A 57,671-nucleotide genomic window follows, 5' to 3' on the forward strand; every position below is an offset into this window, starting at 1 on the left:
CTCCTTTCCCCCGTAGGGCGTATGCGGTATTAGCAGTCGTTTCCAACTGTTATCCCCCTCGACTGGGCAGATCCCTAGGCATTACTCACCCGTCCGCCGCTCGTCAGCAAAGTAAGCAAGCTTCCTTCCTGTTACCGCTCGACTTGCATGTGTTAGGCCTGCCGCCAGCGTTCAATCTGAGCCATGATCAAACTCTTCAATTAAAGTTTTTTTGTTCGACTACGTCGAACGGCTCAATGAATTCTACTGTCATAATTCGCTTCGCTCTAAGAGCTCACAAATTACTCACTACATTGCTGTAGCTTCATATTACTATGAACATTCTCATCATTGAGTTTAAATTTTTTGATTGCCTACATTCCGAAGAACAAGAAGACAATTTCGAATAACTCAATACCTGTGAATGTCCACACAGATTACTTGATAAATTGTTAAAGAGCGGACTTGGTAACTCGCGTTAGACGCTGCGTTCCGTGTCAGTGGTGCGCATTATAGGGAACTCAATTTATTGCGCAAGGGCTTTTATCAATTTTTATTGATATTAACGCCCAACTGCGCAGTTTTTAAACTCAAACCAATGTTTTTAACTGTTTTCGCTGATTTTATATACAAATAAGGCCCTCTGCTACATTATATAATTATTATTTCCTCGGTCGATTGGGGCGGAAAATGGCACTCTACAGAGAATAAGTGCTTAAATTAGCTTATAGAGACTTAAATATGACTGAAATGAAGTTAATGTGATGTTAATTGGAAGCGAAGGACCAAATGTATTGCTTTATCGATATGGTGCGGGTTAACAGAACTTAAGATGATAATGCTGCCATCGTTATCGCGGTTACCACTTGTGGTTTCCCCCACTGCGGGTTATTGCGAGTTAATGACGATATAAAAGATAAAGGCTCAGTGAGACGTGAGTGAGAAGTGAGTGATTAAAAACAACGATGAGATAAACAAGCTAAGCCTACGTCTATTACTGCTACTTTTACTACTGTTACTACTGTTACTACTGTTACTAAATTGAACTGCATTACATGTATCTCTATATAAAAGTAGCGAGACTCTTAACACTAACGCTACCTCTATAAGAAACCGTATCTATTTTATAAAGACTGGCGAAGTAAGTTCGGCACGTCAGCAATACTGTCGACTACTGCTGTAGCAAGCTCAATACCCTCTTTATCGACGACTTTACCTGAACGCACTAATATTGCGCTATTAATACCAGCCGCTTTTGCCGCTCTCATGTCATCGGCTTTATCGCCGACCATAACTGATTGGCTTAAATCAATATTGAGAAATTGGGCTGCAGAATTGAGCATACCCGGTTTAGGTTTTCTACAATCGCAATCTTGCTTGTATTCACCTAAGCCTTTTTCAGGATGATGTGGACAATAATAAATACCGTCAAGGTCGACACCTTTGTCAGCAAAGTTCCAATCCATCCACTCGGTTAAATGATGAAAGTCATCTTCGCTGTACAGGCCACGGGCAATACCTGATTGGTTAGTGACAACAACTAGTAGATAGCCCATCTCTTTTAATGCTAAACATGCTTCAAACACGCCATCAATATATTCGAAGTCATCAACATTATGCACATAACCAGTGTCTTTATTAATAACGCCATCGCGATCTAAAAATACAGCCTTCTTCAACCTAGTCACTCCTCAAACTCAATACTGGATGGATTATCCCACTGACATCAATTTGGTGCCAGACAAACTGTTTAATTTTGCGTATTTAATCATTTAGTCCATTTTTATGATGTTTATCTGCATTTATGCATATGTTTCACTTTATAATGCGGCTGCTAAGCGTTACCCTTGCTCGAAGAAATTAGTGATGAACACAAAAATACATGAGCAATATACCTCCTATTATTCACAAAACACGAACACAACTTGTTGTGGAAGCGCTCAGAGAACAGATCCTTTCTGGTGATATAGCAGGTGGCGAACCGCTAAGACAGTCCGCAATTGCGGCACAGTTAAATGTTAGCCGAATTCCGGTTCGTGAAGCCTTAGTGCAATTAGAGGCAGAAGGTCTAGTCAATTTTGAACCGCATAAAGGGGCTACGGCCACTAAACTGTCAGTTGAACAAGTGACTGAGTTATTTGAACTTCGCGCCATGATTGAGTCAGATTTATTGGCAAAAGCCATTCCCAATTTGACCGAGCAAGACATCGAAGCAGCAGAAGCCGTGCTTATCCAACTGGAATTGGCATTTAAGCTCAAAGAGTCAGTGGCCAGTTGGAGTGAACTTAACACCCGTTTTCATACCCGTTTGTACGAGGCGGCAAACCGTCCCCATACTCTCGATGTGGTTCACGGCTTAAATACCAATTGCGATCGTTATATTCGTTTGCAGCTGTTATTTACGGGTGGCATTCCAACGGCTGAGCGTGAACACCGGATTTTACTTGAACTGTGTAAAGATCGTGATGTCCAAAAAGCAACCGATTTACTGCGCCTACATATTTTGCATGCGGCAGATTCGATTACTAAATTAGTAGAACAAAAAATTAAGTCATAACAACAGTCATGACATCAATGATAAGCCTTAGTAACACATAGACATCTGTGTCAGCTTATTGATGTTAAACAGATGACTGTTAACCTATATTGAGAGAATTGCTATGCAGTATGCACACATTACCGGTTGGGGAAAATCAGTACCGACCGCAACACTGACTAATGACGACTTAGCCACATTCATGGAAACTACCGATGAATGGATTAAAACGCGTACAGGGATCAGTAAACGTAATATAAGCCATGTTAATACCTCTGAAATGGCGTCGGTTGCGGCAAAGCACGCGCTTGCAGCAGCAGGTATAGATGGCAGTGAGTTAGATTTAATCATTTTAGCCACCGCCAGCCCGGATACGTTAATTCCTAATATTGCCTCTACTGTTCAGGCCAATATTGGCGCAACATGTGGTGCTTTTGATATAAACGCGGCATGCAGCGGCTTTTTGTATGGCGTAGGCTTAGCAAGCTCAATGATTAAAAGCGGCCAAAATAAGAAAATTCTTATTATTGGTGCTGAACGGTTATCTTTTTACTTAGATTGGTCTCGCCGTGAAACAGCAGTATTGTTTGGCGATGGCGCTGGTGCCATTGTACTAGAAGCCAGTGACAGTCCAGGCGGCATATTAGGTTATGAGTTAAATAACGATCCTGAAGGGCGCGATATTTTACAATCTAACTTTGGCACCCAAATGGACCGATTTGATACTGAGTCTCTGGATTTTTATATCCACATCAACGGTCAAGATGTATTTAAGCGTGCAATCCATGGCATGGGTAATTTAAGCGCTAAAGTGCTTGAGAAATGCAATACCGACATTAACGATGTTGATTTTGTTATTCCCCATCAAGCCAACGAACGTATTATCGACACTCTCGTTAGCCGGATGAAAATTCCTAAAGAAAAAGCTTTTGTGAATATTGCCGACTATGGCAATACATCTGCAGCAACTATCCCTATCGCGATTTGTGATGCGTTATCACAAGGTAAAATCGTGCCGGGCCAAACCATTTTATCATGTGCTTTTGGTGCGGGATTAACATCAGCAGCAATGCTATTCAAGTGGGGCGAGCGCACTACGCCAATTAATGTTAGTGACGCCGCATTACCACCGTGTGATAAAACTGCATTGGAATTAATCAAACCTGCTGTTGATTATTTTTTCAGTAAAGCTAAAGCTGCAGAATAACGCCTTATTGATACAAGAAAGTCAGTCTTAATCTGGCTTTCTTGTCTTTAATCACAAACCGCGATTTAACAACTTACCCAATAACATCAATCAATTTCTTTACTGTTAACTTTTTAACATCCCCCATCGCCGCCACTTGCGCGAGCAAGAGCTCTGCACACGATAACGCATCAACCAGAGCATTATGAGCCGAATATACAGGTAAATGATAACGCGCTCGGCTTGCACCTAACCTTAACGATCCTTGCTGTAAAATATCTTGTTGTTGCAACCTGCGTTTTTTTTCAATCGCTAAAGTATCAATAAAGACCAACGGGATTGAGTGACCAAAACAGCGTACCAGCTGCTGTTGAATAAACTGGATGTCTAGTGGTGCATGATGTGCAATTAAAATATGACCTTCGGTTTGCGATAAAAACCATGCCATCGCTTCTGGCAAAGTTAAAGCGGTGTGCAGTTGATGATCAACAATGCCATGAACAGTGGCGCTGTGTCCGACACTGCCGCTAATGGCAATCATGAGATGTTGCGCTTTTGCTAATGGGATCTCGCCTTTCACTATCGGCACTAAGCCGATACTAATCACTTGGTCATTCTTAGGGTCTAACCCTGTCATTTCAAGATCAATTGCCATTAACGGCGCATCAAGAAAAGAGCAAGCAAGAGCTGGCGTTATCGCCTGCAAATACTGGTTTAATGGCTCAGGTAAACCGGTCATTTTTTTGCGCCAAAATAACAGTTTGAACCACCAAAGCGTCGCCACTAAAAACTCCTCAAAAACTTCAATTTAATTCCAGCCTGAGCATCGTGCACCACTTTAAATGCGTCACGCAGTTGATGGCGTAATAATGATGATAAATGCTGCGGTTTTAAAAAGTTATTGATTGGCAGATTATTTGTCGCTTGATAGCCCTGGTTAGCAAGGCGCATATGGGCAATAAATTCATGGGCATCAGCAAGATTAAGCGCATCTTTACGATTAATAATATTGGCATCCATCAAGGCCCTGATCCTTTTGGCGGTGTTTACTTCCTTTATGCCTGCACTTAACGCATACACTCTGGCAATATCATTAATCAATGCACTGCCCTTATGTTTTAAGTCCATGCCTTTGACTTCACTGCCATCACGTTCAAGCACAAATTTTCTGAAAAACCCCAACGGCGGAGATTCGGTTAACGAGTTTCCAGCCATACCGGCTAGAAATATATCGTTATCTTTAGTCGACGCTAACACGTCATCTTGTAATTCACTGAATAAGCTTATTGGCCCAAATACCGCACGCATATCAAAAAAGATGCTGGCATGCATTAATGCTTTAGGATCAGGCGTTAACACCCAATGTTTAAATAACGATTTCCATTGGTTTAACGGTAAACGCCACTTAGGGTTTTGCGCCATAATATCGCCAGGGCAATAAACATAACCACATTGATCAAGCCCTTTGCACACCGCTTGAGTTAATGTTTCAAAATAAGCAGCTGCAAATTCATCAGGCTCGTGCGCCAACAATAAACCATTATCTTGATCAGAACACGCCACTTGGTCTTGGCGGCCTTGCGAGCCAAAGGCTAACCAACAAAAAGCCATTGGTGCCTTACCTAAAATTTGCTGGTTTAACTCAATTAAGCGGCGCGTTAACGCGTCAGTCACCGACGTTAATACTCGTCCAATTTCTTCAGCCCTGGCGTCGGCGCTGATGAGGTTTTGCAGTAACAACGGAATTTGTTTACTGACTTGGATTAAGCTGTCGATATTGGCCTGGCGGCCAATTTCACCTATTAGCAATAATGGTTGCGAACGCTGCGCACGTAAAATATCGGTGCTGGTGATCATCCCAATGGCTTTGCTGCCATCAACAACCGGCAAGTGGTGAATATTATGCTCGCTCATGGTGAGCATGGTTTCAAAAACTAGTGCATTGGCATGAGTAGTGATAGGGCTAACCGTCATGGCTTGACTCACCAGGGTATTAACATCTAACCCTTCCGCAATAACACGGTTTCGTAAATCACGGTCAGTTAAAATACCCACAAGCTTGTCATTATCAATCACCAGGACTGACGACACTCGGTGATCACGCATGATTTTAGCCGCATCGATGACACTGGCATGAGCCTGAACAATAATGGGTTTTGCACACATAATTGAGGTAATACGACTGGTAGTGGTCAGATCTTTAGCTTTAAAACGTCCTTCATTACGCAAACGCTTGGCAAACGCTCGAGCAAAGAACTGATCGAAACTGCGCTGCTCTGCACGTAATTGCGCAAAAATGGCTTGAGGCAAATGGTACACCAAACCATCTTCTAAAATGGCTACTTTATTAACGACCTTCTCACCCGATAATAATGTCGAAAAACCGAAGCACTCGCCTTCTGCAACCCGGTCTACCAGTATGCCTTCAGGATCGCGCACTTCAAATGCGCCACTGCGGACGATATACAATTTAGGGTTTTGCGTATCAAACTCGACAAAGGCAGAGGCTTTACTGTAATACCCAACCGTGATGTTTTTTGCGCAACGGCTAATCACCTCTGCGGGTAATGAATCAAATGGAGAATGTGCAGCTAAAAACTGCTCGACGGGTTGTAACTCGCTTGCATCCATATTTTTTCCATATTGAACACACCATACAAACACTATAGCAAAGGCAGTGGAATTGCTGCTATAGGACTTAAGCCCAACAAAAAGAGCGCCGAAGCGCCCTTTAAATTAACTTAATTATCAGGATTGATGATTAGTGATCCTGTGCTTCACCCGATCCTTTAGGGAAACGAATTGACTCAACCATTTCTACAATCTCATCAGGTATCTTAGCTGTCACTTTACTGATGGCAAAAGCCACACCAAAGTTAATAATCATGCCCACCATACCAAAACCTTCAGGAGAAATACCAAAGAACCAATTTTCAGATGTATTGGCAGCAGGATTAATAAACTTAAAGTAAGCAATGTAAGCCGCAGTAGACAGTAAGCCAATCACCATACCTGCAATCGCGCCTTCTCTATTCATAGTCTTAGAGAAGATCCCCATGATAATAGCTGGGAATAACGATGCTGCAGCAAGACCAAACGCAATCGCCACCACCGCAGCCACAAAGCCTGGGGGATTAATACCAAAGTATCCGGCCATAACCACACCTAATGCTGCCGCAATACGAGCGTACATCAATTCTTTTTGGTCAGAAATATCTGGCATCAAATTTTTCTTAAGTAAATCATGCGATACCGAAGTAGAGATTACAAGCAACAGACCCGCTGAAGTCGATAATGCCGCCGCTAAACCACCCGCTGCAACAAGGGCAATAACCCATGCTGGAAGCGATGCAATTTCAGGCGTGGCAAGTACGATAATATCGCGGTCGATGTTCATTTCATTTTTATCACCATTGGTGTAAAAAATCTTGCCATCGTTGTTTTTATCTTCCCAGGTAATAAGACCGGTTTTTTCCCAGTTTTTAATCCAAGAAGGTGCAGTCTCATAAGGTACACCTGTTGAATCTGGACCATTTATGGTCTCAATCATATTCACTCGTGAGAATGCAGATAAAGCAGGCACAGTCGTATACATAATTGCGATAAACACTAATGCCCAACCCGCAGAGATTCGTGCATCCTTTACTCGAGGTACAGTAAAGAAGCGCACGATAACGTGTGGTAAACCTGCAGTACCAAACATTAACGCACCTGTAATAAAGAACACATCGATCATGTCTTTAGAACCTTCGGTGTATTGGGAGAAACCAAGTTCTGCTGATAAGCCATCAAGTTTATCGAGTAAGTACACCCCAGTGCCATTACCCGCTGCATCGACTAACTCAGCGCCAAAGCCGATTTGCGGTAAAATATGACCTGTCATCATCACCGAAATAAAGATTGCTGGCACCATGAAGGCAAAAATTAACACACAATACTGCGCGACCTGAGTGTAAGTAATCCCTTTCATGCCGCCTAATACAGCATAAAAGAACACCACTGCCATACCTATATATACGCCGGTTTCCACCTCAACTTCTAAGAAGCGGGAGAACACCACACCTACACCTCGCATTTGACCCGCGATATAGGTAAAACAGATAAAGATGGCACATATTACTGCAACCGTACGCGCGGTTTGCGAGTAATAACGGTCACCAATAAAGTCTGGAACCGTAAACTTACCGAATTTACGTAAATAAGGTGCCATACATAATGCTAATAGTACGTAACCGCCTGTCCAACCCATTAAATATACTGAACCGTCATAACCAACAAACGACACAATACCTGCCAGTGAAATAAATGATGCCGCAGACATCCAGTCTGCCGCAGTTGCCATGCCGTTCATCACAGGGTGAACACCGCCACCAGCAACATAAAACTCTTTAGTAGAACCTGCTCGAGACCAAATGGCGATCCCGATGTACAACGCGAAAGTTGCGCCGACAATTAAATATGTGAGTGTTTGAACATCCATCGTAGTGCCCCTTAGTCTTCCTGAACATTGTATTTTTTGTCTAATGCATTAGCTTTCGCTACGTAAACAAAAATCAGCGCCACGAATACATACATTGCACCCTGCTGCGCAAACCAGAACCCCAGTTTGAATCCCATGAAGGTGAATTCGTTTAATATATCAACTAATAAAATACCGCAGCCAAATGACACTGCAGCCCAAATTGCAAGCAAGCTAAGTACTAAGCGTAAATTTTCGCGCCAGTATCCCGCTGCCTTTTCGTTATTTTCAAAACTCATTGCGACTCCCCTGTGTTAGTTTTTGTAAAGTCATTGTTAATTTAGCAACTCAGGGCAACACCACAATCAAGACCTTAGTCGTATTCGAATATCCTTAAGGAACGAGTTAGACATAAAAACACTATTTATCAGAAAGTTAATGAAATATTTTTTGTAAAAAAATAACAAACCCATTAAACTGAGTTAGACCAAGGTCGAACAAAATTGGCTTTAAAAAACAACATAAATCAATATTTTAAAAACATTTAAAATACAATTTGATGATAAAAAATCTGGTTTTACATTGAAATCTCAACGGTTTCTTGAGATAAGTGTTGAATAGCAAGACGCTTTTTATAATAAAATCAATAAGGACCTCTTTTTGAAGCTTCCCAAGATTAACCAACAACATCTGCTTTTTTCTATTGCCTTAGGTATTGTAGGTTTGTTAATTAATTGTTATCCAATTCAGTTTTTTGCCAATGTGCAATTTGTATTAGGTAACACTGTCACCGTAATAGCCGCTGTCTTACTAGGGCCTTGGTATGCATTTGTGACAGCGATGCTCGCATCGACAGGGTTAATGATGATCTGGGACAGTCCTCATGTGTATTTATTCTTTGGACTTGAGGCATTATTTTTAGGTTACGCCAGACGACGTGATATTTATGCTTTGTATGCAGACGCAGCTTATTGGTTAATTATCGGTGCACCTTTAGTGTATTTGTATGTCACCTTTATTATGGACATACCGTCATCGCACTTAGGTTTTATTATTGCGAAGCAAGGTGTTAATGGCTTGGTTTATACCAGCATTGCCTCGTTACTTATTTTAGCCATACCTAAATTGTGGTTCTTTAAAGACAAGGTAAAAGATCGCCATCGCCGCTTATTAAGTGCGCAGCTCACTTACTTTTTCACACTCATGGTCACCCTCACCTTACTGTTCTCTGCGCTAATTTTTAATTTTTACTTCTTAGAGCGTCAACAAGCGATGTTAAAAGAAAACATCAATGATGCAGTGTCTCACTTAGCAACATCAGCTCAAAATTACATCAACAACCACAAAACGGTTATTGCCAACGCTGCAAACCAATTAACGATTGCCGCTGACGATCCGTTGCACTGGCAACCGGTTTTATCCAATTTACACAATAGTTATCCGGGTTTTATTAGTATGTTGATTGCCAATCCTCAAGCTGAAATCGTTGCGGCAAGCCCTGTGTCTCGTTTATTAGCTCAAAGCAACACACAAAAAATTACTATTAAAGACCGCGACTATTTTATCGAATCGTTTTACAACCATCGCTTATTTGTTTCATCGGTATTTCTGGGACGAGGTTTTGGTAATGATTCAATCATTGCCATGAGCGCGCCTTTTTACACCAATGAACAGCACACCACTACTGCAGGAATTGTTGAAGGATCTTTAGATTTAAATCACTTTTCACATGTAGATCAAACGAGTGAGTATGCCGACGATGAATCGGTAGTTATGGTGGATGAACAAAACCAAATTATTTATGCTTCTGAAAAACTCGGGTTAACATCGTTATCGAAATTTAATTTTGTGATAAATGATGGGGTATATCGTACGAGTCTAGAGCTACTCAATATTGAGCGTCCTAAATCGATAGTGCCAGAATATATCTATGCCCACCAAACACTGGATAACGGCTGGACTGTGTATATCTTAAAAGAATTCTCTCCTTTGCTAAAACTGGCTGAAGAGCAAATGTTCAGTAGTTTTATCATGCTACTGATATCGTTAATGGGGACTTTTTACATATCAAGAAAACTCAGTGCACTACTCACAGTGCCTTTAGAAGCGGTTGCCAGCCAATTTAGTCCATCGACAGTAGGCATCAATAAGGTTCAAAGCATTGATGAGAATTCGCCGAAAGAAGTGTTTAGTTTATATCAACGATTAGCCGCCAGTAAGCAGCAATTAATCGACCATCAAGTGGAGCTAGAAGAAACCGTGGCAAGGCGTACGGAAGAGCTAGAGACGGCTAACCGTAAGCTCAAAGAGCTCGTTGACCGAGATCCACTAACGGGTTTGTACAACCGCCGTTACGCTGAACGTAAATTTACCGAATTATTGGAATTTTGTATACGAAGTGAACAAGCCATTACCGTGGCAGTATTGGATTTGGATCTGTTTAAACAGGTTAATGACAACTACGGCCATTTAGCCGGTGATGAGTGTTTACGTATTTTTGCCCAGTTACTGCAAAAATACTTTAAACGCGACATTGATATTGTTTCTCGATATGGCGGTGAAGAATTTTTACTCATTTTACCACTCACCAACGCCCTGCACATACAACATCATTTAAACAGCTTTAGGGAGGCTTTAGCTGAGTTTGAGATGATATCGCCAGAGGACAAACGATCTTTTCATATCACGGTAAGTATAGGAGCCATTACCGCCAATCCCGACTACGCAGATGAGTTAGACAAGTGGATAAAAATTGCAGACGACAATCTCTATCAAGCAAAACAAGACGGACGCAATAAGACTGTCATCGATATTATCACTGAATAAGCTGATATAACGTTATGGACGGGGTTGAATAAACCCGTCCATTCTATTCATCATATATGGGTAAAATGGATTCCATTTTTGGCGTAACATATCTGCAGCGGTGACACTAAAAATTCCTCTCTCGCCTTGGTATATTCCCCGACCTATTTGTATTTTATCTGACTCTTCACTGGCTAATGGGCCATACAAGGTGTCTTCTATGGGGAAGGTTAATGCCACATGAGACAATGAATACACTTCTTTAGGCCAGGTTAGTGACAGCGCCTGCACATCCGTTGAATTGGTGTTCTTTGCCAGTTCTCGCACTTGTACATGATTATCGTGCTGCATATCATTTTCAAGCAAACTCAAACGATAAGGTAATGGCGTCGTGAGCCAAAAAGGCGCAAACGGTGCTAAAGGGTCATGCATTAATAATTGATTATGGCTGTGTTTGCGATTGACATCGAATAGCACTAATTCATGCCCTTTAGATGCTGGCAAGTGTTGATAAAGTTTTTCAACCACAGATAAGGACGACACGGTATCATCGACCACTGACTGAAACGTTAATATCGGTGCTATGGCCTTGTATTGCTTATCGGTTAACCCAGCCAGTAACGTTTGATTGCGTAATGTTAATCGGTAGACCACGTCCCCCGCATTGACGGCAAAAGATTGATATCGAAATGGATCGTACTCAGTTTGAATACTATTCCAGTACAGTTTATCTTGGCCTAATACTCGTCCCAACTTAGCTTGCCAATATGCCCCAGCGGCAATAGGCGCCAAACCAATTGCGGGAGAGAGAAATATCATTCCCGCAAAGTCTGTCGGCTTATTAAGGTTAATATTTTCAAGATCATGGTTTAATGCTAAAGCCGCGCCAGTAGAAAAACCGGCAACATAAATGGGTTTACCGGGTAATTGGGCAGCCAAATGTGCTGCGGCAAGAGATACCGCGCCCGCTAAATCTGGCCAGGTAATGTCTGTCAATCCTGAAGGTACTGTGCCATGACCAGGCAATCTTAATCCCACAATATGCGCTTGGTGTTGATAATGTTGCGCGATATGCGACATCACATAAGGTGAATCGGACATACCGTGGATCAGCAATAAACCGAATTCAGCTTGGGGGTTTTGCCACTCAAAAGAGCGGTTCCAGTTTTGTTTCCACAAGGCAGGATCAGACAAACTGTGGCGCTCATAACGATTAAGTGGTGAGGCTAACTGTGGTTGGTATTGACGATATATCTTGCGCTCAACCTCAGCAAACAGCTTATCTTCTAATTTAAGATATTGATTAAAATCAGCTAGGCCTGACTGTTGATGATATTCTGATGTGAGATGCGTGGTATGCCATATTGATAAATTAGGCCGATCGTTTAACAGCCATACAGCGGTGAACAGAATGGCAACACTAATCCCGATTGCACCATAAAAAGCAGCAAATAACAGGTGTTTGGTCGAGCCTATTACAATGGCGCGCATTCTCTACCTTAAGTCATAAAATTCGTTAACCTAATGAGATTAACAAGTGAATAAATGAATATCCAATCTGCGATGATGTGCTAGCAAACTATTCATTTGATAAGCCCGCCACACACGTTAAATACCAAACCATTAATACGATGAGCTCAGTAACATGCTGATGTATCGTCAATCAATATTCTGATACATTGCTGATTAAGCTTATGATTGATTTTATCATTAAACTCAGTACAACGCGTATGACAAACGCGATAAGCGATAGGCTCATTTAACTTTCAAGGTTATTTTTACAACAAATGGTTGGCCATTACGCTTTTATATCGCTACAGACTTTTTTAAATAACTACTGACTTTTTTAATACTAAAGGCGGAGGTTGTAGACATTTCATGCAGAGTAACCAAGCAACAATGATGCTAGGCCCGCAAATAGCTGACATCATTTTTTATCTACCGACTCCGCCAATATTGCCAGCAGATTGGCAGGCAACACAACCCGATGCTATTGCACAATTAATTGCTTTAAATGGAAATCATTGGCGAAAAATTATTACCATTATGGCTAAAATATGCTGCTTACAAGTGGATATCACCGCAAACAAAGGTACGGCATGGAAATGCATCAGAGATAACTTATTTCATGATGACAAATTCATACAGATAACGACACAAACGAGTTCGCAGTGGCTTCCCCGCTTAACTTGCCAATTACGCATTGTGATGCCAAATACCGTTCCAGAGCTCTTATTACTAGCGCAGTCAATACCAGAGCACTTCACAAAAGACTGCTGGCATATTGTATGTGGCAAAGAGACTCAACAACGGCTAGGGCTAAGCGTTACAGATACTGAGTCTAATGCGAATACAGAAGAGACTAACCTTTGGCAAGCCATTGATGAGGATAATAAAATACAGCGTCAGCACACATGTTTACTGACGCCATATTTAGATTACCGACAATATTCTAATGTCTTAATTGAGCACACAAGAAAGCAACTTGCGATAAACAGCTGATTAATCGTAAATCGTTGGGATTGGTTGGCGTTTATGCTGCGTGCGTTTGTAAATTCCAACTAATTTATCTTCTACTGACTTAGGCACATCTTTGCCTTCCAAAAAGTCATCAATTTGATCGTAGGTTAATCCCAGTGCCACTTCATCTTCTAACTGTGGTTTATTGTCTTCTAAATCTGCTGTGGGTGCTTTGTTAACTAATAACGCTGGAGCACCTAAAAATGCAGCAAGCTTGCGCACTTGGCGTTTATTTAAGCCAAACAGTGGCGCTAAATCACATGCACCATCACCAAATTTAGTATAAAAACCGGTAATATTTTCTGCGCTATGATCGGTGCCAACCACCAAACCACCCACTAAACCGGCAATATTATACTGAGCAACCATTCGCATTCTGGCTTTGACATTACCTTTAGCAAAATCGACTTTGTTTTCTTCTGGTAATGTCATACCAGCCTCAACTAACCCCGCGAGTGTGGCATGGTGAACGCCTAATACTCCGTCAGCAATGTTCACCGTGACTTGCTTTGAAGGCTGAATAAACTGACAGGCTAACTGCGCTTCATCTTCATCTTTTTGAATTTGATAAGGCAATCGCACTGCAATAAATTGGTAGACAATATCACTCTGCTCTGTGTTTAAGCTATCAACAGCCAACTGACATAAACGACCTGCTAATGAAGAATCAACCCCACCACTAATGCCTAACACCACATTATGGCTATGCGACTCTTTAAGTTTTGCTTTGATAAATGCAACTCGGCGCTGAACTTCAAACTCAGGCTCAATAGCCTTAAGTACATGCATCTCTCTTAAGATTTGTCCTTTCACGTGACGCTCCTGATTGCTTACTTTACTAGCTGATGCTAATTGCTGTTAATGAACGGGTAAGTTTAGATTGTACCTGAACTGAGGTTATTCTATTAAATTCCAAGCAAAAAAAAACGATAATGATGATGCATTATCGTTTTTTTTAACTAAAGCGAAATTAACGCTCCCAGTATGACTCTTCTAAGCTGTCTTCACGCTCAGGCAAACCACGCGATAAACGCGGGCTATGCTGTGCTAACACCTCATATGCAACACGGTTAGCGTACTTGCACACTTGTGAAAATGACGAATAACATAAGCCATCACGTTTGTGCTTGCTTGACCCTGGTACGTTGGTTTTATGGAAGGTATTGGCAGACAAGTCATGAAGTAAAGCCGACAACGCACCATCACCCGCGCCATTGGTATTACGAATAAGCTCTGGGCCGCCCATGTAAGGAGAAATGTGCGCGTACACCTTAATCGGTGTTTCACAATCTTCTTTCAGCATAGGCCGAGAAAACTCATAGCGGTTAAATTCAGGGATTGCGCCCGGTAACAGTAAATGACTGGTTTCACGTTTGGCGCTGTCTTCTGCGTAGCCCGCGGTATAAAGACCAATCGGCCCTGCGGTAGTCAATACCAAGTCACACCATTCAAGCGCAGCTTCACTGGCCAATAGCGGGTCTTTAAAGCCGGTTAGCGCCTCACCTTCATCTTCGTTCATGGCCAAAATGGTCACATGATCGTTAATAAAGTCTTGCCACCATTTAGGATCTTCTTGAATTAAGAAGCGTGTGCCTAAGGTTAGCACGACAGGCACTTCCGCTTCTTTTGCATATTCAATGGCTGTCATCGCAGCATCTGTAATGCCATCGCCGTCACTGGCACGCATCAAATAAGCGGTTAAAACTAATGCCGAACTGCCTTGGATAACGTCTTTGTTAATAAACTCAGGCGTCAGTTTATCCATTGAGCCTTTGCTGATAGCAAATGTGCGTTCACCACAATCAGAAATCAAGGTAAAACAACGACCAATAGGACCATCAACAGGCTGTAAATAGTTTAAATCGACTTTAGATGAAGTGTTACATAAGTAACGATATGCATAACTGCCAACCATGACTTTTTGGCTCATTACGCCAAATAAAACAGAACGGTCGTCGGCTAAAATAGAATAGTTATGTACTGTGTTTCCGATGGTACCACCAGCAAACTCGTCACTGATCATCTCATTTGATTTAAGCTCGTGATACAGATTATGCGCTTGTTCGTCGTTAATGAGGGTAGAGTTACCTTTAGGTAAACCATAGCGCTCAAGTAATTCGTCTTCGACTTTGGCTTCAATATCGACAAGTGTCTGATCAATGCCACAAATGTAAGTCGAAAATGGCTGTGGTTGCTGGGTAAGTTGAGCCAATAAAGGATCACGACTGTTTACGGGAAAATAGTGCTTTGACTTACGTTGACCGGGAAACTTCATATTGGGCTCTCATAGCTTAGCATCCATGCCAGTGTGATGTTAATTGCCTATGACGACGTTCAACGTTGAAAAGTCGCCCTCTGCGAAAATGGCGGCAGATTTTACCATATATCAACGATAACATTATATTAATTTTAACTTAAAGCGCAGTAATTGTTGCGCTTGTTTCTCACAGTTTGACCTTACGCAGAATAGGGAGGCATTAGTGGAACAATTTTTAGACATAAAAAAACCTGCATCAGCAGGTTTTTATTACGCATTAACATCGTATTTACTTTAATACGTTGGCTAACTGCTCACTCACTTTAGTCACTGACTGAGTACCGTCAAACTTGTTGTACTGAGTGCGACCTTCTGCAGCCACTTTGCCATAGTAATCTACTAATGGTTTAGTTTGCTCGTGGTAAATGCCTAAACGCTTACGAACAGTGCTTTCTTCGTCGTCTGGACGAATAGCAAGCTCTTCACCCGTTACATCATCTTTGCCTTCCACTTTAGGTGGATTAAACACAACATGATAAACACGGCCAGAACCAGAGTGAACACGACGACCGCTCATGCGCTTAACGATTTCTTCGTCAGGCACGTCAATTTCAATCACGTGGTCGATCTCAATGCCATTTTCAGCCATTGCATCTGCTTGAGGAATTGTGCGAGGGAAACCGTCAAGTAGGAAACCTTTTACACAATCATCTTGAGCAATACGCTCTTTCACAAGACCAATAATCAGGTCGTCTGACACTAATTGACCTGCATCCATGACTTTCTTGGCTTCTAAACCTAATGGAGTGCCAGCTTTAACGGCTGCACGCAACATGTCACCGGTTGAGATTTGTGGGATACCATACTGTTCCATAATGAACTGAGCTTGGGTACCTTTACCGGCACCTGGGGCACCCAATAAAATAATGCGCATCTCAAAAGTCCTCTTTTAAGTTTATGTTCTTTTTAGGGCGGCGATTTTCGCACATATACCGCAGTTTTAATAGCGCTTTTGTTATGACATTAGACCTAAATCTAATAAGGTTTGTAACAAAAACGCTAAGGCATGTTTAATACAGTAAGGTATACAATTTACGGCGATATTGATTGGCTAACGCATTGCCCTGTCCTATCGCAGTGAGTATATCCATAAAGGCTTGTTTAACTTTACCGTCTAATGCGCCTAAGTCTTTCTGCAAAATAGCAAACAGCAACTCAAGCGCTTCTTCATTTCGATGCGCTATATTTAATGCTTTTGCCAACGAAACAACCGCGTCTAAATTATCAGGTTGTTCTGTCACACTTTGTTGTAACTGGCGGATCTCGGGAGTATCAGCCGCATCTTCAGCTAAGGCTAATTTGGCCATTAGATTCTGATAATAACTGTCTTGATCCGCTAAACCAATGTGAGCTAATAACGCTTTTGCATCGGCTAACAACCCTTGCTGTAAGGCAACGTCTGCCATTACTAAGCCCACTTCAGCGGCTTGCTGCGCATTGGCATACACGGTTTTAAGCTTCACAGCGAGTTGAGTCAGCTCTTCTGGCGTCAGTTCTCCCTCTGCTAACAGTTGCTTAATCGCATCAAACTCCTGAACCCATAACGGTGGCAAATGTTTGTCGAGTAAATCATTCACCTGTTGTTCAGTTTGTACGCCGGCAAAACCATCGATTGGGCGACCTTTGTCTAGCACCAATGTGGTCGGTAAGTTTTGAATTTGGAAATAATTCGCAATTTCGATTTCAGCTTCACAATCGACTTTAGCCAAAATAAATCGACCAGCCTGAGCTTGTGCTATCTGCTCTAACGTTTGCAGCATCTGTACACTTTCAGGCTGAGGTTGCGCCCAAAATGCTAATACCACCATTTTTTCCATTGAGGTATCGACAACTTGCTGAATGTTTTCTTTGGTTAAATTAATCAGGTAGTCCATGGTGCCCCCGGTATCATCCAAAAACAAAAGCGGACTACTGTCCGCTTTTACTGCTTTAGGTTTGCTTATTTAAAGCTGGCCATTAACATCTGGTTTGTGAGCTTAATAAACGCAGACGGATCGGACAAGCTGCCCTTCTCTGACAGTAACGCTTGTTGTAATAACAAGTTAGACCAATCAGCAAATAACTGTTCGTCGGCTTCGTTATTTAAACGCTCAACCAATGGATGGCTTGGATTAATTTCAAATGTCGGTTTTGACTCTGGTACAGGTTGCCCTGCAGCTTGCATCAATTTAATCATTTGAGTCGACATCTCACCGTCACCAGTCACTACACACGCTGGGGTGTCAGTTAAACGTGAGGTTACTTTCACATCAGACACTTTGTCTGCTAATGCCGCTTTAATACGTTCAACTAACCCTTTAGCTTCTTCTGCCACTTTATCTTGAGCTTCTTTATCAGCTTCATCTTCTAGTGAGCCTAATTCAAGATCGCCTTTGGTAACCGAGTGAAGTTTTTTACCTTTAAACTCATTTAAGTGATTAATTAACCACTCATCAATACGCTCTGACATCAGTAGTACTTCAATGCCTTTTTTGCGTAACAATTCTAAGTGCGGGCTATTTACTGCGGCGTCATGGCTGTCGGCAACGATAAAATAGATTTTATCTTGGCCTTCTTTCATGCGCTCGATGTAGGCGTCTAACGATACGGTAGTCGCTGCTGAATTGTCGTGAGTAGAAGCAAAACGCAGTAAGCCAGCAATACGTTCTTTGTTAGCAAAATCTTCTGCTGGGCCTTCTTTTAATACTTGGCCAAATTCAGCCCAAAATGATTGGTATTTCTCGGCATCATTTTCAGCTAGCTTTTCAAGCATACCAAGTACACGTTTGGTTAACGCTTGACGTAAATTTTTGGTCACTTGGTTGTCTTGCAAGATTTCACGCGATACGTTTAGCGGTAAATCTTTTGAGTCAATTAAGCCTTTTACAAAACGTAAATACGTTGGCATGAACTGCTCAGCATCATCCATCACAAACACACGTTGCACAAACAGTTTTAAGCCGTGTTTATGGTCACGATTGAACATGTCCCACGGAGCTTTAGCCGGAATGTAAACTAAGCTGGTGTATTCTTGCTTACCTTCAACACGGTTGTGAGACCATTTAAGGGCATCGGCATAATCGTGTGAAATATGCTTATAAAATTCTTGATATTCTGCGTCAGTAATATCAGCTTTATTACGTGTCCAAAGCGCAGTGGCTTTGTTCATTGGCTTCCAAGTGCCTTCAGTGGCAGCAATTTTTTCGCCGTCTTCACCTTCTGACTCTGGTTGGCCCGCTTCAAACATTTCTACCGGAATAGAGATATGATCTGAGTATTTAGAAATAATTGAGCGTAAACGGAATTCATCTGCAAACTCAGTTTCTTCATCACGAAGATGTAACGTGATTTCGGTGCCTCGAGTGTTTTTAGTGACGGTTTCAACGTTAAATGAACCTTCACCTTCTGATTCCCACAATACTGCTTCGTTTACCGCATGGCCGGCAGCACGAGTGCGCACAACGACTTTTTTCGCCACGATAAATGCAGAGTAGAAACCGACACCAAATTGGCCAATTAACTGTGAGTCTTTTGATGCTTCACCAGACAAGTTGTTAAAAAAGTCTTTAGTGCCTGATTTAGCAATGGTACCTAAATGCTCGATAACGCCGTCGCGGGTCATACCGATACCATTATCAGAAATAGTAACCGTGCCTTTTTCTTTATCCGTACTCACTCGTACGCGTAATTCGCCATCACCTTCGTATAACGCATCGTCGGTGAGTGCAAGGTAGCGTAATTTGTCTGCTGCATCGGCTGCATTTGAGACTAATTCACGTAAGAAAATCTCTTTATTGGAATACAAAGAGTGGATCATCAAATGCAATAGTTGTTTTACTTCGGTTTGAAAGCCATGAGTTTCTTGTTGAGACATGAATAATTTCCCTTGGTGTTACGTTAATACAAAACGAGTCGAACGATGCACTCGTGTAAAAATCTTCGTTAACCAAGAAATGGGGGGCTTTAAACTGTTTTCAAGGGCTGTTGGATTTTATTGCTCAATATTTCCGCAACAATCCATGTTTATCGACTCTAAAAACATTTTGTGAATAAAAATTGATGACAGTCTGCTCGCTGGAGAGACAATATTGACGGGAAATTCCTGCCAATCAGTGGTTGGCAGGAAAACATAAGATTTTATGAACCGTTAACACAGATATGAGCGATTAAAGCGGAATACGGCCATTAAATGACAAGGCTAGCGTGGTGCTGTCGACATACTCAAGTTCGCCGCCTACGGGTACACCGTGTGCGATACGGCTAATAATCACTTTGTGACGTCTTGCCATGTCAGCAATAAAGTGGGCTGTCGCATCCCCTTCTACAGTGGGATTGGTGGCCAAAATAAGTTCGCTGACATCGTCTGACGCTAAATGACGCTCTAACAGTGCCAGGCCTAGCTCTTCTGGGCCGACACCATCAAGTGGCGATAAATGCCCTAGCAACACAAAGTAACGCCCTGTAAAGTGACCACCGGCTTCAATGGCGAGCACATCTGCAGGTGTTTCAACCACGCAAATGATACCGGCATTAACACGGCGGTGACTCGAACAAATTGGACACAGATCTTGCTCAGTAAAGGTTCGACAACTTTGACAATGCCCTACTTCAGACATGGCTTTTTGTAATGACTCGGCTAATTTCAACCCCACTTTACGTTCACGTTCTAACAACTGAAATGCCATACGCTGCGCAGATTTAGGGCCTACGCCTGGCAAACCACGTAAAGATTGAATTAACTCATCGAGCAAGGGACTAAACTTCATAAAATTGCGAATACCTTAATGACTGATCTAATTGTAATACCATCGACACTGCCCAAAACCCATTCACTGAACGACAATGCTGTGCGATTATTGTCTGAGCTGAGCGTGAATGCAAAGGTTAATCCTTTAAGGAGCATATTTGATCATCGAGTTATTTTTCCGAACGGTAACTAAATACTTTATCTAACGGTAAGTTGAACACTTCTGCGATTTTAAACGCCACCTCAAGTGTCGGCGAGTATTTATTCGATTCAATTGCCATCACTGTTTGCCGAGTCACACCAATGTGTTCCGCTAATTGCTTTTGAGTCATTTCATTATTTAAAAACCGTAGGGTGCGAATTGAGTTCGAAATCCCGATTTTATTGTCATCAGGCTTACTCATAAATATCTCCAGAACGGCCCTTGTACAACTGCACACCATAATGTGCTAATTCCGCCACTAAGAAAGCCCCAACTAAAATGTGTAACGGTAAATGCGGCACGCTTGATTGCATAAACTCGAAATCTTGGGCGGCGATATTATATTGAAATAAGGCTAAAACCACCCCGACTTGTAAAATGATGGCGCTGTATTTGTAGCCCACCAAATTAATCTGCTTTTCTCTCACATCCATCGGCCGAGATAATTCATCGTCGCTGATGAACGCCAATACGATATAACTGACGACCATCAAAACAATAGAGTAAACAATCACCTCAAGTAGCACAGTAGAGAGCCATTCTATGGAGGCGAGTTGCTCTGGTGTGGCATTAACCAACTGACTTAGGTAAAAGTAACTAATGTACGCTGTCACTAAAAAATCGACCGATAACGTCACTTCTCTAAAACTGGTCTCTTGTAACCATTGAATCAACTTCTGCTTATTATCCATGTTAACCTCAACGAACTTAATGTATAAAATATTTAACTTAACATAGCGTAATACATCACAACGATATGTCAAATATTTTATACTTGGAGTTAACTTTGATAAACCAAAGGTGAAACATGCTAATGCGGTTTAATCGTCGTGATAATGTGTTAGCAATACGCATTGGTCATTGCTGATTGGTCATTGGTCATTGGTCATTGGTCAAGCTGACTCTGACGCGAAAACAAAAAAGCTCAAGCATTATGCTTGAGCTTTTTTGTTTGTTGTTAACAACAACGATTAAAACGGCATTTTCATTCCTGGTGGTAATTGCATGCCACCGGTCACTTCGGCCATTTTAGTTTTTTGATTTTCTTCTAGACGACGCGCTGCATCATTACAGGCCGCAGCAATCAAGTCTTCGAGCATTTCTTTGTCATCTTCCATTAAGCTTGGGTCGATTTCAACTTTACGCACGCTGTGGTTACCTGTCATGGTTACTTTAACCAAGCCAGCACCCGCTTCACCCGTCATTTCTGTGCGTGCGATCTCTTCTTGCACTTTTGCCATTTTGTCTTGCATCATTTGGGCTTGTTTCATTAAATTGCCCATACCGCCTTTTCCACCAAACATAGTTTGTCTCTCTCTAATTAGGATTGTTAGCACGTCGCCATAATGACGCTAATCTTACTGAAATAAAATCGATTGGCAATCTAGGCTGAGCATTTTTGAGATGAAGATATGTTCATTCAACCTAAATTACCCGTTATTGATCATGATTGAGCCGTTATTTGAGCAATATCATGGGCAATTTGCGCCAATTGCTCAGGCGGATACTCAATACTATCACTGTCTAACTGCGCAGATAATCGTTGGATCATCCACTGAGTATTATCATCTTGCAAAATTGACTGCTCAGCTTGAGCAATCAATTCGCGATGAAATCGTTTACGTAATTCTAACGGTGTTTCCCGCTTTGGAACAATACCAATTTGAATTTGAACTTCAGTTGGTTGCTGCAAATAATCCGTTAACGCTACTTGCAATTGATCTATCGCAATGGGTGCAGAAAGGTGTTTTTGATCTGGTTTTAATACCAACACCAGTGGATTAGTTTGTGCCTGACACACTGAGTTTACGCCCAACTGCCTTACTCGACCGCCCACAGACACATTAGTCATCACTTTATACCAATGTAAATCAAGCTCATTACCCTCAATACTGTGTGGGGTAAAAGGCACCATTGCGGTTGACGCTTGGAGTGCGTCAGATTTAGCTAATGACTCAGCGGTAATAGTCGGCTTTGATGCCGTTAACGCACTCGAGGTTGGCTCTTTTGCTGCAGAGCCTGCTTGGGCAGATTGTGTTGTCTTTTGCTGAGCAAAATCGGCAAACGTATTAAATGACTCATCACCGGCGGGCTCTACCCACGGCGGCCTATCGTATTGAGTATCGGCATTTGCACTTTTATTTATAGCATGTTGACCACTTGGCACATCATCAGGCGTTTTTACTGACATAGTGGCAGACTCAGATACAGGCTCAGAGGCAGACTCTGGATTAGCCTCTACCTGGCTTGCGTTATGCGGCTCAATCGGCGCATCCTTTACCGACATATCAAGTGATGACTCAAGTGAGGAGTCAGTCGAAGGTTCAAGAGATGATTCAGCTGTTGTCGCAAAGCGTTTCGGTGCTGTAGGTACTTTACTTATGCTAGCTAACTTACCGGCAACGGGTACTTTGGCAGCTTCCGCTTCTTTTTGTTGCAACGCGCCGACATCGGCAATTAACGAATCGCGGCTGGCCAGTACCACATTAAGAAAATCTAACGCATCTTCTTGGTTTACAGCTGTTTCAGCCTCTGATTTTGCCTCAGGTTCTATCGGTGTTTCAGGCGATGAAGTATCTGCAGATGGCGCTTCTGCAGATACACTCAGTGTATTCGTTTGTTCAAATGACTCATGCAAGGGCTGAGATTGATACAAAGACTCAGACTGAGCAGAAAATGTCATATAATAGTCATGATCAGCAGGTTGATAATCACTGTCTTGATCGTAATCACTAAACGAATAGCCGTCAAAAGAATCGTCTGATGAGATATTTGAAGTGCTATCAAGTGGATCATTGGCTGCGTTATCAACAGAAACACCTAAACCGTCGCTCGACTCTGTGGTGTCACTGATGGAATCCAAACCGTCTTGATGTGTAGATTGAACATTTGAATCTTGATGACCATCAACAGCAAGGGCATTGCGCTCAATATCTGTCGTAACGGGCTCAGGCTCTTTCGTATCTAGAGCCGGGGGTTGTGGCATCGTTTTAGTGGGTGATTTATCATTAAAGCCAAAGCTCTCAGCTTGACTCAACAGCACATGTTGTTCTGCTATTAATGCAGCATCCGTGAGTGCTTCATCGACATCGCTAAGCGCATTATCGGGTTCATCATCGCTTAACTCACTTTGCGTCGTGTCATCGTCAGGCGAAGCAGCATCGTTCGATTCTGCCGAGGTTAATTCAGTATCTAGTGGGGTTGCCAAGACTTGGCTTACATTGGCTTGTGTCTCATCCTTTGGCATTAATGCTGCAGGAGCTTCACTTGGTATTGCTTGGCTTACGGATACTGAATCTTTAGGCTTTGGGCTTGTATCTGTGACCTCGTGCGTTTGTGCTAAATCAATTACCGCTGGCGTAGTTGTTACCCAACGTTTGACTTGCTTTTCAGGCGTGAAAGCTACCGCACGAAGCAATGCCATTTCCAGCCCTGATTTTGGATCTGGCGCAAAAGCTAAATCTTTACGGCCATTCAGTAACATTTGATAATACAATTGCACTTGCTCTGGCGATAATTGCTGGGCAAACGCTAGAATTTGCTCACTGAACAGAGACTGTTGAGCGGCTGCAGGAGCAAACTGAGTCAAGGTAATTTGATGCAGTAACTCGAGTAGACTTCGCAACACTTCTTCAGCATCAGCACCAAACGCTAATACTTTTGCCACCATTTGCATCAAAGGCGCGACATCGGCATCACATAAGGTTTTTAATAGCGCAATAACATGCTGTTCATCAATGCTACCGAGCATGGTTTGTACTTGCTCAAGCATCACCTGCCCGCTACCAAACGCAATGGCCTGGTCGGTTAAACTCAACGCATCTCGCATACTGCCATTAGCCGCCTTAGCCAATACATTTAATGCTTGGGATTCAAAAGGCAATTGCTCTTGAGTAATCACGTACTCGAGTTGCTTGCAGATCTCTTGTTGCGACAGACTCTTTAAATTAAATTGCAGACAACGAGATAATACCGTGACCGGTAATTTATGTGGATCAGTGGTCGCCAGCAAAAATTTTACATGTTCAGGGGGTTCTTCTAAGGTTTTTAACAAGGCATTAAAGCTGCTGCGCGACAGCATGTGGACTTCGTCTATGAGGTAGACTTTAAACCGGCCACGAGATGGACGATATTGTACGTTGTCGAGTAATTCGCGGGTATCATCCACTTTGGTGCGCGACGCTGCATCGACCTCAATTAAATCGACAAAACGGCCTTGAGCAATTTCAATACAACTTGAACATTCACCGCAAGGATTAGCGGTTACGCCGGTTTCACAGTTTAGCCCTTTGGCAAAAAGTCGTGCCAAGCTGGTTTTACCGACCCCACGGGTTCCGGTAAACAAATAAGCGTGATGAAGACGTTGCTGACTTAATGCATTAGTGAGTGCCATGAGCACATGGGACTGACCAACCATTTGTTCAAATTTTGCTGGACGCCATTTGCGGGCGAGCACTTGATAAGACATGAAATTCCCCACAGAGAGCTATCGGGAGTCAATCCCATTAAAGGGGATAACAATAACATGCCAAGGGCTGGCATGCTATTGTTGAGCGGGCATTTGATGGACGTTAATGCAGTTAACTGCTTAATAAATTAGCAGTTATTTTAAACTTACTATTCGCCGTCAAACTCACACAAGCTTAATACTTCAATCCCTAAACCTTGTAGGCGCTTTTCGCCGCCAATTTCAGGCAATGAAATAACAAATGCAGCATGGGAAACTTCACCACCCAGTTCACGAATAAGCTTAACCGTTGCTTCGATTGTGCCGCCGGTGGCTAATAAATCATCAATCACTAGCACTTTATCGTTTGCGTTAATCGCATCGGTATGAATTTCTAAAGTGTCTTTACCGTATTCTAATTCATAAGTTTGGCTTATGGTTTCGCGTGGTAATTTACCAGGCTTACGCACAGGCACAAATCCAACGCCAAGTTCAAGTGCTAAAGGTGCACCAAATAAAAAGCCACGCGCTTCTGTGCCAACCACTTTAGTAAAACCTTTTGATTGGTAGTGAGCAACTAAAATGGCAATCGTTGCTTTGTACGCTTCAGCGCTTTCTAACAAGCTGGTGACATCACGAAACATAATGCCTGGCTTTGGATAATCAGGAATGGTTTTAATGCTGTTCTTGATAAGCGCTAAACTGTCTTGGTTCATCATAATTAGTTAACTCTAGTTTAAAAGTGATTACGCAATAAAAAAGTCCACGTGATTGGTGGACTCTGGTAAAAATACTTAAGTGATCTTATGCCCGTTTAATCTCAGTTGCAACTGTCATGCATTAACTGACGATTTATTATTCTAACTCTGGGATCCGCCACAAAAAAAACAACAACACGAGCATCATGCTAAACAACATCATTTTAACCCACACGAGTGGCACAATTACGATGCTAATACAAAAGCTTAGGCTGCTCAATATCATGGCTTTACGCTTTAATGGTCGACTCAAAGCCTTTTTTGATTGCCATTGATGGATCCCTTCGGCAAACCAAGGGTGTGTGACTAACCAATGGTGTAAACGGTCATTTGAACGAGCAAAGCAAAATGCCGATAATAAAATAAAAGGAACAGTTGGCAGTAATGGTAACAAAATGCCCATTAAGCCTAATACTAGGCTGCATAAACCAATAATCAAAAAAAAGCCGCGTTTTAGCGCCATAACCACCCTCGCCATAAACAAAAAACCACTCTATCAGAGTGGTTTAGTAAGGCAATATCATGACAGATTATTCTGAAATAAGCGTTAAATTAATCCAGACACTTTTAACCATGAAAGACTTGCTGGCAATGTTGGAATTAATAAAACCAAAATAAAACCAATAAAATAAACAATGTTAAACGGGTCTTTAAACGGCTGACTCATGATAATTCCTAGATTAAAGTGATATTTATACTGCAATGGCTTACATCAATCATTTAATGATGTTGTTAACAAGTGAGTTAATTAACCCTATGTTGACGTGAAGTCGATCACAAAAGTGGCTCATTTTAGACGCATCTTCACAAAATAAAAACCTTAAAATTACTAAGTCTACTTAGCTAATTGGCCGCTACCACAATCCCCTTCTGTGCGAGTTGCTGCAACAAAGGTAAGCAACCAGATAATAAAGCATCCGTCGACATTTGCGGATAATGCCCACTGAGCCAACTGATAATTTGGTCAACATTAACCGCTTGTTGCGCCCGATCCATTTCTTCAATATAAGCTAACACTTGCGCACTTAACGGCGTAAGTTGTAAGAACGCCACTTCATCTTCACTGTCGCGGTAAACGCAAAAAAAGTGAGCTTGAGCGGTTGGCGCTATAGGTTGGTAATCGACACTGATATGTTGAACATCAAAGCCATATTGAGCAACCTTAGCACTGGCAGCTAAGCTTAAAAATGGGTGCTGCACATTATCACTGTCTAATAATTGCGATACTGCTGTGTCGGGGGCTACGGCGGCGCACAGCTCTAACCATTCATAATGCGCAAGTTGCAGCATAAAGATGGGGTCATGTTCAGACGGAGTATATTGGTGTTGTAAAAATGCGAGAAACTCAGCGGCTATTTCTACGAATATCGGAGTTTGACAATCATGCTTCACAAAAAACTGTTGCACTAACATTTGCCATTGCTCGGCAGTATATAAGCTTTTTAATACCGGAAAGGCACTGGAGACAAAGCCTGAAATATTATTAAAAAACAGCTCTCGGTAAATTGTCATTCGACGTGCTTCAATGCCGTCAGGCAACGGTAAGCTGGGATCACGAATGTAATCCATAAACTGTTGCTGTACGTCAATAAATCCCATTTCAGTTTCCTCAATAATAACAGCGATAACCACGATTTAACTCAACGACTTTACTTATGTAATAGAGCATCTTGTTGATAATGATGAATTTGGTTTATCTCGTTGAGCAAAACGTCTGTTTTAGGAATATTAAAATCTCGTTCGAGCAACGTCGGGTGAACACCGTGCAATTGATAACATTGTTGTAGTAATGTCCATACTGGGTCAATCACATCGGCACCGTGGGTATCGACTTTTAAATCAACGTCTTCGTCATAATGGCCAGCAATATGCAAATAGGCGATACGCTCTGTTGGCATCGCGGCAAGAAATTCATTGGCATCATATTGATGATTAATTGCATTAACATAAATGTTGTTTACATCGAGTAATAATTTGCAGTCAGCTTCTTGTAATACCGCATTCACAAAGGCTTGTTCGCTCATTTGCGCCCCAGGCGCGGCATAAAACGACACATTTTCAAGAATAAAAGGACGTTCAAGAATATCTTCTACTTGCTTGATACGTTTTGCCGTGTGGATCACGGCTTCATCGGTAAACGGTATCGGCATCAAGTCGTACATGTGGCCGGTTCCCGAGCAATAACTTAAATGTTCTGAATATACATTAATGCTGTGACTGTCTAAAAAACGTTTTATATTTTGGACGAATTGAGTGTCTAATGGCGCAGGACTGCCAATTGATAGCGACAAACCATGGCAGAAAAAGGCATGTTGTTCGGTCAATTGTTTAAATTGACGGCCAAATTTACCGCCTAATGTCATCCAGTTTTCAGGCGCGACTTCGAAAAAATCTATTGCTGAAGGAACATGCTGACAAAACTCCGCTAACATTTCGCGACGAAGCCCTAACCCAACACGATCTTGGCGATGAGTATTGCTATGCATAATAGAGTGTGTGTCCTTTAACGATAAAAAACAGATAAAATTAAGGCCTGAATCTCAGGCCTTAATTGTCTCAGATAAGCCAAAGGATTATCTAATAATTGCCGTCAATGATGTTGACTGCTTTTGGGTTATTACTTAACCACTTCAACTACTTTTTTCATTTCTTTGCTAACAGCACCGTCTACCGCTTTTTCAGCAGATTTTTTCATGTCGCCGCCGCACTTGCCTTCGCCACATTTACCTTCAACGGCTTTTTCAGCAGATTTTTTCATGTCGCCACCGCATTTGCCTTCGCCACATTTACCTTCAACGGCTTTTTCAGCAGATTTTTTCATGTCGCCACCGCATTTGCCTTCGCCACATTTACCTTCAACGGCTTTTTCAGCTGACTTTTTCATGTCGCCGCCGCACTTGCCTTCGCCACATTTACCTTCAGCCGCTTTTTCAGCAGACTTTTTCATGTCGCCGCCGCACTTGCCTTCGCCGCACTTACCTTCACCACCATCTAATTGGTAGCCAGCAGTTAATTGTTCAAATCCAAAAGGGTTAGCTTGTACTTCAACAGCAAAACCAGCAGTCATCACAACAGCACCTAACGCTACAGCTACAGTAGTTTGTTTGATTGAGTTCATAATTTTTGTCTTCCTCGTGTCTTGATTATGTAATGGTGACCAACATCATTGCCGGCTTGCATAAAGAGACCTGCCATCTGTTATTTTTATTTCAAAATAAACAAAAAAATGTGAAAAAATTGACATTAAGTAATAAAAAACCAGGCTAGGACGGTGTTAACTTAACACAAAATTAACACCGCAAGAAGAGGGAACATGAGTTAACACCAGCAAGATTGTCGACTATCTTTATGATAAATAGTAAAAAAATGGACTTACTGATAAACCGGAGCGCTTAAAGTGGTGCTTAATGCTGTTATCAACAGATAAACACGGTAAAATAGCGCACTTTTTTATTCAGTAAGGTGTATTGTGCGCGTTATTTTAGCTCCGATGGAAGGCGTGGTTGATGACCATATGCGTGATATTTTATCTACCATTAATCCATTTGATTTAGTGGTCACTGAGTTTGTACGAGTGGTAAACCAGCTATTACCAGAGAAAGTCTTTTACAAATTGTGCCCTGAATTACTTAATCACGGATTAACGCCCTCAGGCACGCCGGTACGTGTGCAATTGTTAGGACAAGAGCCTGAGTGGATGGCCGAAAATGCCATTAGGGCAATTGAATTAGGTTCTAATGGCGTTGACGCTAACTTTGGTTGCCCAGCTAAAACGGTTAATAAAAGTAAAGGTGGCGCTGTATTACTGCAATACCCAGAAAACATCTACAAGATTGTTAAGGCGATGCGTGACGCCGTGCCAAGCGAGCAACCCGTCACCGCTAAAATTCGCTTAGGCTACGAAGATAAATCATTGTTTATGGAAAACGCCTTAGCGGTATATGAAGCAGGTGCATCAGAATTAGCAATTCATGCACGCAGTAAAACAGACGGATATAAACCACCTGCTTACTGGGAATACATCACAGAAGTGCGCAAACGATTACCTATACCGGTTATCGCCAATGGCGAAATTTGGAATGCCGCAGATGCTCAACGTTGCATAGATGTCACAGGCTGTGACAGTGTCATGATTGGCCGCGGTGCAATTTCGTTACCCAATTTAGGCGATACCATCAAAACGGGGGCAACGCCCTATACCTGGTTACAAACGCTCACGCTGTTAATGAGTTATACAGAAAAAGAACTCAGTGGCCGGAAATCAGATTATTATCCTTCACGTATTAAACAATGGTTTAGCTACTTGAATCGTCAATATCCTGAAGCAGATGCCTTGTTTCGTGAGTTACGGATTTATAAAACTACCGAAGAGATAGTGAAGGTGCTGCAACAGGCACATCAGTCTTTACGCTAATGTTTATCGCCTCAGGTTGTATACTTTTACTGCCTGAGTGCAAAAATCTACTTCAGAATTGATCTTCGTCATAACCTGCGTTTTTTTTGTGCCTAGAATAGAATTTCTAGTGACATTATCAGCAAAGGTTATTTCAGTTGCACAACTATCAGGACATACTGCAAAAATTACAACAACTTGAACTCAAATTGAGATACGAGTTATTGCTTATTATCAAGGATATTTCACCAGACGCGAGTCAACTCGCTCACGCAGCGACACTCGGGGATATTATCGATTTCCTGTCGCAAGTAAAATTGGCCAACACCGACCTATTCACTCAATTAATGAAACTCGATGCCGCATTATGCCAACTCGATCTCGGTCTCTATGGTCTATGTTCTGACTGTGAAATGGACATCGACGCAGGTAGGTTACAGCTAGATCCCACAGAACAACGCTGCAGGCATTGCCAACAGAAATACCTTAATGAACATAGACTAGAGCTTAGGTTAAATCACTAAACATCTATCAACCAACAGATACAAAATACAGATACAAAAAAGCCTACATTTCTGTAGGCTTTTTATCACGTTAAATGAGCACTACTGAGCACTCATTATTATTAGACGTTCTAGAACTTAAGCGTTACACCACCGAAGTATTGACGACCAATGGTGTCATATACTTCAGATACAGTACCGCCAGAAGGACCGTTAGAAACACGTGATGGCTCTTCGTCGCTTAAGTTTTTAACACCTGCGGTTAGGGTAATCATATCAGTAACATAATAAGTGCCAGAAACATTATGGTACAGAATTGCATCCACTTTATCGCCTGTATTTAGATCGTCCATTTCGCCAATGTAACGGTTGAAGTAGCTAACGCTCCAGCTATCTTGACCAGTTGAAACACTAAAGTTATTGCGAACTTTCGCGTAAGCACCAAAGTTACCGTCGATAGTATCAGTGTAATCTTGACCATCTTGCTCGAAATTAACAAGATAAGTCATGTCATTATTAATTTTCCAATCTAAACCTAAACCTTCAAAGTTATAAGCTAAATTGAAGTCAACACCACTAGTGTCTTGATAGCCTACGTTAGTCAATGCATTAGTTAAGTTACGTAAATCACCATCTTGAGTAATACTAAAAGTTTCACAAGCAGACGTTATTCCAGCTTGACAGTCGTCTAAACCTGCTTGAGTGTCTAAACGCGCAATTGCGTCATCAACTTTGAAGCGCCAGTAATCTAATGTTACAGACATACCTTCAACGTAACTAGGTGAGTAAACCAAACCTGCTGTGTATGATTCTGACTCCTCAGGTTTTAGATCGGGATCTGATGTACGATTGACTAATATTTGACCTGTTTGATCAGCTTCTGATAACCAAGGATCTGTTAGGTAATCGAATGATCCTGAATTACCTGCGTACAATTCAGATACACTTGGAGCACGGAAACCTGTTGCTGCTACACCTCGAACCATAAGTTCATCAGTCGCTTCGTAAGTTAAGCCGATTTTCCATGTGCTTGCTTTACCAAAGGTAGAATAATCATCTAAACGCATTGCAAATTCACCGGTTAACTTATCAGTGAAAGGTACGCTAACCTCTTGGAAAAAAGAGATAACGTTGTAATTACCTTTAGTCGGATCTTGTTGGGCTGCAGTACTTTCACCTGCTACAACAATTGCATCAGGGTTATAGAAACCACTTTCACGACGGTATTCTGCACCGATAGCAAAACCGATTGCACCAGCTGATAATTCAAATAACTCACCATTTAAGCCTGCTGACAGAGTTTGCTGTTCGTTTCCACCGTTAGCTTTCTCTGAATATCCAACTGCATCTTTTTGCTGTTGAGTTAATGGTGCGCCAGAAAACCATGAATCTTGATCAGCATAAATAGAATTGATCATGTCATTTGCATTGATAGAATTATCAACTGATGTAGACGCTTCGTTCTTACCGAAGGTATAAGACACATCCCAATTCATACCAGTATTAACATCTAACAAACCGGCTAAACCTGCAGACATGCGCCATGTATTCGTATCTTGAGAATATATACGAGGACCTACATCCTTGGTACGTCTGGCATAGAACACTTGACCGTTTTCATCAGCTGCTATCCCTGCTGCAGACATACTGCTATCAATAGTCATACAGTTTAAAGGGTCTACACCTGGTTGTCCGCACACATCTAAATAAATCTGAGCTGGTTGACCGGCTAACTGTTGGTTTGAGCGACGGTTAGTATAAATAGCATCTGCAGTTAATACGACGTCATTACCTAATTCTTGTGTCATATTCGCAAACAAGCTACGACGCTCACTTGGTGTTTGGTAGTAACTATCTTGAGTATAATCATAACGCTCGTAAAGATCAGCGCGAGGTACCCAGTTACCATTAGAGTCTCTTGATAAGCCTTCCAACGTGCCTGTAGGAATAATGCTACTTGTCCCTAATTCGGTCCAATCACGGTCTGACTGCACAATTTCACGACGGTCAGAGAAAGCGGCACCAATTGTGTAGTTGCCGCCATCGGTATTGAAACCGTAAAGCATACTTAAATCACCGTTTTCGCCATCACCTTTATCGGTGCCACTGCCAGTAACGTCCAACTGTAAACCTTCAAAATCTTTCTTGGTAATAATGTTAACTACACCGGCAATCGCATCTGAACCGTAAACCGCTGAGGCGCCGTCTTTTAAGATCTCAACACGTGCAATCATTGCTACTGGAATAGAGTTCAAATCAACAGAGCTATCTGCACCTGAACCTGAGTTAACCATACGGCGTCCATTGACCAATACCAAAGTACGCTGTGAACCCATACCGCGCAAATCAACTTGTGCAACACCATCTGCACCGTTGTTTGTACTAGAGCCAACAGCGGCACCTGCCATTGAAGTTTGTGCTTGCAGTAATTGGTCAACAGATGTGAAACCTTCAGCGCGAATAGCTTCAGCTGAAATGATGGTTACGGGTGAAGCGGTTTCCATATCCTGGCGTTGAATACGTGAACCGGTGACTTCGATTCTTTCAACTTTCTGTTCGTCTGCAGCAATAACGGCTGAAGAAAACAAACCTGTCGTTGCCACACTTGTTGCTGCTACAGCTAATAAACTGCGACGGATCGCTTTTGCTGTCAATGTTACTGAACTCATGAATAACTCCCTATAACTTGGAATAAAATAAAACAAGTCGTTATATTTTTAATTATGAATAATCGGTTTAACCAATTACTGAAAACATTATTAATGAATAAAAAACTTTTAGTCAATATGGGCAACATGTGAACAACATCGCAAAACAGCTTAAAAGTCATAATTAATTTGACTTAATAAAAACCTTACAATTCAATGTAATACAAAAAAATACTTTTATTGTTATTTTGTTGTTATTTTTATAGCGCAAAAACAGTACAAACTTAACACCAATAAAATACAAATAAATTTATTTAAAAAAACAGAAAGAAAACATAAAAAACATATTTGCAACAATCGATCACATATTGTATCAATCATTAAATCGTAATATTTTTAAATTTATTTTTTTATTGAACTAAAAACAATCAGAATGCTCTCTCATAATTACTGATTAATTATTCAGTAATTCACTAAAAGCTATTTCATACGCTATTCTTTATTCAATATATGTTAAATACTGTTCACCATAATCAGAACTAAAAGCCCTTTTTTTAGCTCGAAATACATACTAATTAACGTGTAAAACCTCGAAAGTTAATCATTTTCACAGCGTTTTTTATTAACGTAAAATTTACAATTAATGGCATGTAATGAGTAAATGGTATTTTGTTATTAGCCTTCTTCACCCTATACGCTGAAACGGTTAGAGTCATATATAACCGCGAGTCATTTAAATATTCAGAGCCAAATGATGCTGTCTGCATACAAGCATGAGTTATACCCATCCGTCTAATAAGTGACCAATCAGAATGCGTCCAGCATTTTTTGATTGAGGCGCAGTCATGGCTATTTCCCTTTAAATATCGAGAACGCACAACAAAAGCTGCTGGGCATTCCTTTCTTGCGGGTTGTAAAAGGGTTGCGAGAAATAGAAATCGTACTGATGGAAAATAGAATAATTGACGGTATATCTCGCTATCTATTTTCTACTCGGTAATTTGTGGGTATGGCGTTGAGTTGTGTTGAATGTTGTACTTGATGAGATCCTTGATGTGATAATTGATGCGTTGTTTGATTGGGTGCTAAGCATGACGATATTTGTCTTGCTGATGTCACCATGCAAAACAACTCGTTATAATCTTGATTAAGGATTCAATGCTCGCAATACCAATCCTCATTAATCACTAACAATGGCTAACAATGGCTAACAATGGCTAACAATGACGATTTGATGTTGTCGAGTCAATTTGTACAAAAAATGTCGACTACTGACTGGTTACAATAGCCAAATCACAGGCAATAAAAAAGGAGCCTAAGCTCCTTTTATTTATCTTTTAAGCGAAGATTAACGAGTGCGTGGGCACACTTCTTCAGCGCTGAAGAAGTAAGCAATTTCACGTGCTGCTGATTCAACTGCATCAGAACCGTGAACTGCGTTTTCGTCGATGCTTGCCGCGTAATCTGCACGTAAAGTGCCACGAGCAGCTTCAGCTGGGTTAGTTGCACCCATGATTTCGCGGTTAGCAAGAACAGCGTTTTCGCCTTCTAACACTTGAACCACTACTGGACCAGAAGTCATGAAAGACACTAAAGCACCAAAGAAAGGACGTGCGCTGTGTTCAGCGTAGAAGCCTTCAGCTTGTTCTTTAGAAAGGTGTACCATTTTAGAAGCAATGATCTTAAGACCCGCTGATTCAAAACGGTTATAAATTGCACCGATGTGGTTTTTAGCAACTGCATCTGGCTTGATAATAGAAAATGTGCGTTCGATCGCCATAACTAGCTTCCTTAATGTGAGCAAGTTTAAAAAATTCGCGCGGATTATACGTAATTAAACTCAAAAAGCCTAGTTTTATCATCTATCACAGTAACATTTGAGCATTTGTTTACGTCATTTATATTAACAAGCGGCAATTTCCTTGCTTTGCTTGTTCACTTTAGCGGCGTTTTTTTCAAGAAAACAGATAATGGCATCCGCAACATCTTTTTGAGTTGCGCCTTCAATACCTTCAAGCCCTGGTGAAGAGTTCACTTCCATTACCACAGGACCGTGGTTAGAACGCAATAAATCAACACCTGCGACATTTAATCCCATTGTACGCGCGGCACGCAGTGCAACTGAGCGTTCTTGTGGTGACAACTTAACTAAGGTCGCACTGCCGCCGCGGTGAAGGTTTGAACGGAACTCACCCGGTTTTGCCTGGCGTTTCATTGCAGCAATGACTTTATCGCCTAAGACAAAACAACGAATATCAGCACCTTGGGCTTCAGCAATATATTCTTGCACCATAATGTTGGCTTTAAGGCCCATAAAGGCTTCTAGCACGCTTTCTGCGGCTTTACGGGTTTCAGCAAGTACCACGCCAATACCTTGTGTGCCTTCAAGCAGTTTAACCACTAATGGCGCGCCGCCAACCATATCGATTAAGTCAGGAATGTCACTTGGCTTGTTAGCAAAACCAGTAATCGGTAAACCAATGCCTTGTCTTGACAACAACTGCATTGAACGAAGCTTGTCACGTGAACGCGCAATACCAATTGAGCTATTAACCGCATATACGCCCATCATTTCTAATTGACGAAGCACTGCAGAACCATAAAAAGTAACCGAAGCGCCAATCCGTGGGATCACGGCATCAAAATGACCTAAGTCTTTACCTGCCATATGAATGCTAGGTTTAGTCATGTTGATGTTCATATAACACTTTAATGGGTTGATTACTTTAACTTCATGTCCGCGGGCGACAGCAGCTTCGACTAAGCGACGAGTAGAATATAATTGCGGGCCTTGAGACAGTATTGCGATGCGCACAGAGTGCTCCAAAATAGGAATTTTCGCGCATCATACGCTGAGTTGATTTAAAATCAATGACTGGTGACACAAATAATTAACCCGCTCAAATTTAGCGAAAAAATAACCTTAAATGCACTTAATCATTGTAGGCTAAAAGGCGAAGTTAGAAGCTGAAACTTGATGTAGATAAGTCTCAATAAGGTCGCAAGCAATTGAGAATAGATCATACCGCTGGCACAACAAAAAGAGATTATTGAGCCTCTTTTGGTGCCAGCAGCATACAGCTAATGCATTCCAACGACCTGTTTTGTCGCGTTAATTAACGCAACAGAGTCATACCCTACACCTTGCTTAAACACATATTGCATTTGCTGAATAGCACTGGTGTCTTGGCTAAGGTCGCCATTAATTAACACTAAGTCAGCGCGCTTACCGACTTCCACCGAGCCGATTAATTTATCTCTACCTAAATAACTGGCTCCATTTAAGCTCGATATTTTAATCGCTTGTTCAATGCTAAAACCTGACTCAACTAACAACTCAACCATGCGCTGGTTAGAAAACCCAGCAACAACACCACCAAAGCCAGTGGGGTCGGTTCCGGCCATTAATAAACCGCCGGCTTCAACAAACCGTTTTTCCAATTTACGCATTTTCTCAAACACGACTGGCCATGTCGCATCTTGTTGCTGTGAAATTTTTTGCCAGTTATTTTCGTAATGAGTTTTGAGTTGTGGAATTAACGCCTCTAACGCCAGAGGATAAGCTTTAGGCCTACCTTTTGTGTAGGTTTCATAAACGGTTAGCGTTGAAGTCAGCGCAACCTTCTTATCCACTAAATGTTTAATCAGACTAGCCACTTCAGGAGAATCTATGTCTAAATCGACTAAAGATTGATGCGCCGTTTTTGGGCACTCTCCTGCGACTTTATCTTTAACGAAATCAGTTGCCGCAAAAAAGCCGTGTTCCAAATTATCAATGCCTAAATCAGCGGCCTCTCTATAAGTGATAGAACATAAATGCGCGGTGACTTTTTGATCGCGTTGATGCGCTTGATCAATCACGGTGCTAAGTTCAGACGGGCTAATTTGCATGTAAGCTTTATATGATGTGACACCTTCATAACTCCAATAATCAATCATCTTTTTCGCATTTTCAGCATCACGTAACGATTTAAGTTTTAAAATCGGTAAACCGGGTCCATTCAAATATGGCGCGGTAACATCAATGTCCGGACCAAAAGTGGTGCCTTGTTGAATCGCATCACGCACGTTTAAGTCGCCATAGGGCGCTGTTGTACCGGCCGTTCTTACCGTTGTCGCCCCGCCAGCTAAATACAGTTTAGGAAAGCTGTAGAGCATTTCAGTATAATGAGCATTACCCGTTGGGTAAAACATGTGTTCGTGCATCATTACAAGGCCAGGGATAACACTTTTACCAGCGCCATTAATCACCTTAGTCCCTTCTGCAATATCAGCGTTACTGGCATCGCCAACATAAGTAATCACACTATTTGTCATTATTATGGTTTGGTTGGGTTTCATTTTAGCGCCAGTACCATCGATAAGTTTGACACCCACTAACGCAATAACTGGTTGATTATAAGCGACATATGGGTTTTGCTGATGACTAGTATCAGTAGTTTCAGCCATTACCTCGGTGCTAAACACACTTAATCCACTGACAACACTCGCAACGATGTACTTTTTAGATAAAGATAAAAGAGTCATAACCCATTCCTGTTTAATGCTGCAATAAAAAGAAAAAAAGTAGCCACTTATCCATGTGGCCATAAAAAGACAAACTGCGCTTAACCGAGGTTCTGCTTAAAAGACTGAGTCAATATATTAAGTAGATACTCGCTAAACATTATTTGATGACTGATGACTTAGCTGCGATACATTCTATTTCTACCTTGGCATTTAACGCTAAACCGCTGACACCAAAAGTACTTCTGCAGGATATGGCGGCTTAAAAAAAGCACTGTACACTTGATTGAATTTGCCAAAGTCATTGATGTCAGCCAACATCACAGTGCATTTAACTACATCACTGAGTTGATAATCTGATTGCATCAACGTGTGTTTAATATTACTAAGCGTCGCGAGAGTTTCAGCCTCTACTCCACCCATAACCAATTGCTTAGTGTTGTTATCAAGCCCAATCTGCCCAGACAAATACAAAGTGTGATTAACCTTAACTGCTTCAGAAAAAGGCAATGAATTGCTTTTATTATGGTTAATAAACTGCACTGATTGATGTTCCTGTTGTGCAGCAGATACCTGAGTAATACTGGCTACGGATACTGCAGCAATAACATTCAATACCGTCAATCTAAATTGGAAAGGTTTCATTTTTGCCTCGTTAATAGGAGTAAACCGCAACATTGATGGCTGACATTTCTTATTAAGCCATTGCTTTATTTGCTATTATTTTATTTGTTGTTGCAGTAATCACATCGACCTCGCCACAAACACTTTTATGCGAATCATAATTCACATAATGTACTTGAGACGCATCAATATTGCAAACAACTGTTGCTAAGGAGCCGAATGAAAGCCAACTAACGCTTAAGCAGACTTTAAATAAGCCACTAATACTTTGGGGAGTTCGGCAGCAAACGCATCAAGAGAGAGCTTACTGGCTAATGCGGGAGTTAAGGTGGGATACAATACTTTATCTAATAACGTCGACACCATCATAAACACCGCTAAATCAGCAGATTGGCTTTTATCTATCACCGTTATTTCTGATTGGTGTCTTAATATTAAGGCTGAAATACGTTGGTAAATATTCTCACGATTAACCAATTTATCTGACGCTATAATCTCAGAATGCAAGCGTGAATTGAGGTGCAGTGTACGGAATATACTCTGTCGGCTACATAAAAACTGACATGTCTGCTGGCAAATATATTGTAATGCTTGAGTTAAATCGTTGCAGTGTTGTTGTTCTAACTCACTCACCCACAAGTCAAGATCATGGCCAAAATCTTGATATAGCAATGGCAGCAGTGACTCTTTATCTTTAAAACGCCGGTAAAAAGTGCCTACTGATACACCAGCATGTTCTGCTAAATCTTTGATACTGATGTGTTCGAAAAATTTATCCTGTAAGCAATGATGTAATGCAGCAATCAATTTTTGTTGGGTATCTTGGCTGCGTCGTTGTTTCGGCTGGAAAATGGTTGTCTCAGGCATAATAAAGGTACAGATGGTGACGTGATTAAAGTGATGATGCGAAAATTCATCCTAAACAGCAACACTAAACTGTATATTCAGTTGGATAAGATCCAAAAAAGGGTAATGACATCATCATTACCCTTGTTAATTTACGACTATTTTTAGCCTTCGCTAACCATATTGACCGTGTACTTAGGAATATCAATCACCATGTCACAATCAACTACTTTAGCTTGGCAAGATAAACGACTCTCAGGTTCTAAACCCCAAGCTTTATCAAGCATGTCGTCTTCTAGCTCATCACTTTCTTCAAGTTGATTAAAGCCTTCACGCACGACAACGTGGCATGTAGTGCAAGCACACGATTTTTCACATGCGTGTTCTATATGAATACCATTGCGCAATGCAACGTTTAAAATGGTCTCACCAACTTCTGCTTCAAGTACTGCGCCGTCTGGACAAAGCTCTTGATGGGGTAAAAATACTAACTGTGGCATTATTTCACCTATATGTTATTGACCGACTGCCCTTTTAGCGCCGTTCTAATAGAATTATCCATGCGTCGAGACGCAAAATCTTGAGTTTTATCATCAAGGCTAGCAATTGCTTTCTCGATGGCATCAACATCGTCTTGCTGTGCAGTAACGTCAAGTAACGCAATGGCGTCTGTTAATTGCTTACGCTCTTGCTCATCAAGTAAGTCACCGTCTTTGCCTAATGCGGCATTTAATGACTCTATCACTCGCGCCGCTTCTACTTTTTGTTCCGCAAGCATACGACGAGTAATGTCATCTTTTGCATACTTCATTGAATCTTTTAGCATGGTTGCTATTTCAGTGTCAGACAAACCAAATGAAGGCTTAACCTGAATGGTGGTTTTCACTTCGGTGGATTTCTCCATCGCCGTGACACTGAGTAATCCATCTGCATCCACTTGGAAAGTCACACGAATGTGTGCAGCACCTGCGGCCATAGCCGGAATACCATGTAGCGTAAAACGCGCTAATGAACGGCAATCTTCAACCAATTCACGCTCACCCTGTACCACATGAAAAGCCATCGCCGTTTGGCCGTCTTTAAACGTGGTAAATTCTTGTGCGCGTGCGACCGGAATAGTCGTGTTACGTGTAACGACCTTTTCAACCAATCCGCCCATGGTTTCAACACCAAGCGATAATGGAATGACATCTAACAATAATAAGTCAGATTCAGGTTTGTTTCCGACCAAAATATCGGCTTGGATCGCTGCACCAATCGCCACAACACGATCGGGGTCTATAGAGGTGAGTGGTGTTTTCTTAAAGAAAGCTTCCACTTGTTCACGCACTAAAGGTACACGCGTTGATCCACCCACCATAACCGTTTCAATCACTTCATCAACGCTTACACCCGCGTCACGAAGCGTACGACGGCAACTGCCAATCGTCTTTTTCACTAATGCGCCAATCAGTTCATTGAATAATGATTTATCAACTAAAGCGGTTAAAGACTGATTATCAATCAACACTTGCGCTTCAACACTGTCGTTATCGGTGAGTGCTTCTTTCACTCGGCGAGCTTCAATCAATAATTGACGTGCTAGCTGATTGTTGGGTTCGGTGATATTCCACACTTGTTGTAAGTGACTCACTAAAAGATGATCAAAGTCATCACCGCCAAGTGCAGAATCGCCACCGGTTGCCAGTACTTCAAAAACACCGCGATTTAAACGCAGCACAGAAATATCAAACGTGCCGCCACCTAAGTCGTAAATGGCAATCACGCCTTCTTGCTTAGAATCTAATCCGTAAGCAATAGCCGCTGCGGTAGGCTCGTTCAATAAACGTAATACTTTGACGCCTAATAATTCAGCGGCATCTTTAGTGCCTTGACGTTGAGCATCATCAAAATACGCGGGGACGGTAATCACGATACCTTGTAGCTCACCGCCTAATGTTGATTCTGCGCGCGCAATTAATGGCTTTAGAATTTCAGCCGACACCTGTACAGGGTTAACATGTCCTGTTGGCGTGCTAAACACCGGCAAACCATTTTCGCTAGCATGCAATACATAGGGCAGTTTATGTACTCCAGATTGCACATCAGCAAGACTGCGTCCCATAAATCGCTTAACAGAGACGATGGTATTTTGCGGATCAACAGCCGATTTAGCTTGCGCCTCATAACCCACCTGTACCGCGTCTTGGCCATAATGCACGACCGACGGTAAAGAATGACGACCATTATCATCAGCTAAGGTCGATGCTAGGCCACTTCTCACTGTCGCCACTAACGAGTTTGTTGTACCAAGATCGATACCCACTGCCAAACGGTGTTGGTGTGGTGCGGCGCTTTGGCCAGGTTCTGCAATTTGCAACAGTGCCATAGTGTTCCAACTTGTTGTGTTATTGATTAGCCATGCTAATCATAAAATTTGAATGTACTGATTAACTAATCCAGTAAGCTATCTTCAATACGGGCCAATTCATCTTGCAATTTTGCCATAAACTTTAGCTTACGAATTTGATCTGCAGCCAATAATGCATCAGCATCTTCACTCGATGCGAGTAACGAGGTTAATTTAGTCGACAGCGTCGATTCAAATTCGCCAAAAGAGTCGTATAACTCGTCAATTAAGTCTTGAGGTGCATTACTGTGCTGGATGTCTTCTAATGCTTCACGCCACTCCATCTGTTGCATCAAAAATGCACCATCTTTAAGTGTGGTGGTTTCGTGGCTTAATTCAATACCACGCAAGCTCAACATATGTTCAGCACGACGTAAGGGATTTTTTAAGGTTTGATAGCCATCATTAACTTGCGAAGTACGCTGTACCGATAGCAATTTTTGTTGCTCGGTATCGTTAGCAAATTTATCGGGATGAACCGCCCTTTGCAGTTCGCGGTAGCGCTCTGCAAGTAAGGCGGTGTCGATATCAAAGGCAGGTTCTAGATTGAACAGATCGAAATAATTCATGGGCAGATATCATGCTTACGGTTTTCGATAAAACGGCAAAGGCGAATAATTAAACGGTAAAACTCTCACCGCAACCACACTCGCCTTTTGCATTTGGGTTATTGAACTGGAAACCTTCATTAAGGCCTTCTTTGACAAAATCCAGTTCAATACCTTGCAAATAGATAAAGCTCTTAGCATCGATGATGATATTCACACCATCGATAGTATAAAGCTCATCATCGTCATTGAGATCGTCAACGAACTCAATGACGTATGCCATACCTGAACAACCTGATGTTCTCAATCCAAGGCGCAAGCCGAGGCCTTTCCCGCGATTAGCAAGAAACGATCTAACTCGGTCTGCCGCTGCGGGGGTCATTGAAATAGCCATCTTAACTCCAGGTATTACTTAGCTTGTCTGCTTTTATACTCTTCAATTGCTGCTTTAATGGCATCTTCTGCCAAAATTGAGCAATGAATTTTAACCGGCGGCAACGCTAACTCTTCAGCAATATCAGCATTTTTGATGGTTGCTGCTTCGTCAACACTTTTGCCTTTAACCCATTCTGTGACAAGCGAGCTTGATGCAATCGCGCTGCCACATCCGTAGGTTTTGAATTTTGCATCTTCAATAATGCCATCAGCATTAATTTTAAGTTGCAGCTTCATTACGTCACCACATGCAGGTGCGCCAACCATACCGGTGACTACTGATGGATCGTTTTTGTCAAATGAACCTACGTTACGTGGGTTTTCATAATGATCGATTACTTTTTCGCTATAAGCCATGATACTGCTCCAAAATCTTTGTCGTTATACGATTAATGATGTGCCCATTGAACCTGATTCAGGTCAATACCATCTTTGAACATCTCCCATAAAGGAGACATTTCACGTAACTTATCAATTGATTCAGTTATCGTTTTGATAGCGTGTTCAATTTCTTCATCGGTAGTAAAGCGGCCAAGAGAGAAACGAATTGAGCTGTGTGCCATTTCATCGTTTAGACCTAAAGCACGTAATACGTAGCTCGGCTCTAAACTGGCTGATGTACAGGCAGAACCTGAAGAAACCGCTAAGTCTTTTAGTGCCATCATTAACGATTCACCTTCAACAAAGTTGAAGCTCACGTTAAAGATACCGCTGTAGCGTTGTTCCATATCACCGTTGATATAAGTTTCTTCGATGTGCTTGATGCCGTTCCATAACTTGTCACGAAGACGAGTAATGCGCGCGCTGTCTTCAGCCATATCTAGCTTAGCGACTGCTGCAGCTTCACCTAAACCTACAATTTGATGCGTTGCAAGTGTACCACTGCGCATACCACGCTCGTGCCCACCGCCATGCATTTGTGATTCAAGACGAATACGAGGCTTACGACGGACATATAACGCGCCGATACCTTTAGGACCGTACATCTTGTGACCTGAAATCGAAATCAAATCAACTTTTGTAGTTTGCACATCAATCGGTAATTTACCTGCGCTTTGCGCAGCATCCATGTGGAAGAAAATACCTTTTGAACGACATAACTCACCAATCGCATTGATATCATGAACTACACCAATTTCGTTGTTAACATGCATGATGCTAACCAAAATAGTGTCATCACGCATGGCCGCTTCTAAGCGTTCCATTGGGATGATGCCGTTGGCTTCTGGCTCAAGGTAAGTGACTTCATAACCTTCACGCTCTAACTGACGGCAAGTGTCTAACGTTGCCTTATGTTCAGTTTTGCTGGTGATGATGTGCTTGCCCTTTTTATGATAAAAATGAGCAATACCTTTAATCGCAAGGTTACTTGATTCTGTCGCACCTGATGTGAATACGATTTCACGGTGATCAGCATTAATCAAATCAGCAACTTGATTACGGGCGACATCAACCGCCTCTTCTGCTTGCCAACCATAACGATGTGAACGCGATGCTGGATTACCAAACACGCCGTCCATTGTCATGTGTTGCATCATTTTTTCTGCGACACGCGGATCTACAGGGGTTGTTGCGGCATAATCTAAATAGATAGGAAGCTTCATAACACACTCCGTACTTAGCAGTCTCAGATGAGGCTACATACAACGTACAAATAATAATTATATTCAATCAACATAGTTGAGTTACAAACTCACTCTATGTTCCTTTTGTATTTCATCTTGCTTTAACGAGATAAACTGAACGTCTCGCTTTTGCATTAAGCCCGCAAGCGAAATACCATCTAAAAACTCAGAAATTTGTTTACTTAAGTCACCCCATAACGAATGGGTTAGGCAACGAGTACCGCTTTGGCAGTTACCTTTTCCTTGACAACGAGTGGCGTCTACAGATTCATCAACAGCATGCACGACCATACCAACTGATATATCAACGGCTTCTAAACCTAAACGGTAACCACCACCGGGTCCGCGAACACTCGACACTAGACCATGTTTACGTAACTTAGCGAAGAGTTGTTCAAGATAAGACAAAGAGATACCTTGTCTTTCAGAAATATCGGCTAAGGGCACTGGACCAGTAGCTGAGTGAATAGCAACATCCAGCATAGCTGTCACTGCATAGCGACCTTTTGATGTAAGTTTCATAACTTGTACTGCTCCCAAAAAGTATGCAGTAATTTCACCATACCCGACTAATTTAGTCAAGTATTAATCCTACTAAACTAGTCGGGTATTAAGACATGTCTTATAACAAAAAGGTTTAATTTTTCGCTGGGGTATTTAACCTTTTTATCTTGTAAGATTCAATGCCGACAAGGCAATTAATCGCATTATCGGCTATTTATTTGACCTGAATCTACAATGACTTAGCTATCGTTAAATACTTGGATCAAACTTGTCTATATCTTGTTTACGATTACTTGCCGCATTTCGTTCAGCTTCATCAAACGCATCTACGGTTAATTCTGGCAACTTTTTGGTACACACATCACCGCCCATTTGCTGGATCGCTTGACACAACTCTTGGACTTTTGAATCCATTAAATGCATGTGATCAAGCATTTGGCCTATTGCATTCGCCACCGGGTCGGGATTATCTGGTGATACCGCATAGGCATCAAAACCATACTTTTTAGCCATTTCTGTGCGACGTTCGGTTTTCTCTTTTGACTGATTAGTGGGTGTAGCCACCACACGACCAGGTATACCCACGACGGTATTATCAACAGCCACATCTTTTACAACCACAGAATTCGACCCCACGCGGGCACCGTCATGCATGGTAATAGGCCCTAATATTTTAGCGCCTGCACCAATAACTACGTTGTTCCCCAAGGTCGGATGGCGTTTGCCTGGCTGCCAAGTCGTCCCGCCCAACGTCACGCTATGATAAAGCGTGCAATCGTCGCCAATTTCGGCCGTTTCACCAATAACAACGCCCATACCATGGTCGATAAAGAAACGTCGACCTATTGTAGCGCCGGGATGAATTTCAACCCCAGTTAACCACCGAGAAAAGGTCGATAAACATCGTGAAGTAAAGCGCCAATTAGCTCGCCAAAGTTTATGACTGATACGATGGATCCAAATTGCGTGCATACCGGGATAGTTAAATATAATCTCGAGAGTACTGTTTGCCGCAGGATCGCGGTGATAAATCGACTCGATGTCTTCTTTAATTCTAGCAATGACGCCCATGGTGTGTTCCTTACGGATTAATCTTGTTTATCCATTTTCTTGTCAACGGAAGTCAAAATGCCACGAAGAATATTCATCTCAGGGGCTTCAATACGCGCACGAGTGTATAAACGACGTAACTTTGTCATGACTTGACCAGGGTGGTTTTTGATCACAAAACCCGTTTTGGACAAGGTTGACTCTAAATGAACAAAGAATCGTTCTAACTCAACCGTTAACGGATACGCTTCAGTTTCAGGCGCTGCTTCGGTTTGCGCTAAATGAGCAACTCGAGTTTCATAACAAATGATTTGCACAGCTTGAGCTAAGTTTAGTGAGCTGTATTCAGGGTTGGCAGGAATAGCCACATGATAAGTACATTGTTGTAATTCTTCATTACTTAACCCGTGATTCTCACGGCCAAATACAATTGCCACTGGACCCGTAAGACTTTCTTGAGTCAATTTTAGACCCGCTTCACGTGGATCTAGCATAGGCCAATCTAATGTACGACTACGCGCACTGGTTGCAATCACTAAACTGCAATCGGCAATCGCTTCTTGTAAAGAGTCGACCGTAGTGAGATTTTTTAATATATCAGATGCACCTGCAGCAAGCGCGATAGATTGACCATCAGGCTCGGTACGCGGTTCTGCAAGATATAAATTAGATAAACCCATGGTTTTCATTGCTCTGGCGGTAGAGCCAATGTTACCTGGGTGAGATGTTCCAACTAAAACAACACGAATATTACTGAGCATGAACGACTTTCTTTTGACAAAAAATATTGCCCATATATTAACACAGTCGTTGTTTATTACGTTATATGAAAATCTGCATTTGATATAATCTCTAAATTAAGTATAATGCGGGCGCTATTTTACTCGTTCTTTAACATCCAGGGGATTGCAATGCATCCAATGTTGACTATTGCCACACGCGCTGCACGCGCTGCGGGCCAAACTATTATGCGCGCCTATACTGAACTTGACCGTGTTGAGGTTAGCAGTAAAGGTATTAATGATTTTGTGACTAGTGTAGACAAGGAAGCAGAAGCAACTATTACTTATCAAATTCGTAAATCTTACCCAGATCACACTATCGTGGGCGAAGAAGACGGTGAAAACCGTGGTACTGACAAAGATTACGTTTGGATAGTTGATCCTTTGGATGGCACTAACAACTTCGTTCGTGGTATTCCTCATTTCGCAGTTTCTATCGCAGTTCAATATAAAGGCAAAATTGAAGTTGCCGTTATTTACGATCCTGTTCGCGAAGAACTGTTCTCTGCCGTACGCGGTAAAGGCGCTAAGCTAAACGATTTCCGTTTACGTGTAACCAATGTTAACGACCTTAGCAATACCATGATTGGTACTGGCTTCCCATTCAAGGCTCGTCAACACACTGACACCTACATGGCTATTTTAGCTGAAGTATTCCCGCAGTGTGCCGATTTACGCCGTACCGGTTCTGCAGCATTAGACCTAGCTTACGTTGCAGCTGGCCGTTTAGATGGTTTCTTCGAAATTGGTCTAAAGCCATGGGACATCGCAGCTGGCGACTTAATTTGTCGTGAAGCTGGCGGCACCGTCACTGACTTTATGGGTGCTCACAACTACATGACATCTGGCAATATTGTGGCTGGTAGTCCAAAAGTAACCACGCAATTGGTTAAAACCATACGTCCGTTACTAAACGAAGGATTAAAGCGCTAAGCTTTCCCCTCGACAAGACATGATTAAACACCGCTAGTAGCATTTATGGCTATTAGCGGTTTTTTTGTCTTTGAATTTGCTAAAGTTGAGCCAGATCACTGGGCAAATTATCGAAACTCACCGATAATGGATATTCATTTGCGTCCAGAATAACCATTATGCCATTACATAAAGCGAAAGATTTAAGCATCAAATCCTTAAAGAGCTTTGAACATCTAGTCCTGTTCATTATTGCCCTAGCCACCTTATTTGCTATCGGTGAAGAAATTCTCCACATGATCGCTATTCGCACCGTTGAATTAGCCGACTTACTCTTGCTGTTCATTTACCTTGAAGTACTTGCCATGGTGGTTAACTACATCGAGTCGGGTAAGCTCCCAATTCGCATGCCGTTATACATTGCCATCGTCGCGTTAGCGCGTTATCTCATTTTAGACATGAAGGCCATGGAAGACTGGCGCATTTTAGCGATATCGCTATCGACCATCGTATTGGCGTGTACTGTCATTGTGATCCGTTGGGGTCAGTTAAAAATGCCTTACCCTAAAAACCAAGATTACGACAATTAGAATAGCGTCATTAAAACCAAGGTTATTGAACATTAACTCTGCCTTAGCGCTTGCTTAACAAAGTAATTATGCTAACAATAAGATTAATCGTAGCAAGACAACACCCATTAATTCAGTGTTTTGATTTTCAAGGAGCGACAGTATGGGCCAAGAGCCAACAGGATTTGACGAAAAACGCGGTTCACTTAGAGTTGATATGGAAGCAGAACGGGTACGTTTAGATTGGATAAACGCCCAAGGTGAGTCTTGCCTGGACTATGGGGTTTGCATTGATTTAGCCCGAAAAGGCGTATTGCTAGACTTTAAAGCGGCTTTTAAACTTGGTGATCTCATCGCAATTACCTTCAACGAAAACACGCCTAAGCAAAATACCATTAAAGGCCAAGTGTGTCGCTGTATCGAATGCACTCCACAAAGCTACCATATTGCGCTGCAATTAATTTAACGCATTGAATATTCCATGCAGTCTGAGTGGGCTGCTCTATACTCAATAGATAACCAGCATCACCCATTTGCGACGTTATACGACGTTAAGCATAGAGGACCGAAACATGATATTGCTCGTTGGTGGAGAAAAAGGTGGCAGCGGAAAAAGCTGTTTAGCGCAAAACCTTGCGGTATACATAACCCAAAAATTCGATGCCAATGTGTTGATGGTAGATTGCGATCCTCAGCGTACCACATCAGATTGGATCCAAGCCCGAAACAATGACCCCAGCTTAAAAGCCATTAATTGTATTCAACTCTATGGCAAAATTCGTAATGATCTGTTGAGCCTCGATGAGCGATTTGACTATGTTATTGTCGATTGTGGCGGCCAAGATAACCTCGCGATGCGTGCAGCGATGTCAGTGGCAACTTATGTGGTAATTCCATTAAGACCAAAGCGCCGCGACCTAAAAACATTGCCGCACATGGAAGACATGCTTAGCACCTGTAAAATGGTTAACCCTAAAATGGTGGCGTCGATTGTGATTACTCAATGCCCTGCACTACCGTCACAAGGTAAGCGTATTTTAGAAGCCAAAGAGGTTGTGCAATCATTTGGATTACGTGCGCTAGACTCGGTCACCTTTAGTCGTAATATCTACGATGACAGCGAAGAAAGCGGCTCGTCGGTCCTCGAAATCGAACCCGAAGGTAAAGCGGCCGACGAAATTCGCGCCATTGCCGATGAGCTTTTTGCCATACCGCCAGAAAATCGTTATGAGTTTAACTGATCTCAAGCGTAAAAAGCCCAAAGACACCCTCCAAAAGGTGTCTGTGGATGACTTTATTGAAGATGCAAATAACTATGCATTAGGTAAAACAGCGGGGCAAATAGCACCGAGTCAAACTACGGCACAGTTTCTTAAAGGTCTCGATAAAAAGAGCACTAAAATCTATCGCCATGCGACATTTACTCTCACCGAAAAAAGCATTTCACAACTTGATGAAATTGCCAAAACCACCAAAGTGGCTAAATCTAAAATTCTCAGAGTCCTGATAGATGAATTTTATCAGCAACATGACAACGACCAATTAACCATATTAAGTAAGTCGTCTCGTTAACCGCACTTGATTTTCCGTAATATTATTCACGCATTCTAATTTAGCTCCGCGACCTTAGTCGGGTATGCAACTGCCCTCTAATACCATTATTTTGTGAGAAACCATGTCGTTGATTTTATTACTCACGCAACAAATGTGCGTGTAACTCGTTATCGTCTACTTAGTCAGTAAAACACCGCTATTTAAATTTTTTGCTGAGGGTTCAAAGCGCCTATCGCACAAAGTTTTTATTTATGTGGTGTTTTCACTTTTTGTATTATGGCGACCTATTTTGGTGAGCAAACTACCGGTGCAATTGCCAATACTCGAACCATGGGCGCTGTGCTCGGCGGATTATTAGGTGGACCAGTGACCGGTTTTTTCGTGGGTCTCACCGGTGGATTACACCGCTATTCTATGGGCGGATTTACCGATATAGCCTGCGCAATATCCACAACCCTTGAAGGTCTATCAGCGGGGTTAGTCAGCTACTACTTAAACAAAGCAGGCAAATCAGAGTCGGTGTATTCACCGTCTAAAGTCTTTATGGTGACATTTTGTGCTGAACTGATGCAAATGAGCCTAATTTTATTAATTGCTAAACCTTTCGATCAAGCCTGGGCTTTGGTTTATGTTATTGCACCGCCAATGTTACTCATTAACTCGCTTGGTGCAGCCATGTTTATGAGTATCGTTCGCGATCAAAAAGCCATGTTCGATAAATTGTCATCGAGCTTTTCAACTAATGCGCTGAAAATCGCCGAACGCAGTGTCGGTATTTTATCGAAAGGGTTTAACGAAGAGTCTAGCCAAAAAGTCGCGCAAATCATCATTGAAGAAACCCGTGTTGGTGCGGTTGCCATTACTGACCGTCATAAATTATTGGCCTTTATCGGTATTGGCGCCGACCATCATTTACCTAATACGCCGATTTCGTCTCAAATAACCTTAGATGCCATAGCTCAAAATGAAGTCATGTTTGCTGACGGCGTAGACACTACCTATACTTGCTCAATCTCGAATCATTGTAATCTTGGCTCAAGTTTAGTGATCCCACTGCGTAGCAACGACGAAGTCGTCGGTACCATTAAATTGTATGAGCCTAAAAATAAGTTGTTTTTAAATATCAATCGCACCCTAGGTGAAGGAATTGCACGTCTGCTGTCTAACCAAATTCTATATGGCCGCTTTGAACAACAAAAAAACTTACTCATGCAAGCCGAAATTAAATTACTCCACGCCCAGGTTAATCCACATTTTTTATTTAATGCCTTAAATACCATTGGCGCGATTATTAGTCGTGACCCACCCATGGCCAAAAAGCTGATTAAACAATTATCGCAATTTTTGCGCATCAACCTCACTCGCACCACAGGTTTGGTCACCCTAGCTGATGAGCTAGAACATATCGATGCTTATCTCGCCATTGAGCATGCGCGGTTTATCGACAAGCTTAATGTCAGCATCAACATTCCCGCCATTTATCATCATCACAAAATGCCTGCATTTACCTTACAACCATTAATTGAAAATGCAGTAAAACATGGCACATCATTGTTGTTAGACGAAGGCGTGATAAATGTTGAAGCCAGCACCGACGGCAATGACCTACTCCTCAGTGTTACTGACAATGCCGGGTTATACCAACCTTCAACCAATACTGAGGGACTAGGCATGAACTTAGTCCATAAACGATTACAAAATCTTTTTGGTGAACAATACGGTATCGAGGTTCACTGCAAAACAGATGAATTCACTTGTGTGCAAGTGCGTATTCCCCTTGAAGAGGCCACATTATGATCCGCTGTTTAATTATTGACGATGAGCCCTTTGCCCGCCAAGAAGTAGCCGATCTTCTGGAGAAACACTCTGATATTGAAGTCCTAGCGCAATGTGGTAATGCGATAGAAGCGTTACAGCACATTAATCGATTAAAACCCGACCTGATTTTTGTTGATATCCAAATGCCACGGATAAATGGAATGGAATTAATTGCCATGCTCAATCCTGAGCAAATGCCTCGGGCGGTATTTATCACCGCCTTTGACGAATACGCAATAAAGGCATTTGATAACAATGCTTTTGATTATTTATTAAAACCCATAGATGAAAAGCGCTTCAATCAAACATTAGAGAAAGTCAGAGCCAATATGGCACCTCAACTCTTAGATCCCATCTTACCTAAGCGATTAGTGCATTTACCCTGTTACAGCGGCAGTAAACTTAAAGTGGTTACCACAGCTGATGTGGAGTTTATCGTCAGTGATGTAGGCGGTATTCACGTACATTGTCGTCACGGTTTTAGTCATACGCAATTAACACTTAAAGTGCTCGAAGAAAAAACCGCGTTATTTCGCTGCCATAAACAATACCTACTCTCACCTGATGCTATCTCTGAAATTGAAATAACCGACACAGGAGCAGATGTCACCACTCACAGTGGCGCTAAAGTGCCTGTTTCACGCCGCTATCTTAAAGAATTAAAGCAATTATTAGGCTTTTAATAGTATGTTGATGCGAGACAGGTAACACGCTTTCCCAAGGGTAAAACGCTTGAAGCGCATTATTTACCGCTTAACCCGTCAATTAAACCTGTTACCGAGTTTGACCCCTATTAGACACTAAGATGCATTAACCTTGTCTTACTATATTTATGGGGAGATATAAAATGACTTGGTTTCTACTCTGTGTTGGTTTACTCATTGGTGGGTATTTTATTTACGGGGCTTTTGTCGAAAAAGTATTCGGCATTAACACTCAACGACAAACACCTGCTTTTACTCAGACTGATGGTGTCGATTTTGTGCCTATGTCTAAAGGTAAAGTCTATTTAATTCAATTATTGAACATTGCTGGCGTGGGCCCTATTTTTGGCCCCATTTTAGGGGCGTTATATGGTCCAGCCGCCATGTTATGGATTGTGTTGGGTTGTATATTTGCAGGTGCTGTACACGATTACTTTTCAGGTATGTTGTCGGTTCGTAATAACGGCCAATCAGTGCCTAACCTAGCCGGTAAATATTTAGGTAAAAACGCAAAACACTTTATGAACCTGTTTGCGATTATCTTATTATTACTCGTCGGTGTGGTATTTATCTCTGCGCCAGCAGGCTTACTCAGTAAATTAACCGGGTTTGATGTAACCATATTTGTCGGCATTATTTTCTGCTACTACCTTATTGCTACCATCGTACCCATCGACAAAATCATTGGCCGTTTTTACCCTTTCTTTGGCGCACTGTTAGTGTTTATGTCTCTTGGCTTAACCATCGCATTAATGCTGTCAACTGAACACACCATGCTACCTGGTTTTGAAATGGGTGACTTCTTCACTAACCTTAATCCTAACGATATGCCATTATGGCCTGCGCTGTTCATCACCATCGCGTGTGGTGCAGTATCAGGATTCCATGCTACGCAATCTCCATTAATGGCGCGTTGTGTTGAAAACGAATCAAACGGTCGCTTTGTGTTTTTTGGTGCCATGATTGGTGAGGGTGTTATCGCACTGATTTGGTGTGCTATTGCATTGTCATTCTTTGGTGGTGTTGAAGGCCTTAATGCGGGTATGGCAGGCAACCCTGCAAACGTAGTATACGAAGCATCAAATGGGTTACTTGGCGCATTTGGTGGTTTCTTAGCTATCCTCGGTGTCATTGTACTGCCTATCACTTCTGGTGATACCGCGTTCCGCTCTGCTCGCTTAATCTTGGCTGAGTTCTTTAACATCAAACAAGTTGCACTGCCTAAACGCCTAGTGCTAGCGCTACCATTGTTTGCCATCGGTGCAATATTAACCCAAGTCGACTTCGGTATTATCTGGCGCTACTTTGGTGTCGCTAACCAAACCACGGCAGTGTTAATGCTGTGGACCGCTGCAGCATACTTGCTGCGCCATAATAAATTCCACTGGATATGTACGGTTCCGGCAATGTTTATGACCTGTGTGGTAATAAGTTTTATGCTTAACTCATCAACGTTAGGAGCAGGCTTACCCATGACAGTATCAACGGTTGCTGGCATGGTAACCACAGCGATTATTGCGGCACTGATTATTATTAAAACCAAAGGTAAAGGTGATATTGATTCAGACGATGAAGACAGCATCAATTTAGCCAACGAACAGTAATACTTACATCATCAGCAAAACGGCAGCCTCGACTGCCGTTTTGCATTGATATCACTTTGGCAGCAATGTGGGTATAATATTGGCAAATTTAATTAGCTCTCACGGCCCATGACACAAGCAAACAACCCACTTCACGGCATAAAGCTGGAAACTATTGTTACCGAACTGGTTGAAAAATACGGTTGGGAAGAACTCGGCTCGAGGATCAACATCCAGTGTTTTAAAGACAATCCGAGTGTAAAATCGAGTTTAAAGTTTTTACGCAAAACACAGTGGGCACGTGACAAAGTTGAATACTTGTACCTTAGAGTAAACAAGTTACCTTTACCGCCACCTAAAGATGACTCTCGCAGGTCCGCGTCTAAGCCTCAACATGCTGCGGCTAAAAAGCCTCAAACGGTTAAATCGCCAACCAGCAAATCAACCGATACACCGGGTAAGCCTGTCAATGCCAACATTTGGGGCAACGGATAATAGATAAACAAAAAAGTGCTGAATATTCAGCACTTTTTTTGTTTACGTTTCGGCTATTGATGTCTTTTAAATGCACACTCTTACAGTGTAAATATTTAAAGTGTAATTAATTACACTTTAAATAATGTAACGCCCATCACCCGTTTAAATAGTCTATAACGGGAATTCAAAAATCAAGCGCCATACTTTTAAACCGCCGCCGACTTGATAACTTAACCCGATATGATCAATTTCAACACTGTCTAAGCCAATAGCCGAAAAATTAATCGGTTTAGAGAAAGCCAAAGTCGAGCCGATTTCATAAGTGTATGACGTTAGGACATTTTCACCGACTGGCGTGACAAACTTAAGTTGGTTAAAGTACCAGTGCCCTGCAACAAACACTCTCGGTTCAACCCGAATATCATCCCATTGCCAATCGTAATTCAAGGCAAAATCAATACCTGTTTTTAGCACCGAATAACCTTCAGTGCTGTCGTTTTGATTGCTCTTATAACCTGCATAGTAAAGACGATTAACCCACACAGGGCTGTATTCAGCGGAGCCGAAACGATACAGGCTCGACAAGCCAGTAGAGTAAATACCCACATGACTATGGGTCGAAAAGTTATGACCGTATCCCAAATCCACGTAAGACTCTAACGTCAATTGGTCGTCCACCAGCCAATGATATTCAATACCAGGAGTCAGAGTTAGCGTACCGACGCTTTTAGGAAAACTACCACCAGGCAAGTCATTAAAAGAATAATCAAAAAAACCAAATGATGCCGTTAAGCGTAATTTCAACAGATGATCGTCAGACTCTTCAAGATCAAAGCCTAAAGGAATATTCACCACAGCCGCACTTTGCCCAGAGGTGCGATAAATACCGCTGCCTAAATAATTGGCGAAAGCGTAGTGTGAAGCATCGGGTTCGGAGGTTATCTCTTCTGCGGCAGCAGCATGATGAGTCGTCAAGATGGAAGGTAAAACGAGTGCAGAAACAAGCCAAGCTGAACGTAAAAAACGACACGATGATAAACCCACAAGACTATGATGTCGCCTTTGATTTATCACCATATCGTTATTGTTCGATCTGCTTATTCGTCGTTGAAATGGTATTCAGACATCATATGACCAAGTTCAGTTGATTTGGTCTTCAAATATGACTCGTTGTACCGATTTTTACCCACTTGCAGTGGAATACGTTCAGAGACTTCAATACCTGCATTTTGCATCGCCATGACTTTACGCGGATTATTGGTCATTAGGCTGACTTTTTCTACGCCAATTTTTTTTAGCATAGGTAAAATCATGTCGTACTTACGCATATCGGCTTCAAAGCCTAAACGCTCATTGGCTTCAACGGTATTGGCACCGGCATCTTGTAATTCGTAAGCACGGATTTTATTCAACAAACCAATACCACGACCTTCTTGGCGAAGGTACAGCAAAAAGCCTTGACCTTTTTCTGCAATGTTCTGCATCGCAGCCTGTAATTGAAAACCACAATCACAGCGCAAGCTGAATAATGCATCCCCTGTTAAGCACTCAGAATGAATACGACCTAACATAGCTTGAGTGGGATCAAGTTGACCAAATGTCAATGCAACGTGTTCTTTACCTGTCGCGGTTTCTTCAAAACCGTGCATGTCAAAAACACCCCAAGGAGTGGGTAATTTAGATGTTGCGATATATTTTATCGACATGAATTAACCTTACGACAACTAACTGTAAAAGAAAATATTAAAACTTAGCAGGGGCAAAACCAGTCACTTCTTTAATGCCCATTTCGCGGCCTAATGCCGTCATTGGATGCACCACAATCAGACCTTTTACAGACTTATTCAATTTGCCCATATCAGCTTGTTCAGCTTTCGTTAATGAACGCTTGAAGCCAAGTGTTTTTAACGCTGTGCCTTCTTTACTTAACTCACGAGTTTGCTGGCCTTTAGTGCTGGCAATACGCTTAGTTACAGTGGCGATCTCTTTCTTAAACTGCATGATAACCGTGGCATCACCACGTTGTTCAGCCGCTGCTAATTTACGACGAAACTTGTCTAACTTATCATTTAATGTTTGCAGTTCTTGCTTTAAATTCATTTGGTTACCTTAAATACTTTGGTGTGTTATTGAATAGGCTACTTAGTTGTATACCTCACAACACCTTTTCGGATGCAGATTATATACCCAAACCCACCTAATATGCGACAACCAAACACTGCATATATGAATCAGCCAACAACTTTATGCCTCTCAAGTGTCATGTTAAACAATGATTTTAAAAAAAAGGCAACGCCCTAAAACACCCTTTTTATTTATCCAGTGCTTATTCTACAACCAAACCGGATAAACATTGTGCAGTCTCGCGTTCTCGCAAACGTTTTTATCACATTTATGTGTAAACCTCATTGCAATCTTTATGATAATCATTATCATTCGCAGCAATTCCATCAAAGGTATCCGTTATGACATCGCTAAGACTCTCGCTACTGGCTATTGCCTGCCAAAGTGTTTTATTTCCTGTTTATGCTCAAGACTCAACGCCAACAGAATCAAATACTCCAACTCAAGCATCATCTGAGGATTATGAACGCATTACCGTATATGGTCGCCAAAACCAAGTGGTAATGAATTCTGGCCTTGCAACGAAATCAGATATGTCGCTGATGGAAACCCCCGCTGCGGTAGTGATTGTTGACGAAGCATTAATCGATGCCCAAGGCGTCAGTAACATGCAAGATTTAATTCGTAATATCAGTGGTGTGACCCAAGCGGGTAATAACTACGGTATTGGTGACAACCTCGTCATTCGAGGCCTAGGAGCAAACTACACCTATGACGGCATGTATGGTGGCGCAGGACTTGGCAACACCTTTAACCCTACCCGTTCGCTCACTAATGTCAGTTCAGTTGAAGTGTTAAAAGGCCCTGCAACCGGATTGTACGGAATGGGAAGCGCTGGCGGCGTAATGAATTTAATAGAAAAGAAGCCAGAGTTTGTCAGTAAGCATGTTATGGAAGCTGAAGTGGGTCAATGGGACACATATTCATTTATGGCTGATAGCACAGGTGCTGTCACTGACGATGTCGCCTATCGTGTGGTAGCCAAAAGTGCTCGCAGTGACGGATACCGCGATTTAGGAACCGACCGCGACGAAGTCTACGGCTCGCTAAAGTTTGTGTTGAACGACAATCAAAACCTCATGCTGTCTACCGCTTACATAAACGATTCTATTCCCGTAGATTCCATTGGCCACCCAATCCGG

General features: G+C 42.0%; 54 protein-coding genes, 1 rRNA gene and 1 pseudogene (1 of these 56 running past the window's edge). 16 read left to right on the forward strand and 40 right to left on the reverse strand.

Going from position 1 to position 57,671, the window contains the following annotated elements; genetic code table 11:
• Nucleotides 1–203: ribosomal RNA gene (locus tag AC19MX_RS00005) — 16S ribosomal RNA — on the reverse strand; the annotation flags it as partial.
• 900 nt (nucleotides 204–1,103) lie between these two features.
• Nucleotides 1,104–1,658: a D-glycero-beta-D-manno-heptose 1,7-bisphosphate 7-phosphatase gene (gene gmhB / locus AC19MX_RS00010; protein WP_498296162.1), complete on the reverse strand. Its 555-nt coding sequence runs from the start codon at nucleotides 1,656–1,658 to the stop codon at nucleotides 1,104–1,106.
• A gap of 203 nt (nucleotides 1,659–1,861) precedes the next feature.
• Between gmhB and AC19MX_RS00015 the strand changes: the two genes are divergently transcribed.
• Together AC19MX_RS00015 and AC19MX_RS00020 are read left to right on the forward strand one after the other, a co-directional pair.
• Nucleotides 1,862–2,536 (forward strand): GntR family transcriptional regulator, encoded by a 675-nt coding sequence (locus tag AC19MX_RS00015; RefSeq protein ID WP_432402827.1) that lies wholly within the window; start codon nucleotides 1,862–1,864, stop codon nucleotides 2,534–2,536.
• A gap of 103 nt (nucleotides 2,537–2,639) precedes the next feature.
• Entirely contained in the window at nucleotides 2,640–3,722 is a 1,083-nt protein-coding gene (locus AC19MX_RS00020; protein ID WP_432402825.1) for a ketoacyl-ACP synthase III, read from the forward strand.
• Between the two features lie 73 nt (nucleotides 3,723–3,795).
• Here AC19MX_RS00020 and AC19MX_RS00025 read toward each other — a convergent pair whose 3' ends face one another.
• The 4 genes from AC19MX_RS00025 to AC19MX_RS00040 form a co-directional block, all read right to left on the reverse strand.
• Nucleotides 3,796–4,485, reverse strand: a complete 690-nt coding sequence (locus AC19MX_RS00025; protein WP_432402823.1) for an exonuclease domain-containing protein — start codon at nucleotides 4,483–4,485, stop codon at nucleotides 3,796–3,798.
• A complete protein-coding gene (locus AC19MX_RS00030) occupies nucleotides 4,485–6,332 on the reverse strand; it encodes a DUF294 nucleotidyltransferase-like domain-containing protein (protein WP_432402821.1) in 1,848 nt (615 codons plus the stop codon). The genes AC19MX_RS00025 and AC19MX_RS00030 overlap by 1 nt, the downstream gene beginning before the upstream one ends.
• Nucleotides 6,333–6,462: 130 nt before the next feature.
• Complete coding sequence (locus tag AC19MX_RS00035) at nucleotides 6,463–8,181, reverse strand: sodium:solute symporter family protein (protein WP_432402819.1); 1,719 nt, start codon at nucleotides 8,179–8,181, stop codon at nucleotides 6,463–6,465.
• An 11-nt stretch (nucleotides 8,182–8,192) separates the two neighbouring features.
• Complete coding sequence (locus AC19MX_RS00040; RefSeq protein ID WP_188957018.1) at nucleotides 8,193–8,459, reverse strand: DUF4212 domain-containing protein; 267 nt, start codon at nucleotides 8,457–8,459, stop codon at nucleotides 8,193–8,195.
• 361 nt (nucleotides 8,460–8,820) lie between these two features.
• Between AC19MX_RS00040 and AC19MX_RS00045 the strand changes: the two genes are divergently transcribed.
• Nucleotides 8,821–10,986, forward strand: a complete 2,166-nt coding sequence (locus AC19MX_RS00045; protein WP_432402817.1) for a diguanylate cyclase — start codon at nucleotides 8,821–8,823, stop codon at nucleotides 10,984–10,986.
• A gap of 12 nt (nucleotides 10,987–10,998) precedes the next feature.
• On the opposite strand, the gene AC19MX_RS00050 is transcribed toward AC19MX_RS00045, so the two are convergent.
• Entirely contained in the window at nucleotides 10,999–12,456 is a 1,458-nt protein-coding gene (locus tag AC19MX_RS00050; protein WP_432402815.1) for an alpha/beta hydrolase, read from the reverse strand.
• 387 nt (nucleotides 12,457–12,843) lie between these two features.
• Here AC19MX_RS00050 and AC19MX_RS00055 point away from each other — a divergent pair, with 387 nt between their 5' ends.
• Nucleotides 12,844–13,467 (forward strand): DUF6942 family protein, encoded by a 624-nt coding sequence (locus AC19MX_RS00055; RefSeq protein ID WP_432402813.1) that lies wholly within the window; start codon nucleotides 12,844–12,846, stop codon nucleotides 13,465–13,467.
• Here AC19MX_RS00055 and nadE read toward each other — a convergent pair whose 3' ends face one another.
• The 15 genes from nadE to AC19MX_RS00130 form a co-directional block, all read right to left on the reverse strand.
• On the reverse strand, nucleotides 13,468–14,298 hold the full coding sequence (gene nadE, locus AC19MX_RS00060) for an NAD(+) synthase (protein ID WP_432402811.1): 831 nt from the start codon (nucleotides 14,296–14,298) through the stop codon (nucleotides 13,468–13,470).
• A gap of 157 nt (nucleotides 14,299–14,455) precedes the next feature.
• Nucleotides 14,456–15,760, reverse strand: a complete 1,305-nt coding sequence (locus AC19MX_RS00065) for an inosine/guanosine kinase (RefSeq protein ID WP_432402809.1) — start codon at nucleotides 15,758–15,760, stop codon at nucleotides 14,456–14,458.
• A gap of 271 nt (nucleotides 15,761–16,031) precedes the next feature.
• Nucleotides 16,032–16,676 carry an adenylate kinase gene (adk, locus tag AC19MX_RS00070; RefSeq protein WP_188957000.1) on the reverse strand — a complete coding sequence of 215 codons (645 nt, stop codon included), beginning with the start codon at nucleotides 16,674–16,676 and terminating at the stop codon, nucleotides 16,032–16,034.
• A gap of 136 nt (nucleotides 16,677–16,812) precedes the next feature.
• Nucleotides 16,813–17,676, reverse strand: coding sequence for a tetratricopeptide repeat protein (locus tag AC19MX_RS00075; protein WP_432402807.1), 864 nt, complete (start codon nucleotides 17,674–17,676; stop codon nucleotides 16,813–16,815).
• A 65-nt stretch (nucleotides 17,677–17,741) separates the two neighbouring features.
• Complete coding sequence (htpG, locus tag AC19MX_RS00080) at nucleotides 17,742–19,655, reverse strand: molecular chaperone HtpG (RefSeq protein ID WP_432402805.1); 1,914 nt, start codon at nucleotides 19,653–19,655, stop codon at nucleotides 17,742–17,744.
• Nucleotides 19,656–19,947: 292 nt separating this feature from the next.
• A complete protein-coding gene (gene recR, locus AC19MX_RS00085; RefSeq protein WP_432402803.1) occupies nucleotides 19,948–20,547 on the reverse strand; it encodes a recombination mediator RecR in 600 nt (199 codons plus the stop codon).
• A gap of 151 nt (nucleotides 20,548–20,698) precedes the next feature.
• Nucleotides 20,699–20,932: a helix-turn-helix transcriptional regulator gene (locus tag AC19MX_RS00090; RefSeq protein ID WP_432402801.1), complete on the reverse strand. Its 234-nt coding sequence runs from the start codon at nucleotides 20,930–20,932 to the stop codon at nucleotides 20,699–20,701.
• On the reverse strand, nucleotides 20,925–21,422 hold the full coding sequence (locus AC19MX_RS00095; RefSeq protein WP_432402799.1) for a hypothetical protein: 498 nt from the start codon (nucleotides 21,420–21,422) through the stop codon (nucleotides 20,925–20,927). Before AC19MX_RS00095 ends, AC19MX_RS00090 begins: the two co-directional genes overlap by 8 nt.
• Nucleotides 21,423–21,701: 279 nt before the next feature.
• Entirely contained in the window at nucleotides 21,702–22,034 is a 333-nt protein-coding gene (locus AC19MX_RS00100; protein WP_160054287.1) for a YbaB/EbfC family nucleoid-associated protein, read from the reverse strand.
• A gap of 140 nt (nucleotides 22,035–22,174) precedes the next feature.
• Nucleotides 22,175–25,198, reverse strand: coding sequence for a DNA polymerase III subunit gamma/tau (gene dnaX / locus AC19MX_RS00105; RefSeq protein ID WP_432402797.1), 3,024 nt, complete (start codon nucleotides 25,196–25,198; stop codon nucleotides 22,175–22,177).
• A 149-nt stretch (nucleotides 25,199–25,347) separates the two neighbouring features.
• Complete coding sequence (apt, locus tag AC19MX_RS00110; RefSeq protein ID WP_432402841.1) at nucleotides 25,348–25,899, reverse strand: adenine phosphoribosyltransferase; 552 nt, start codon at nucleotides 25,897–25,899, stop codon at nucleotides 25,348–25,350.
• Nucleotides 25,900–26,032: 133 nt separating this feature from the next.
• Complete coding sequence (locus AC19MX_RS00115; RefSeq protein WP_432402795.1) at nucleotides 26,033–26,398, reverse strand: YbaN family protein; 366 nt, start codon at nucleotides 26,396–26,398, stop codon at nucleotides 26,033–26,035.
• Nucleotides 26,399–26,778: 380 nt separating this feature from the next.
• Nucleotides 26,779–27,534 (reverse strand): HvfC family RiPP maturation protein, encoded by a 756-nt coding sequence (locus AC19MX_RS00120; RefSeq protein WP_432402793.1) that lies wholly within the window; start codon nucleotides 27,532–27,534, stop codon nucleotides 26,779–26,781.
• 50 nt (nucleotides 27,535–27,584) lie between these two features.
• Nucleotides 27,585–28,421: an HvfB family MNIO-type RiPP peptide maturase gene (locus tag AC19MX_RS00125; RefSeq protein ID WP_432402791.1), complete on the reverse strand. Its 837-nt coding sequence runs from the start codon at nucleotides 28,419–28,421 to the stop codon at nucleotides 27,585–27,587.
• Between the two features lie 131 nt (nucleotides 28,422–28,552).
• Nucleotides 28,553–29,053, reverse strand: coding sequence for an HvfA family oxazolone/thioamide-modified RiPP metallophore (locus tag AC19MX_RS00130; RefSeq protein WP_432402789.1), 501 nt, complete (start codon nucleotides 29,051–29,053; stop codon nucleotides 28,553–28,555).
• Nucleotides 29,054–29,404: 351 nt separating this feature from the next.
• On the opposite strand from AC19MX_RS00130, the gene dusC reads away from it, so the two are divergent.
• Nucleotides 29,405–30,349: a tRNA dihydrouridine(16) synthase DusC gene (gene dusC / locus AC19MX_RS00135; protein ID WP_432402787.1), complete on the forward strand. Its 945-nt coding sequence runs from the start codon at nucleotides 29,405–29,407 to the stop codon at nucleotides 30,347–30,349.
• Between the two features lie 137 nt (nucleotides 30,350–30,486).
• On the forward strand, nucleotides 30,487–30,852 hold the full coding sequence (locus tag AC19MX_RS00140; RefSeq protein WP_432402785.1) for a TraR/DksA family transcriptional regulator: 366 nt from the start codon (nucleotides 30,487–30,489) through the stop codon (nucleotides 30,850–30,852).
• Nucleotides 30,853–30,962: 110 nt separating this feature from the next.
• Here AC19MX_RS00140 and AC19MX_RS00145 read toward each other — a convergent pair whose 3' ends face one another.
• The 15 genes from AC19MX_RS00145 to trmJ form a co-directional block, all read right to left on the reverse strand.
• A complete protein-coding gene (locus AC19MX_RS00145; protein ID WP_432402783.1) occupies nucleotides 30,963–33,500 on the reverse strand; it encodes a TonB-dependent receptor plug domain-containing protein in 2,538 nt (845 codons plus the stop codon).
• Nucleotides 33,501–34,827: 1,327 nt separating this feature from the next.
• Nucleotides 34,828–35,259 carry a nucleoside-diphosphate kinase gene (gene ndk / locus AC19MX_RS00150; RefSeq protein WP_432402781.1) on the reverse strand — a complete coding sequence of 144 codons (432 nt, stop codon included), beginning with the start codon at nucleotides 35,257–35,259 and terminating at the stop codon, nucleotides 34,828–34,830.
• A 123-nt stretch (nucleotides 35,260–35,382) separates the two neighbouring features.
• Nucleotides 35,383–36,294: a 30S ribosomal protein S6--L-glutamate ligase gene (rimK, locus tag AC19MX_RS00155; RefSeq protein ID WP_432402779.1), complete on the reverse strand. Its 912-nt coding sequence runs from the start codon at nucleotides 36,292–36,294 to the stop codon at nucleotides 35,383–35,385.
• Between the two features lie 266 nt (nucleotides 36,295–36,560).
• On the reverse strand, nucleotides 36,561–38,006 hold the full coding sequence (locus AC19MX_RS00160; RefSeq protein ID WP_498296167.1) for an amidohydrolase family protein: 1,446 nt from the start codon (nucleotides 38,004–38,006) through the stop codon (nucleotides 36,561–36,563).
• A gap of 198 nt (nucleotides 38,007–38,204) precedes the next feature.
• Complete coding sequence (locus AC19MX_RS00165; protein WP_432402773.1) at nucleotides 38,205–38,630, reverse strand: Rid family hydrolase; 426 nt, start codon at nucleotides 38,628–38,630, stop codon at nucleotides 38,205–38,207.
• 216 nt (nucleotides 38,631–38,846) lie between these two features.
• Nucleotides 38,847–39,476 (reverse strand): TetR/AcrR family transcriptional regulator, encoded by a 630-nt coding sequence (locus AC19MX_RS00170; RefSeq protein WP_432402771.1) that lies wholly within the window; start codon nucleotides 39,474–39,476, stop codon nucleotides 38,847–38,849.
• 143 nt (nucleotides 39,477–39,619) lie between these two features.
• Complete coding sequence (gene fdx / locus AC19MX_RS00175; RefSeq protein WP_432402769.1) at nucleotides 39,620–39,955, reverse strand: ISC system 2Fe-2S type ferredoxin; 336 nt, start codon at nucleotides 39,953–39,955, stop codon at nucleotides 39,620–39,622.
• An 8-nt stretch (nucleotides 39,956–39,963) separates the two neighbouring features.
• A complete protein-coding gene (gene hscA, locus AC19MX_RS00180; RefSeq protein ID WP_432402767.1) occupies nucleotides 39,964–41,823 on the reverse strand; it encodes a Fe-S protein assembly chaperone HscA in 1,860 nt (619 codons plus the stop codon).
• A gap of 65 nt (nucleotides 41,824–41,888) precedes the next feature.
• Nucleotides 41,889–42,413, reverse strand: a complete 525-nt coding sequence (hscB, locus tag AC19MX_RS00185; RefSeq protein ID WP_432402765.1) for a co-chaperone HscB — start codon at nucleotides 42,411–42,413, stop codon at nucleotides 41,889–41,891.
• 49 nt (nucleotides 42,414–42,462) lie between these two features.
• Nucleotides 42,463–42,786, reverse strand: coding sequence for an iron-sulfur cluster assembly protein IscA (iscA, locus tag AC19MX_RS00190; protein ID WP_432402763.1), 324 nt, complete (start codon nucleotides 42,784–42,786; stop codon nucleotides 42,463–42,465).
• A 14-nt stretch (nucleotides 42,787–42,800) separates the two neighbouring features.
• Entirely contained in the window at nucleotides 42,801–43,184 is a 384-nt protein-coding gene (gene iscU / locus AC19MX_RS00195) for a Fe-S cluster assembly scaffold IscU (RefSeq protein ID WP_011637877.1), read from the reverse strand.
• A gap of 32 nt (nucleotides 43,185–43,216) precedes the next feature.
• Nucleotides 43,217–44,431: an IscS subfamily cysteine desulfurase gene (locus tag AC19MX_RS00200; RefSeq protein WP_432402761.1), complete on the reverse strand. Its 1,215-nt coding sequence runs from the start codon at nucleotides 44,429–44,431 to the stop codon at nucleotides 43,217–43,219.
• A gap of 81 nt (nucleotides 44,432–44,512) precedes the next feature.
• Nucleotides 44,513–44,974, reverse strand: coding sequence for a Fe-S cluster assembly transcriptional regulator IscR (gene iscR / locus AC19MX_RS00205; RefSeq protein ID WP_432402759.1), 462 nt, complete (start codon nucleotides 44,972–44,974; stop codon nucleotides 44,513–44,515).
• Nucleotides 44,975–45,205: 231 nt separating this feature from the next.
• Entirely contained in the window at nucleotides 45,206–46,027 is an 822-nt protein-coding gene (gene cysE, locus AC19MX_RS00210) for a serine O-acetyltransferase (RefSeq protein ID WP_432402757.1), read from the reverse strand.
• Between the two features lie 17 nt (nucleotides 46,028–46,044).
• A complete protein-coding gene (gene trmJ / locus AC19MX_RS00215; RefSeq protein ID WP_432402755.1) occupies nucleotides 46,045–46,767 on the reverse strand; it encodes a tRNA (cytosine(32)/uridine(32)-2'-O)-methyltransferase TrmJ in 723 nt (240 codons plus the stop codon).
• Between the two features lie 150 nt (nucleotides 46,768–46,917).
• Here trmJ and suhB point away from each other — a divergent pair, with 150 nt between their 5' ends.
• The 9 genes and pseudogenes from suhB to AC19MX_RS00260 all read left to right on the forward strand — a co-directional run bounded on the left by suhB (nucleotide 46,918) and on the right by AC19MX_RS00260 (nucleotide 54,423).
• On the forward strand, nucleotides 46,918–47,721 hold the full coding sequence (gene suhB, locus AC19MX_RS00220) for an inositol-1-monophosphatase (protein ID WP_432402752.1): 804 nt from the start codon (nucleotides 46,918–46,920) through the stop codon (nucleotides 47,719–47,721).
• Nucleotides 47,722–47,879: 158 nt separating this feature from the next.
• A complete protein-coding gene (locus tag AC19MX_RS00225; protein ID WP_432402750.1) occupies nucleotides 47,880–48,290 on the forward strand; it encodes a phosphate-starvation-inducible protein PsiE in 411 nt (136 codons plus the stop codon).
• Nucleotides 48,291–48,432: 142 nt separating this feature from the next.
• Nucleotides 48,433–48,735, forward strand: coding sequence for a PilZ domain-containing protein (locus AC19MX_RS00230; RefSeq protein WP_432402748.1), 303 nt, complete (start codon nucleotides 48,433–48,435; stop codon nucleotides 48,733–48,735).
• Nucleotides 48,736–48,841: 106 nt separating this feature from the next.
• The gene (locus AC19MX_RS00235) at nucleotides 48,842–49,510 is read left to right on the forward strand and encodes an AAA family ATPase (RefSeq protein WP_432402746.1); all 669 of its coding nucleotides are present in this window, start codon (nucleotides 48,842–48,844) and stop codon (nucleotides 49,508–49,510) included.
• On the forward strand, nucleotides 49,497–49,841 hold the full coding sequence (locus tag AC19MX_RS00240) for a replication protein RepA (protein ID WP_432402744.1): 345 nt from the start codon (nucleotides 49,497–49,499) through the stop codon (nucleotides 49,839–49,841). The genes AC19MX_RS00235 and AC19MX_RS00240 overlap by 14 nt, the downstream gene beginning before the upstream one ends.
• 151 nt (nucleotides 49,842–49,992) lie before the next feature.
• Nucleotides 49,993–51,620, forward strand: a pseudogene (locus AC19MX_RS00245) (LytS/YhcK type 5TM receptor domain-containing protein).
• Nucleotides 51,617–52,324, forward strand: coding sequence for a two-component system response regulator BtsR (btsR, locus tag AC19MX_RS00250; RefSeq protein WP_432402742.1), 708 nt, complete (start codon nucleotides 51,617–51,619; stop codon nucleotides 52,322–52,324). Before AC19MX_RS00245 ends, btsR begins: the two are co-directional and overlap by 4 nt.
• 164 nt (nucleotides 52,325–52,488) lie before the next feature.
• Nucleotides 52,489–53,949, forward strand: a complete 1,461-nt coding sequence (locus AC19MX_RS00255) for a carbon starvation CstA family protein (RefSeq protein ID WP_432402740.1) — start codon at nucleotides 52,489–52,491, stop codon at nucleotides 53,947–53,949.
• Nucleotides 53,950–54,057: 108 nt separating this feature from the next.
• Entirely contained in the window at nucleotides 54,058–54,423 is a 366-nt protein-coding gene (locus AC19MX_RS00260; RefSeq protein ID WP_432402738.1) for a VF530 family protein, read from the forward strand.
• A gap of 153 nt (nucleotides 54,424–54,576) precedes the next feature.
• Here the strand turns inward: AC19MX_RS00260 and AC19MX_RS00265 are convergent, their stop codons facing one another.
• Genes AC19MX_RS00265 through AC19MX_RS00275 form a run of 3 tightly spaced genes read right to left on the reverse strand, consistent with a single transcriptional unit; the run spans nucleotide 54,577 to nucleotide 56,505 of the window.
• A complete protein-coding gene (locus AC19MX_RS00265; protein ID WP_432402736.1) occupies nucleotides 54,577–55,449 on the reverse strand; it encodes a hypothetical protein in 873 nt (290 codons plus the stop codon).
• 53 nt (nucleotides 55,450–55,502) lie between these two features.
• Nucleotides 55,503–56,111 carry a GTP cyclohydrolase II gene (ribA, locus tag AC19MX_RS00270; RefSeq protein WP_432402734.1) on the reverse strand — a complete coding sequence of 203 codons (609 nt, stop codon included), beginning with the start codon at nucleotides 56,109–56,111 and terminating at the stop codon, nucleotides 55,503–55,505.
• Between the two features lie 37 nt (nucleotides 56,112–56,148).
• Nucleotides 56,149–56,505, reverse strand: coding sequence for a YibL family ribosome-associated protein (locus AC19MX_RS00275; protein ID WP_432402732.1), 357 nt, complete (start codon nucleotides 56,503–56,505; stop codon nucleotides 56,149–56,151).
• A gap of 365 nt (nucleotides 56,506–56,870) precedes the next feature.
• On the opposite strand from AC19MX_RS00275, the gene AC19MX_RS00280 reads away from it, so the two are divergent.
• Nucleotides 56,871–57,671 carry the start of a TonB-dependent receptor gene (locus AC19MX_RS00280; protein WP_432402730.1) on the forward strand. Its footprint extends 1,650 nt past the window's final position, so 801 of the gene's 2,451 nt are visible here — the first part of the coding sequence; the start codon lies at nucleotides 56,871–56,873; its stop codon lies off the right edge, out of view.

Source organism: Shewanella sp. MF05956 (assembly GCF_059758055.1).

Coding starts and splice junctions, on each gene's coding strand:
- AC19MX_RS00160 (WP_498296167.1), bottom strand. CDS start 38,006: ATGACTCTTTTATCTTTATCTAAAAAGTACATCGTTGCGAGTGTTGTC.
- ndk (WP_432402781.1), bottom strand. CDS start 35,259: ATGGCGATCGAACGCACATTTTCTATTATCAAGCCAGATGCAGTTGCT.
- htpG (WP_432402805.1), bottom strand. CDS start 19,655: ATGTCTCAACAAGAAACTCATGGCTTTCAAACCGAAGTAAAACAACTA.
- hscB (WP_432402765.1), bottom strand. CDS start 42,413: ATGAATTATTTCGATCTGTTCAATCTAGAACCTGCCTTTGATATCGAC.
- AC19MX_RS00055 (WP_432402813.1), top strand. CDS start 12,844: ATGCAGAGTAACCAAGCAACAATGATGCTAGGCCCGCAAATAGCTGAC.
- AC19MX_RS00260 (WP_432402738.1), top strand. CDS start 54,058: ATGACACAAGCAAACAACCCACTTCACGGCATAAAGCTGGAAACTATT.
- AC19MX_RS00235 (WP_432402746.1), top strand. CDS start 48,842: ATGATATTGCTCGTTGGTGGAGAAAAAGGTGGCAGCGGAAAAAGCTGT.
- adk (WP_188957000.1), bottom strand. CDS start 16,676: ATGCGCATTATTTTATTGGGTGCCCCAGGTGCCGGTAAAGGTACCCAA.
- iscR (WP_432402759.1), bottom strand. CDS start 44,974: ATGAAACTTACATCAAAAGGTCGCTATGCAGTGACAGCTATGCTGGAT.
- iscA (WP_432402763.1), bottom strand. CDS start 42,786: ATGGCTATTTCAATGACCCCCGCAGCGGCAGACCGAGTTAGATCGTTT.
- ribA (WP_432402734.1), bottom strand. CDS start 56,111: ATGTCGATAAAATATATCGCAACATCTAAATTACCCACTCCTTGGGGT.
- AC19MX_RS00125 (WP_432402791.1), bottom strand. CDS start 28,421: ATGCATAGCAATACTCATCGCCAAGATCGTGTTGGGTTAGGGCTTCGT.
- AC19MX_RS00130 (WP_432402789.1), bottom strand. CDS start 29,053: ATGAACTCAATCAAACAAACTACTGTAGCTGTAGCGTTAGGTGCTGTT.
- AC19MX_RS00030 (WP_432402821.1), bottom strand. CDS start 6,332: ATGGATGCAAGCGAGTTACAACCCGTCGAGCAGTTTTTAGCTGCACAT.
- fdx (WP_432402769.1), bottom strand. CDS start 39,955: ATGCCACAGTTAGTATTTTTACCCCATCAAGAGCTTTGTCCAGACGGC.
- AC19MX_RS00240 (WP_432402744.1), top strand. CDS start 49,497: ATGAGTTTAACTGATCTCAAGCGTAAAAAGCCCAAAGACACCCTCCAA.
- AC19MX_RS00040 (WP_188957018.1), bottom strand. CDS start 8,459: ATGAGTTTTGAAAATAACGAAAAGGCAGCGGGATACTGGCGCGAAAAT.
- AC19MX_RS00050 (WP_432402815.1), bottom strand. CDS start 12,456: ATGCGCGCCATTGTAATAGGCTCGACCAAACACCTGTTATTTGCTGCT.
- AC19MX_RS00065 (WP_432402809.1), bottom strand. CDS start 15,760: ATGAAGTTTCCCGGTCAACGTAAGTCAAAGCACTATTTTCCCGTAAAC.
- AC19MX_RS00015 (WP_432402827.1), top strand. CDS start 1,862: ATGAGCAATATACCTCCTATTATTCACAAAACACGAACACAACTTGTT.
- hscA (WP_432402767.1), bottom strand. CDS start 41,823: ATGGCACTGTTGCAAATTGCAGAACCTGGCCAAAGCGCCGCACCACAC.
- AC19MX_RS00075 (WP_432402807.1), bottom strand. CDS start 17,676: ATGGACTACCTGATTAATTTAACCAAAGAAAACATTCAGCAAGTTGTC.
- recR (WP_432402803.1), bottom strand. CDS start 20,547: ATGAAGTTTAGTCCCTTGCTCGATGAGTTAATTCAATCTTTACGTGGT.
- AC19MX_RS00230 (WP_432402748.1), top strand. CDS start 48,433: ATGGGCCAAGAGCCAACAGGATTTGACGAAAAACGCGGTTCACTTAGA.
- AC19MX_RS00165 (WP_432402773.1), bottom strand. CDS start 38,630: ATGAAACCTTTCCAATTTAGATTGACGGTATTGAATGTTATTGCTGCA.
- dnaX (WP_432402797.1), bottom strand. CDS start 25,198: ATGTCTTATCAAGTGCTCGCCCGCAAATGGCGTCCAGCAAAATTTGAA.
- cysE (WP_432402757.1), bottom strand. CDS start 46,027: ATGGGCGTCATTGCTAGAATTAAAGAAGACATCGAGTCGATTTATCAC.
- AC19MX_RS00020 (WP_432402825.1), top strand. CDS start 2,640: ATGCAGTATGCACACATTACCGGTTGGGGAAAATCAGTACCGACCGCA.
- AC19MX_RS00170 (WP_432402771.1), bottom strand. CDS start 39,476: ATGCCTGAGACAACCATTTTCCAGCCGAAACAACGACGCAGCCAAGAT.
- AC19MX_RS00120 (WP_432402793.1), bottom strand. CDS start 27,534: ATGGGATTTATTGACGTACAGCAACAGTTTATGGATTACATTCGTGAT.
- AC19MX_RS00090 (WP_432402801.1), bottom strand. CDS start 20,932: ATGAGTAAGCCTGATGACAATAAAATCGGGATTTCGAACTCAATTCGC.
- AC19MX_RS00115 (WP_432402795.1), bottom strand. CDS start 26,398: ATGGCGCTAAAACGCGGCTTTTTTTTGATTATTGGTTTATGCAGCCTA.
- AC19MX_RS00100 (WP_160054287.1), bottom strand. CDS start 22,034: ATGTTTGGTGGAAAAGGCGGTATGGGCAATTTAATGAAACAAGCCCAA.
- AC19MX_RS00145 (WP_432402783.1), bottom strand. CDS start 33,500: ATGAGTTCAGTAACATTGACAGCAAAAGCGATCCGTCGCAGTTTATTA.
- trmJ (WP_432402755.1), bottom strand. CDS start 46,767: ATGCTCAGTAATATTCGTGTTGTTTTAGTTGGAACATCTCACCCAGGT.
- AC19MX_RS00035 (WP_432402819.1), bottom strand. CDS start 8,181: ATGGATGTTCAAACACTCACATATTTAATTGTCGGCGCAACTTTCGCG.
- AC19MX_RS00200 (WP_432402761.1), bottom strand. CDS start 44,431: ATGAAGCTTCCTATCTATTTAGATTATGCCGCAACAACCCCTGTAGAT.
- btsR (WP_432402742.1), top strand. CDS start 51,617: ATGATCCGCTGTTTAATTATTGACGATGAGCCCTTTGCCCGCCAAGAA.
- AC19MX_RS00095 (WP_432402799.1), bottom strand. CDS start 21,422: ATGGATAATAAGCAGAAGTTGATTCAATGGTTACAAGAGACCAGTTTT.
- AC19MX_RS00275 (WP_432402732.1), bottom strand. CDS start 56,505: ATGAATTTAAAGCAAGAACTGCAAACATTAAATGATAAGTTAGACAAG.
- AC19MX_RS00225 (WP_432402750.1), top strand. CDS start 47,880: ATGCCATTACATAAAGCGAAAGATTTAAGCATCAAATCCTTAAAGAGC.
- suhB (WP_432402752.1), top strand. CDS start 46,918: ATGCATCCAATGTTGACTATTGCCACACGCGCTGCACGCGCTGCGGGC.
- iscU (WP_011637877.1), bottom strand. CDS start 43,184: ATGGCTTATAGCGAAAAAGTAATCGATCATTATGAAAACCCACGTAAC.
- AC19MX_RS00255 (WP_432402740.1), top strand. CDS start 52,489: ATGACTTGGTTTCTACTCTGTGTTGGTTTACTCATTGGTGGGTATTTT.